Source organism: Amycolatopsis sp. NPDC021455 (genome assembly GCF_040640995.1).
Taxonomy (GTDB): domain Bacteria; phylum Actinomycetota; class Actinomycetes; order Mycobacteriales; family Pseudonocardiaceae; genus Amycolatopsis.
Map to the genome: position 1 here is coordinate 1 of NZ_JBFACT010000068.1, position 48,683 is coordinate 48,683.

Sequence of the window (48,683 nt, forward strand, 5' to 3'; positions counted from 1 at the left end):
GGTGCGTTGGACGCACCGAACGCCACATTGGGTGCGTTGAACGCAACCAACGCCACATTGGGGCGCTTGAGAGGGCGCTCTCAGGTGAGCTTCGTCGTCCGCGAAGCCACGACTCCCGCCACAACTGCCCAAACCGCGAGCACCGCGAGAGACCCCGGCGCGAACGAACCGTCCACCAGCGCCGTCCGCATCCCCTCGGCCAAAGCGCCCGACGGCAGCAGCTCGACCACGACAGCCAGCCCCGAAGGCAGCGAAGACGGCGCCAGCAGGATCCCGCCCGCCAGGAGCAGCACGAACCACACGATGTTCGCCAGCGCCAGCACGGCCTCGGCCCGCAAAGCCCCGCCGAGCAGCACGCCCAGAGCCCCGAACGCCAACGTCCCCAGCACCAGCAGCAGAACCGCCGACAAAAGACCCGGCAGAGAAGGCGACCAGCCCAGGAACGCCGCCACCACGCCGATGATCACCGACTGGAGGGCGACGACCAGCAGCGCCGCGGCAAGACGTCCGGCCACCAGCAGCCACCGCGGCAACGCCGTCGCCGAGAGGCGCTTCAGCACTCCGTAACGCCGGTCGAAGCCCAGGGCGATCGCCTGGCCCGTGAACGCCGACGACATCACCGCCAGCGCCAGGATCCGTGGCGTGATCCAGTCCACTTTGGACGTCGAACCCAGCGACGACGCCGGCAGGATGTTCAGCAGCGACAACCCGATCAGCAGCGCCAGCGGGATCAGCAGCGTCAGCAGGACCTGCTCGCCGTGGCGCAGCGTCAGGCTCGCCTCGACCCGCGCGTGCGTGCGCAGCATCCGGCCCAGCGATCCCCGCCCGGGCGCCGGGGTGAAGACCCCCGGCTCGAAAACGGTCATGCCCGCAGCTCCCGTCCGGTCAGCTCGAGGAAGACCTCTTCGAGCGTCCGCCTGCCGACCTGCAGCTCCTCCGGGAGCACGCCCTGCTGGGCGCACCACGCCGTCACCGTCGACACCACCTGCGGGTCCACCGAGCCGGCCACCACGTACGTCCCGGGTGCCGACTCGTGCACCGCGTAGCCCTCTGGGAGCGCCGCCGTCAGCAGGGCCGTGTCGAGCCGGGTGCGGGCCTTGAACCGCAGGCCCGCTGTGCCGCTCTCGTCCACCGTCAACGACTGGGGCGCGCCCGAGACGACCACCTTGCCGTGGTCCACGATCACCACCGTGTCCGCCAGCGCCTCGGCCTCCTCCATCAGGTGCGTCGTCAGCAGCACCGAGACGCCGTCGCGGCGCAACGCTCCCAGCAGGTCCCACACCAGGCGGCGGGCCTGGGGGTCCATGCCCGCCGTCGGCTCGTCGAGGAACACCAGCTCCGGCCGTCCGACCAGGGCGCACGCCAGCGAAAGCCGCTGCTGCTGGCCCCCGGAGAGACGCTTGAACGGCGTCCGGCGCACCGAGGCCAGGCCGAGGACGTCCAGGAGCCAGGCCGGGTCCAGCGGCGACGCCGCGCACGAGGCCACCAGCCGGAGCATCTCGTCGGCCCGCACGCCCGGGTACGCGCCGCCGCCCTGGGGCATGATCCCGACGCGGGGGCGCAGCTCGGCCGACTCGCGGACCGGGTCGAGGCCGAGCACGCGCACCGTGCCGGCGTCAGGCCGCAGGAAGCCTTCGCAGACCTCGACGGTCGTGGTCTTGCCGGCCCCGTTCGGGCCGAGCAGGGCCAGCAGGCTGCCGCGCTCCATGCGCAGGTCGAGACTGTCGACCGCGCGGGTGGAGCCGTAGCTTTTGACCAGCCCGCTGATCTCGACGGCCATGACACTCACATCGGGTCACGATACGGCGTCGGCGGCCGCGGGTACCGGCGGGGACGCCCGGGTGAGCAACACCGGCGCCAGCCGCCGCACGACCAGCATCCCCGCGCCGCACACGACGATCGCCGCGCCGTAGGCGAACGGCAGCACGTACGGGCGGCCGTCGAACGTGCTGCCCGTCGGCGGGAGCAGGAACGGCAGGGCGGCCGACAGCACCGCCGCCGCCACCCGGAACCGGGACGTCCCGGCCGCGGCGGCCAGCGGGATCACCGCCCACAGCACGTACCAGGGCTGCAGGTTGATCTGCAGGATCATCACCGCGCCCAGGGAGACGCCGAGGCCGATGATCGGCCGGTAGCGCCACTTGAAGCTGTCCCACAGGAACTTGAACGTGATCGCGACCGCGACGAGGTAGCCGAGCACGCCGAGGATCGGCACCAGCCCGTCGGTGTGGTTGCCGAGCCCGAGCGCGATGCCGAGGACGCCGGAGAGGTTGGCCAGCTCGGCGGTGGGGGAGATCCAGGAGCGGACCAGGCCGGGGGTGTTGAACGTCGCCCCGAACCAGCCGAAGCCCAGCCCGGTGCCGAAGCAGACGGCGACCAGGACCACGCCGAACCACAGCGCCATCGGCGCGCCGGTCAGGAAGAGGTCCTTGAGCCGGCCGTGCCAGCGCCGGGCCACCATCACCGCGAAGAACGGCAGCGCGAACACCGCGGGCATCTTCACCGCGACGCCCAGGGTGATGATCGCGACGCCGATCGCGATGTACAGCAGCTCGCCGCGGGCCAGAGGCGGGGGTGTGTCGCCCTTCACCCGGATCGGCATCCGGGAGAGGCCGACCTCCAGCCCGGCCAGCATCAGGCCGATCGCGAGCGCGTCGTTGTGGGCGCCGGCGACGAAGTGGAAGATCAGCAGCGGGTTGGCGGCGCCGAGCCACAGCGCCGTCGCGGGCTGGACGCCGAAGCGGCGGGCCAGCCGGGGCAGCGCCCAGACGATCAGGACCACGCCGACCAGGGCGAGCGCGCGCTGCAGCAGCACGCCCATGGCGATGCTGTTGCCCGACAGCGGCGCGAGCCAGCCGCCGAGGCGCAGCACCACGGGCCCGTACGGGGCCGGCGTCTCGCGCCACATGTTCGACACGCCCGCGGTGAACTTGTCCGCGACGCCGAGGGCCTGCGCCGGCCCGAGGGTGTAGGGGTCCATCCCGCGGTGCACGATCTCGCTCTGCGCGAGGTAGCTGTAGACGTCGCGGGAGAACAGGGGCGGGATCACCAGCAGCGGCAGCACCCACAGGGCGATCGTGCGGGCGAGCTGGCCCTGCGACGCGAGCCGGGTGCGGCTCGGCTGGGCGAACCGGCCGAGCATCAGCCAGCTCAGCACCAGGATGCCCATCCCCGAGATGGCGATGGCCAGCGACACCGTCGGGATCCGGGCGAACAGCCGCAGCACCGGGATCTCCTGGACTGGGTTGATCACCGGGGCGGCGCCGGCGCCGAGCGAGCCGACCGCCAGGAAGAGCGAGCCGACCGTGCCGAAGCGGCGGACGACGTTGAGCCCGCGCTGCTCGTCGGCCTCCAGGGGGAGCGGGTCGCGGGGCCGGAGGGGGGACAGCGTCACCGCGCGGGCACGCTCGGTGGTGAGCTGTGCCACTTGCTGTTCCTGTTCGCCCACGGCCACGTCTGCAGGGTATCGGTGCCGCCCCGGCGTGAGTCGGGTCACTGCCGGACACCCCGCCTTTGCCGACCACGGGGAAATAAGACACACTTGTGTTGTGAAAAAGACGGAGGCGGGTGACCCGGCGTGCGGCGACGAGCCGCGTGCCCCGCATCCGCACGTCCCGTCGCAGGTCAGCGCCGAGGGCAAGACCCGGCACGAGGTCGCCCGGCTCCTGCTGGAACAGGGTCCCATGACCGCCGTCGTGGTCGCCGAGCAGCTCGGGATCAGCCCCACCGCCGTCCGCCGGCACCTGGACGCGCTTCTCGCGGACGGCGAAGCCGAGACGCGGGACGCCCCGCGCCGCGGACCCCGGGGCCGGGGCCGTCCGGCGAAGCTCTTCCTGCTGACCGAGCCCGGCCGCGCCCGCTTCGGGCACGCCTACGACGACCTGGCCGTCTCCGCCATCCGCTTCCTCGCCGAGCACGCCGGCGAAGACGTCGTCCGCGCCTTCGCCGAGCAGCGCATCGAGAAGCTGGTCGGCCCGCACCGCGCGGCGATCACCTCCCCGGGTGATCCGGCGGCGCGCGCGGAGGCCCTCGCGACCGCGCTGAGCAGGGAAGGCTACGCTGCGTCGACCCGCCAGGTCGGCGCTCCGGCTCCTGGCCAGAACGTCGGGGCCCAGCTTTGCCAGCACCACTGTCCGGTCGCCCACGTCGCCGCGGAGTTCCCGCAGCTGTGCGAGGCCGAGACGGAGGCGTTCGCGCAGCTGCTGGGCACCCACGTCCAGCGGCTGGCGACCATCGCACGCGGGGACTCCGCGTGCACCACCCACGTACCCGTCACGGCGGGTCAGCCGGCCCATCCCGAGCCGGCCAGAACGGTGTCCCCCGAGGGGCACACAGCACGGATCCCGAATGGAGGGAAACCCGCATGACTGCCGCTGCCGAGCAGCGCACTCCCACCACCGCGCCACTGAGCCAGGAAGAGACCATCGAGTCCCTTGGCAAGTACGCGTTCGGCTGGGCGGACTCCGACGAGGCGGGCGCCAGCGCCCGTCGCGGGCTGAACGAGGACGTCGTCACCGACATCTCCTCGAAGAAGTCCGAGCCGGAGTGGATGCGCGAAGCGCGACTGAAGGCGCTCAAGCTCTTCGAGAAGAAGCCCATGCCCAACTGGGGGGCCGACCTCTCCGGGATCGACTTCGACAACATCAAGTACTTCGTGCGGTCCACGGAGAAGCAGGCCACCTCCTGGGAGGAACTGCCCGAGGACATCAAGAACACGTACGACAAGCTGGGCATCCCCGAGGCGGAGAAGCAGCGCCTCGTCGCCGGTGTCGCCGCGCAGTACGAGTCCGAGGTCGTCTACCACCAGATCCGCGAGGACCTGGAGGAGCAGGGCGTGATCTTCCTGGACACCGACTCGGGCCTGCGCGAGCACCCCGAGCTGTTCCAGGAGTACTTCGGCTCGGTCATCCCGGCCGGGGACAACAAGTTCTCCGCGCTGAACACGGCGGTGTGGTCCGGCGGCTCGTTCATCTACGTGCCGAAGGGCGTGCACGTCGAGATCCCGCTGCAGGCCTACTTCCGGATCAACACCGAGAACATGGGCCAGTTCGAGCGCACCCTGATCATCGTCGACGAAGGTGCGTACGTGCACTACGTCGAGGGTTGCACGGCGCCGATCTACCAGTCCGACTCGCTGCACTCGGCGGTCGTGGAGATCATCGTCAAGAAGGGCGCCCGCTGCCGCTACACGACCATCCAGAACTGGTCGAACAACGTCTACAACCTGGTCACCAAGCGCGCCAAGTGCGAAGAGGGCGCGACCATGGAATGGATCGACGGCAACATCGGTTCCAAGGTGACGATGAAGTACCCGTCGGTGTTCCTCATGGGCGAGCACGCCAAGGGCGAGGTCCTGTCGGTCGCGTTCGCGGGCGAGGGCCAGCACCAGGACGCGGGCGCCAAGATGGAGCACCTCGCGCCGTACACGTCCTCGACGATCGTGTCGAAGTCGGTGGCGCGCGGCGGCGGCCGGACGTCCTACCGCGGCCTGGTCCGCGTGGCGAAGCGGGCGCACCACTCGCGCTCCAGCGTCGTCTGCGACGCGCTGCTGGTGGACACGATCTCGCGCTCGGACACGTACCCGTACGTGGACATCCGCAACGACGAGGTGTCCATGGGGCACGAGGCCACGGTGTCCAAGGTCAGCGAGGACCAGCTGTTCTACCTGATGTCGCGCGGTCTCGACGAGGCCGAGGCGATGGCGATGATCGTGCGCGGCTTCGTCGAGCCGATCGCCCGTGAGCTGCCGATGGAGTACGCGCTCGAGCTGAACCGCCTGATCGAGCTCCAGATGGAAGGGTCCGTCGGCTAGTCATGTCGGTCACTGAGAACAACGTTTCCGAAGCCCTTCGCGAGGGCGCGGTCATCCCGGCCGCGTCCCGCGCGGAGCGGTTCACTTCTTACGACGTCGAGGCCTTCGAGGTCCCGGGCGGTCGTGAGGAGAACTGGCGCTTCACGCCGATGAAGCGCCTTCGCGGGCTGCACGACGGCAGCGCGGTCGCCACCGGCGAGATCACGCTCGACGCCGAGGCCGCGCCCGAACTGAAGATCGAGTCGGTCGGCCGCGACGACTCGCGCCTCGGCGAGGCCGGCGTCCCGAGCGACCGGATCGCCGCGCAGGCGTACTCGTCCTTCCAGAAGGCCACCGTCGTGACGGTGCCGAAGGAGACGAAGGCGTCGAAGCCGTCCGTGCTGCGGATCCACGGCCCGGGCGAGGGCCAGGTCGCCTACGGGCACCTGCAGGTCCGCGCCGAGGCGTTCGCCGAAGCCGTGATCGTGCTCGACCACGTCGGCTCCGGCACCTACGCCGACAACGTCGAGTTCGTCATCGGCGACGGCGCCAAGGTCACCGTGGTCAGCGTCCAGGACTGGGCCGACGACGCCGTGCACGTCTCCGAGCAGCACCTGAAGCTGGGCCGCGACGCTTCGCTGCGGCACACCGTGATCACCCTGGGCGGTGACCTGGTCCGCGTCTCGCCGACGGCGACCTTCGCCGACAAGGGCGGCGACGTCGAGATGCTCGGCGTCTACTTCGCGGACAAGGGGCAGCACCAGGAGCACCGCCTCTTCGTCGACCACGCGGTCCCGAACTGCAAGTCGCGCGTGATGTACAAGGGCGCGCTGCAGGGCGACGACGCGCACTCGGTCTGGATCGGCGACGTCCTGATCCGCGCCGCGGCCGAGGCCACCGACACCTACGAGCTCAACCGCAACCTGGTACTCACGCCCGGGGCGCGCGCGGACTCGGTGCCGAACCTCGAGATCGAGACCGGCGAGATCGAGGGCGCCGGCCACGCGAGCGCGACGGGAAGGTTCGACGACGAGCAGTTGTTCTACCTGCAGTCGCGCGGGATCGCCGAAGAAGCCGCCCGCCGGCTGGTCGTGCGCGGGTTCTTCCACGAGATCCTGGTGAAGATCGACGTCCCCGAGGTGCGCGAGCGCCTCGAAGCGGCGATCGAAGCCGAACTCGAAGCCGTTGGCGCCTGACGCCGTCCACCACAGACTCTAGGAAACGAAGAATGGCTACCCTGGAAATCAAGGACCTCCACGCCTCGGTCACGACCGACGAGGGCGCCAAGGAGATCCTCAAGGGCGTCAACCTGACGATCAAGTCGGGGGAGACGCACGCGATCATGGGCCCCAACGGCTCGGGCAAGTCCACGCTGTCCTACGCCATCGCCGGCCACCCCAAGTACGAGGTGACCTCGGGTGAGGTGCTGCTCGACGGCGAGAACGTCCTCGAGATGAGCGTCGACGAGCGCGCCCGCGCCGGCCTCTTCCTGGCCATGCAGTACCCGGTCGAGGTGCCCGGCGTGTCGATGTCCAACTTCCTCCGCACCGCGGCCACCGCGGTCCGTGGCGAGGCCCCCAAGCTGCGCCACTGGGTCAAGGAGGTCAAGGAGGAGATGGGCAAGCTCGAGATCTCGCAGGAGTTCGCCGAGCGCTCGGTCAACGAAGGCTTCTCCGGCGGCGAGAAGAAGCGCCACGAGATCCTGCAGCTGGCGCTGCTCAAGCCGAAGTTCGCCATCCTCGACGAGACCGACTCCGGTCTGGACGTCGACGCCCTGCGCGTCGTCTCCGAGGGCGTGAACGCGTACAAGGCTTCGAGCGAGGTCGGCGTCATGCTGATCACGCACTACACCCGGATCCTGCGGCACATCACGCCGGACTTCGTGCACGTCTTCGCCGGCGGCAAGATCGTCGAGTCGGGCGGCAAGGAGCTCGCCGACGAGCTGGAGGAGAACGGCTACGTCAAGTACGTGGGCAAGCCCGAGCCCGCCGCGCTCTGACGTTTCCCAGTACGACACCGAGAACGAGAGAGGAGTCGGCCCGATGACCACCACCTCGGCCAGCTCTCTGCCACTCGACGTGGCGGCCCTGAGGGCCGACTTCCCCATCCTGTCGCGCACGGTTCGCGACGGGAAACCCTTGGTGTACCTGGACTCCGGGGCGACGTCGCAACGCCCGACGGCCGTGCTCGACGCCGAACGGCACTACGTCGTGACATCGAACGCGGCCGTCCACCGCGGCGCGCACCAGCTGTCCGAAGAGGCGACGGACGCGTACGAGTCCGCCCGGGCGAAGATCGCCGAGTTCGTCGGCGCCGACGCCGAGGAGCTGGTGTTCACCAAGAACGCCACCGAAGGCATCAACCTCGTCGCGTACTCGTTCGGCAACGCGGCCACGGCCGGCCCGGAAGCCGCGCGGTTCGTCGTCGGGCCGGGTGACGAGATCGTCGTCACCGAGATGGAGCACCACGCGAACCTCGTGCCGTGGCAGCAGCTGTGCCAGCGCACCGGGGCGACGCTCAAGTGGTTCAAGGTGACGCCGGAAGGCCGCCTCGATCTGTCCGATGTGGACGAGCTGATCACGCCGCGCACCAAGGTGGTGGCGTTCGCGCACCAGTCCAACGTGCTCGGCACGGTCAACCCCGTCTCGCTGCTCGTCGAGAAGGCCAAGGCGGTCGGCGCGTTCACCGTGCTCGACGCCTGCCAGTCGGTGCCGCACTTCCCCGTGAACTTCCACGAGCTGGGCGTCGACTTCGCCGCTTTCTCGGGGCACAAGATGCTCGGCCCGTCCGGCATCGGCGTCCTCTACGGGCGCACCGAGCTGCTCGAAGCGATGCCGCCGTTCCTGACCGGCGGCTCGATGATCGAGATGGTCAAGATGGAGGGCTCGACCTTCGCGCCGCCGCCGCAGCGGTTCGAGGCCGGCGTCCCGATGACGTCGCAGGCCATCGGCCTCGGCGCGGCCGTCGACTACCTCTCGGCCATCGGAATGGACCGGATCGCGGCGCACGAGCACGAGCTCGCCGCGGCGGCCATCGAGGGCATCGGCGCCATCCCGGGCGTCCGGATCATCGGCCCGACCGACCTGAAGGACCGCGGCGCGACCGTGTCGTTCGTGATCGACGGCGTGCACCCGCACGACGCCGGCCAGGTTCTCGACAGCCTCGGCATCGCCGTCCGCGTCGGCCACCACTGCGCGTGGCCGCTGCACCGGGCCTGCCACGCGCAGGCGACCGTGCGCGCGTCGTTCTACCTGTACAACGATCTGTCCGAAGTGGACGCCCTGGTGGCGGGCGTGCGCGAGGCGCAGAAGTTCTTCGGGGTGGCCCGGTGAACCTCGAAAGCATGTACCAGGAGATCATCCTGGACCACTACAAGAACCCGCACGGGCGCGGCCTGCGCGACCCGTTCGACGCCGAGTCGTTCCAGGTCAACCCGACCTGCGGCGACGAGGTGACGCTGCGGGTCAAGGTCGACGACGGCAAGGTCGCCGACGTCTCCTACGAGGGCCAGGGCTGCTCGATCAGCCAGGCCTCGACGTCGGTCTTGACGGATCTCGTCGTCGGCCACACGCTTGAGGAGGCGTTCACCACCATGGACGCCTTCGTGGAACTGATGCAGGGCAAGGGAAAGGTCGAGCCGGACGAGGACGTGCTGGAGGACGGGGTCGCCTTCGCGGGCGTCGCCAAGTATCCCGCCCGCGTGAAGTGCGCCCTCCTCGGCTGGATGGCTTTCAAGGACGCCGTCGCCCGGACGACCAGTGGAGCTGAGAAGGCATGACCGAAGAAACCGCCACTGCCGCTCGTGAAGGTCGGACCGCCGCCGACCTCGACGCGGAGGCCACCGCCAAGCAGGACCTCGACCTCGCCAAGATCGAGGACGTCGAAGAGGCGATGCGTGACGTCGTCGACCCCGAGCTCGGCATCAACGTCGTCGACCTCGGCCTGGTCTACGACATCCGCGTCGAGCCGGACAACACGGCCACTTTGGACATGACGCTGACGTCCGCGGCCTGCCCGCTGACCGACGTCATCGAGGACCAGACGTCGGCCGCGCTGACCAGCGGCGGCCTGGTCAAGGACTTCCGGATCAACTGGGTCTGGATGCCGCCGTGGGGCCCGGAGAAGATCACCGAGGACGGCCGCGAGCAGCTGCGCGCCCTGGGCTTCACCGTCTGACAGCGTTGGTCCGTGAAGGCCTCCTTACCGGCTCTTATGGCCGGTAAGGAGGCCTTCACGGCTTTTCGGCGGCGTGCCAGGCCAGCGCGTAGAGGCCGAGTGCGACGGCGAAGCCGCTGCAGGCGCCGGTCGCCAGGAGGTAGGTCGCGTTGCCGACCACGCCCGCGGGGGACATCGGGACGTGGTCCGCCAGGAATGGCAGCACCTCGATCAGGACGCCCGCCAGCGCGCCGGCGAGGAGCGCCGCGACCACGGTCTTCCCGTGACGGACGCCCGGCGGCGCCGGGGCGGTGGGCGCCGTGCGGTACCAGCGCCACAGCCACCAGGCGAGCACCGCGGCTCCGGCGAGGGTGCTGATCAGCTGGATCAGCCGTCCGACGTCGACACCCGTGACGATCGGGATCCGCAGGAACGCCGGACCGTCGCTTTCGTGGGTGAAGGCGTCCCAGCCGACGTGCGAGGCCGCGCCGATGACCAGTGACAGCGCGATCCACCCCGGCCGCCTCCAGGAGAAGTGCCGGGGGAGCCGTGCGGCCAGCGGTGCGGGCGCCAGGGCCAGGAGCGGTCGCTTGAGCAGTACGTGGAAGACGGCGAGCAGGGCCAGCGCGATCAGCGGGTCCAGCCAGAGGACCGCCGTGAACTCGTGGGTCTGCGAGAGGTTCAGCCCTTCCGGCGCGGGCACGAACCAGAAGACGTCCGGCGCGACCGAACCGGCGACGAGCGCCGAGGGAACCAGCGGGCGTCTCGCCAGCGGGAGCACGGCGGCCGGATGACTCAGCGTGAACGGCACCGGCCTAGTATCCCGGAGTGGTCCTGCGCTCGATCCTGCTGTTCCTGGCCGCGGCCGTCCTCGAGATCGGCGGGGCCTGGCTCGTCTGGCAAGGGATGCGCGAAAACCGCGGCCTGCTCTGGATCGGCGGAGGCGTCATCGCGCTCGGGCTGTACGGCTTCGTCGCGACGCTCCAGCCGGACGCACACTTCGGCCGCATCCTCGCCGCGTATGGCGGGGTGTTCGTCGCGGGGTCGCTGACGTGGGGCATGGTCGCGGACGGGTACCGGCCGGATCGCTACGACGTCATCGGCGCGCTCCTCTGCCTGGCGGGGGTCGCGGTGATCATGTACATGCCCCGGACGGGGTAGTGACAAGGACATCAGCCGCTCCAGAACTGCCATCGCCGCGGCCCTTCGAGCGCGCTTGCGGGACCACACCGCAGGCAGGACGACCCCGAAAGCCACCGTCAGCCAGGTGACTCCGGAGAGTACGAGAAGGGCAACCGCCATTGTTCATCGCCTTTCCTCGGTTAATTGCCCTCAGGGTGCCGAACCGGCCCGCGGTGGCGGGGATGCACCGAACGCATCCGGACGGAACCGGTTCTCGCCGGAGACCGGGCATTAGAATGGCCCGCCGTGACCGAACGATCCCGAACGTCACCATCATTCGCCCACGAGCTGGAGGAGTTCCGGCGGACGGCTGGCCGGCCGAGCCTTTCCCGGCTGGCTGCGCTGATACCGGGAAAGCCCGGGAAAGCGACCTTGAGCGATCTGCTCAACGGGAAGACCGCCGCCCCGAACTGGGATCTCGTGCGGGGATTCCTGCAAGCGTGCTGGACCTTCGCGGCGGCCCAGGGGGATCGGCTACCTCCGGTTGATCTCGAAATCTGGCGGCGGAAGCACGGGGAGCTCCTGCGTGCCCGAGACGAAACAGCACGCGTGTGGTCGGTGCCGCGGATCGATCAGCCGGTGGTCGACCGGCCCAGCGTCCGGAATCCGCTGATGTCGGCCTTGCTCTCCGAGCCGGTCGTGGGAGTTGTCGGCGGCGGCGGATTCGGCAAGACGACCCTTCTCGCCACCGTTTGCGGGGAGCGGGCGCTTCGCCGTCGATTTCCCGGTGGCCTCTATTGGGTCACTCTCGGAGAAGACGCCTGTGGTGCCGCTCTGGCCGGCCTGCTGAACGACGTCACCGAGCAGCTCGGCGCTCCCCGGCCGGCCCTCACCAACCCGCAGCAAGCCGGGTTCCGACTCGGGCAAGTGCTGGCGGAGATGTGCGGCCGAGCGTTGCTGGTCGTCGACGACGTCTGGTCGGCCGGGCAGTTGACGCCGTTCCTGCTCGGTGGTGAAGGCTGCACCCGGGTGGCTGTCGGCCGCAACCGCGGCTGTCTGCCCGCGCGTGCCGCTGTCATCGAGGTGCCCGAGCTGTCCCGTCCGGAAGCCGAAGAACTGCTCGGCCTTGAGCTGCCCGCAATTCCGCTTGCCCTGGTGAGTGAACTGCTCGAGCTGACCGCACGGCACGCCCTGCTCGTCCGGCTGGCCAACCGGTACCTCCATCGCGCTTGCGCCGACGGCGCCGCGATCGGGGTCGCCGCGGGCCGGCTGGCCGCCCGCATCGCCCGAGGCGGCCCGGTCGCTCTCGACCACCGCGGCGACCGGCATGATTCGGTGGCGGCGACCCTGGGAGCCAGCGTCGAGCAGCTCGATCCGGCCAGCCGGCGGAATTTCGGTCTGCTCGCGGTGTTTCCTGAGGACACCGACATCCCGCTCGACGTACTCCGCCCGCTCTGGGGCACCGATGCCGAGCGGCTGTGCGAGGAGTTGCGGCAGTTGTCCTTGGTCGCGAGCTTCCGGCAGGACAGCCAGGCGGTCAGGCTGCACGACGTCGTCCGGAGGTTCCTCCGGATGAGTTCCGATGTCCCGCTGCCGCAGCTGAACCGCCAGTTGCTGGAAGCCGCCGGACTGGGGGAGAACTGGGAGAGCGTGCCGGTTGGGTCCGCGTACGTGCGCCGTCACCTCGGGTACCACCTCGACGAGGCTGGTCTGTCCGATCGGTTTCGTGAGCTGGTGCTCGACCTGCGGTGGATCGTGGAAAGGATACGGCTCGACGGTGTGGTGGCCGCGGAGGAGGACCTGGAGCGGGCCGGTACCCCAGAAGCTCTGGTACTGAAGCAGACGCTTTCACGCAACAGCCACCTCTTGGCGAAGTCGAGTACGGCGGCACTGATCGGTGCGACCTTGCTCGAGTGTGTCTCCCCGGTCCCGGAGCTGGCGTCGGCGGCCGCGCGGTTTCGCCGGACCTACGACAGTCCGCGGCTCGCGACCCGCTGGCACTACCCCGGACCGTCCGTCGTGCAACCGCGGCGCATCTTCTCCGTCGAGAGCACCTGGCGGATCACGGCACTCGCCGTCTCGCCGGACGGCGGTTCCGTCGCGATCGTGGATCGCGGTGGTCTGCTGGCCGTGCACAGCTCGATGACCGGTGAACTTGTGAAAGCGTTCGGTCGCGGCGGCGAGCGGATGACGCACGGAGCTGCCTTCACCGCAGACGGCACCGGCGTGTTCTACGTCGACGACATGATCAGGCTGATCGACCTCGCCGAAGGCACGGAACGGTTCGCCGTGCCGACGCCCGCGCACGTCGAGGCTCGGTTCGTCGTCGACCCGGCCGGAGACTGGGTGGCGGTGGCCGACGCGACGTGCGGAGGAGGCACCGTGCTCGACGCTCGGACCGGTCAGGAACGCTTCACGTTCAGGGCGCAAGTCTGGTGTGAGACGGTGGACTATCCTGGACCGCCGCTGTTCATCGCACCCGGCCCGGAACCCGGCTCCCTGCTCGCCGCCGGACCAGCGGATCCGTCAATCCGGCTGCTGTCCGCTTCGGACGGTTCGATTCTGCGGGAATTCCCAGTGTCCGAACGCATCGGTCAGCTCGCGGTGGATCCTCGTGGCCGCTGGCTCGCCAGAGTCGCCTGGGGCCTGGACCACCTCCGGATCCAGCTCTTCGACCCACGCGACGGCCGGACGACACTTGCGCTTCCGGTGCCGACGGAAGCGTGGACCACTCCCACAGAACTGGTCGACATCGTCGTGGCGCCGGACGGCGGCTGGCTCGCCGCCCTCGCCGCCCCGCACCTCGGCGGGGTCGCGACCGTGATCGGATGGGACACCCGGAGCGGCGAGGAGCTATTCCGGATGCCGGTAGTCGGCCGAGGGCCGCTTGCGTCCGGCCCGGACGGTTCCTGGCTCGCCACCACCAGCCGGGATTGCGTGTACCTCTGGGAGCGTCCGACCACCGCGACGGCTGAATTTTCTTGCGGCCTCAACGACGTCGCCGTCGATTCTCGCGGGCGGTGGCTGGCCGCGACGCCGTCGATCGGTGCTGCGGACAAGAGTGTTCGGTTCTTGCGGCCGGACGACGGCCGGCTGATCGAACAGAAGTCCCTCGGGAGCCTGTTCAGCCCGGAATTCGGGCCGGACGGCAGCTGGCTGCTCTCGACCGGTCGCGGTGCCGAGGTGTTCATCGTCGACTGGCGGTCGGGCTCGAAGATCGCTCAAGTGATGCTGCCGGACGTCGGATTGGGCCGGGCTGTCCTGCCGGACGGCACCGTGCTGCTGATGCCCGAGCTCTTCAAGAGAGGTCGGCACGTCCACAAATGGGACCCGGCTGCCGGCTCCCTCGACAGCCTGTTCACCCTGGAGGGCGGGCGTCGTTGGGCGACGTCGCCCGGCGGGGAGTGGTTGGCGGCTACCGGCCGGACGAACCGGTCTGTGGAGATCTGGAACCTGCGGACGCGAACCCTCGAACGCAGTCTGATCGTGCCGGACTGCCTCGAAGCGCTCGAGTACCGTCCGCACCACGGGCAGCTGGTCTCCCTGGACGAAGAGCTTTTGCTCAACAGCCCTCGGATGGGCGTGCTTCGCCTGTGGGATCCGGCGACGGGAGCGCAGCTCTCCGAACTGGCCGGACTTCCGCACTCGCACGAAGTGGCCGTGTCCCCGGACGGAACGATGGTCGTCGCGCGGGGGAACCAGAAGGTCACCGTCTGGCGGTTCGGCCCCGCCGGGGAATTCCTGCCGTACACCGAGCTGCGCGTCGACTCGTCGGTGGGCGGCGTGACGTGGCTCGCCGATTCGAGCGGCCTGTGCCTCTTCGGGCGGACCGGCATCCGGGTGTTGAGCATCATCGATCACGCACACCACGAGGAGCGGAGCTCAGCGGGGTGATCGTGTCCGCCTTCCGGAGCGGCGGAAGACGACGAAGAGCAGCCGCAAGCCGATCAGGCCCCTGATCACCAGGAGGTTGTAGCCGAACACCCGGTGCAGCGTCAGGAGCGCGGCGCCCGTCAGGAGGAAGACCGCCATCAGACTCCGCGGCCGCGCCGACGAAGGCCAGCAGGACCTCGTGCACCAGGCCGGTGACGACGTCGCGGTCGCGTTCTTCGGAGAGCCTCACGAACGTCACCCCGCCCTCTTCGAGCGCGCCGCAGGGAGCGGGCGAGCTTGGCGTGCCTGCCGGGCGCGAGGCCGGGTTCGCGACGTCGGTGAGGTAGCGGCCCAGGCCGTGCTTGATCGCGATCCGGCTGATCTGCGGGTACCGGCGGGCGCGGGACGCCTTGGCCCGCGCCGACCGCAGCCTGGCCCCGCTTGGCACGGCCTTCTCCGCGACGAACAGGAAGATCAGGTGTGCAGCAGCGACGCCTGCCCGATGCTGCCCGCGACGAGCCAGCCGAACCCGGCGCCGCACAACGCGCGCACGGTGCCGATCCAGACGCCGGGCACGCGCGGCAACAGCACGAGCGCGTAGAAGCGAAGGGGCGGCAGGCCCAGCGAGACGTCCATGCCGCAGAGCAGACTATGGCGGTGCGGCTGGGCGGCTCAAGCGGGGGCGGGACCGCGTTCCCTCCCGCGAGGAACTACTTTCGGCCGTGGCCACCGGGGTGGTGACCTCCTAACCTCATCACGCGAACCACGGTGAAGTGCTCTCTGAACCGGACGAAGGAGACACGATGAACGGACGCGTGTGGGGTCGTGTGGCGGCGCTGGCCATCACGGCCTCGCTGAGCCTGGGCGTGGCGATGGCCCCGGCCGCTTCGGCGGCGGCTGTCACGACGCTCTACTACAGCTCCTCGGGCGCGCCGGACTACCTCGCCCAGATCGACCAGGGCGCGGCCAACTGGAACGCCGCGGTCACCGACGTGAAGCTGGCCAAGCGGAGCACGGGCGCCACGATCGTGTTCCACGAAGTGCACAGCGGCGGGTCGTACACGAACACGGACGGGCACGGCCGCGGCCAGATCTACCTGGACACGAGCCAGGTGGCGGAGGGCTACGACCCGACGCGCATCGCGGCGCACGAGCTGGGCCACAACCTCGGCCTGCCGGACCACTACAGCGGCCCGTGCACGGAGCTGATGTCCGGCCACGGTCCCGGCACGGCGTGCAAGAACGCGAAGCCGTCCGCGGCGGAGGCGGCGAAGGTGCAGTCCTTGTGGGTGAACGGTTTCGCGGCGGAGACCACCGCGCGCACGGTCGCCTTCTAGCCCGGGCCCAGCGCCCCGAGGCCGCCTTGGGGCGCTGGTGCGCGGATTTCGGGCAGCATGGGTCGCATGACCGCCGCATACGACGACTTCGCCGGGGCCTACGCGGCCGAGAACGAAACCAGCCTGATGAACGCCTACTACGAGCGGCCCGCGGCCCTCGCGCTCGCCGGCGACGTGGCCGGACGGCGCATCCTCGACGCCGGCTGCGGCTCGGGCCCGCTGTTCGCGGCGCTGCGGGAAGAGGGCGCCGTCGTCACCGGGATCGACCAGAGCCCCGCCATGCTGGAGCTGGCCCGGCAGCGGCTCGGCGAGGACGCGGACCTGCGGGTCGCCGACCTGGCCGACCCGCTGCCGTTCGCCGACGGCGAGTTCGACGACGTCGTGGCGTCCCTGGTGCTGCACTACCTGCGCGACTGGGACCCGGTGCTCGCCGAGGTGCGGCGCGTGCTGAAGCCCGGCGGGCGGCTCATCGCCTCGGTCAACCACCCGATGATGGTCAACCTCACGCACCGCCAGGAAGGGCCCCGGCCCGACTACTTCGAGCAGTACACCTGGACCGACGAGTTCGAGCTGCACGGCGAAAAAGCGCGGATGACCTTCTGGAACAAGCCGCTGCACGCGATGACCGACGCCTTCACCGCGGCCGGTTTCCGGATCGCCGTGATCAGCGAACCGCATCCCGTGCCGGCCGCGCGCGAGCTGTTCCCCGGCGAATTCGAAACCCTCGACACCTTCCCGAGCTTCCTGTTCTTCGTTCTGGAAGCCGGGTAGGACTCAGTCGAGGCAGAACTCGTTGCCCTCGACGTCCTGCATGTTCTGGCACGACTCGTTTTCCTCGTCGGCGAGCAGGAGCTGCCCGCGGACCGCGCCGAGCTTCTCCAGCCGCGCACACTCGGCCTCGAGAGCGGCCAGCCGCTCTGCGCCGACGAGGCCCGTGCCGACCCGGACGTCGAGGTGCACGCGGTTCTTGACGACCTTGTCTTCGGGCACGCGCTGGAAGTACAGCCGCGGGCCCACCCCGGTGGGGTCACTGCAGACGACCCCGCTGCTGTGGAGCTCGTAACCGAGCACCTCGCACCAGAACCGGGCGACCCGCTCCGGGTCCGCGCAGTCGAAGGTGACCTGAACCTGCCTGACCGACGTCATGAGGCCCACCCTAGGGGGCGTGCGCAACAGAATTCAGCCGAGGTCGTCGAGGAGGGCCTGGATCGCCGCCGCCATCGCCGACGGGTCGCCGTCGCCCGGGCGTAGCACCAGGTCGGGCGACGACGGGCGCTCGTACGGTGCGTCGATGCCCGTGAAGCCCTTGATCTCCCCGGCGCGCGCCTTCGCGTACATCCCCTTCGGGTCACGGGCCTCGCACACCTCCAGGGGCGTGTCGACGAAGACCTCCACGAACGGCAGCCCGTCGTGAATGGCCCTGGCCCGCGCCCGGTCGGCCTCGTACGGGCTGATCAGCGACGCGATCGCCACCACGCCGGCGTCCGCGAAGAGGCGAGCCACCTCCGCCACGCGCCGGACGTTCTCCGCGCGGTCCTCGGGGCTGAACCCCAACCCGGCATTGAGCCCGTGCCGCAGGTTGTCGCCGTCGAGGAGGTACGCCGGACGCCCGGCCGCGACCAGCCGGCGTTCCAGCTCGACCGCCACCGACGACTTGCCCGACGCGGAAAGCCCGGTGAGCCACACCGTCGCGCCGCGGGTCGGGCGGTCTTCGCGACGCACCGCCGCCGTGTGCCAGACGACCGGGGACGCGACCGCGCCGGTGATCATGCCGGCCGCGACCGTGTCGCCCGTGTGCTCGTCGACCAGCAGGAACCCGCCCGTGGCCCGGTTGCGGCGGTACGGGTCGAACAGCAGCAGCGAACGCGTGCGCAGCCGGATGCGGCCGATGTCGTTCAAAGACAGCGCTTCCGCCGTCTCGTCGCGGTGCAGGGTCGTCACGTCGAGGCGGTATTCGAGGCGGTCGACCGTGCCCCGCGTCTCGGTGGTCGTGTGCCGGACCGCGTAGGTCGCGCCCGGCGTCAGGGCGGCGCGTTCGGAGAACCAGCACACCAGCGCGTCGACCTCCCGGGCCGACTCCGCGCGGTTGCCCGGGCGGCACAGCATGGCCCCTCGGCCCAGGTCGAGGTCGTCGGCCAGCTCCACGGCCACCGCCTGGCCCGTGAAGGCCTCGGAAAGCGGGCTCCCGCCCGGGCCCCAGACCGCTCGCACCTTCGAGGTGAACCCCGAGGGCAGCGCCACGACCTCGTCGCCCGGCTTGAACACCCCGCCGGCGATGGTGCCCGCGTAGCCGCGGAAGTCGGACCGGCGGATCACGTACTGCACCGGGAACCGCGCGTCGATCAGGTTGCGGTCGGAGGCGACGTGCACCTCTTCCAGCTGGTGCAGCAGCGAAGTGCCTTCGTACCAGGGCATGCTGGCACTGCGGTGGACGACGTTGTCGCCGTGCAGCGCCGAAACCGGCACGAACGTCAGGTCGGCGACGTCCAGTTTCATCGCGAACCGGCGGAACTCCTCGCGGATCTCGTCGAACCGCTCCTGCGACCAGCCGACGAGGTCCATCTTGTTCACGCACACCACGAGGTGCCCGATCCCGAGCAGCGACGCGAGGAACGCGTGCCGCCGCGACTGCTCCAGCACGCCCTTGCGCGCGTCCACCAGGACGAGCGCAAGGTCGGCCGTCGACGCGCCGGTCACCATGTTCCGCGTGTACTGCAGGTGCCCCGGTGTGTCCGCGATGATGAACTTGCGCTTGGGCGTGGCGAAGTAGCGGTGGGCGACGTCGATGGTGATGCCCTGCTCGCGCTCGGCCCGCAGCCCGTCGGTGAGCAGCGCGAGGTCCGGGTAGTCCTCGCCGCGGTCGCGGCTGGCACGTTCGACGGCGGCGAGCTGGTCGGTGAAGATCGCCTTCGAGTCGAACAGCAGCCGTCCGATCAAAGTGGACTTGCCGTCGTCCACGCTCCCGGCGGTGGCGATCCGCAGCAGCTGCATCAGAAGTAGCCCTCTCGCTTGCGGTCTTCCATGCCGGCCTCGGAGATCCGGTCGTCGGCCCGGGTGGCACCGCGTTCGGTGACGCGGGTGGCGGCCACTTCGGCAACCACTTCGGACGGTGTCGACGCCGACGACTCGACGCAGCCGGTGCACGTGGCGTCGCCGACGGTCCGGAAGCGCACGGTCGCCTCGTACGGCGTCTCGCCGTCCACAAGGGACAGGAAGCGGGTCGCCGCCAGCAGCATGCCGTCGCGCTGGACCACGGGGCGCCGATGCGCGTAGTACAGCGGCGGCAGCGCGATCCGCTCGTCGCGGATGTACTGCCAGATGTCCAGCTCGGTCCAGTTCGACAGCGGGAAGACGCGGATGTGCTCGCCGCGCCGGTGCCGCCCGTTGTAGAGGTTCCACAGCTCGGGCCGCTGAGCGCGCGGGTTCCACTGGCCGTGCTCGTCGCGGAAGCTGAACACACGCTCCTTCGCGCGGGCCTTCTCCTCGTCGCGGCGGGCACCGCCGAACACGGCGTCGAACCCGCCTTCGCGGATCGCCCGCAGCAGCGTCACCGTCTGCAGCCGGTTGCGGCTGGCCCCCGGCCCGGTGTCCTCGACGACACGGCCGGCGTCGATGTCGTCCTGCACGCTCGCGACCTCCAGTCGCAGGCCGAGCGCGGCGACGGTCTCGTTGCGGAACCGGATGACTTCGTCGAAGTTGTGGCCGGTGTCGACGTGCAGCACGGGGAAGGGCAGCGGTGCCGGCCAGAACGCCTTCGCGGCGACGTGCAGCATCACCACCGAGTCCTTGCCGCCGGAGAAGAGCAGGACCGGGCGCTCGAAGGTCGCCGCGACTTCGCGGAAGACGTGCACGGCCTCCGCTTCGAGCGCGGCCAGGTGCGAGAGCTCGTACGAGGTCACGGACACCGGAAAAAAGTAGAACATGTTCTTGTCTTTGGTCAAGCGGTGGGGGACCCTGTGTGCATGGACCTGGTCGTACTCGAAGAGATCAAGCGGCTGAAGTACCGGTACCTGCGCGGGGTGGACCTGAAGCTGTGGGACGAGGTGGCCGACACCTTCACCGCCGACGCCACGGTCGACTACGGGACGCACGCCGTGGGTGGGGACGGGAAGCAGTTCGAAGGCCGCGACGCCATCATGGAATTCCTCACCCAGAGCCTCGGCAACGGCATCATCACCGTGCACCACGCGGCGCAGCCCGAGATCGACGTCGACGGCGACACGGCGACCGGGCGGTGGTCGTTCACCGACCGGGTCATCGTGCCCGAGCACAAGATGATCATCGAAGGCGCCGCGTTCTACGAAGACACCTACCGCCGCGAGAGCGACGGCGTCTGGCGGATCTCGCACATCGGCTACGTCCGGACCTACGAATCGATGATGTCGTTCGACAGCGTGCCGGGCTTCAAGCTGATCGCCAACCGCTGGGCCGTCCCGGCATGATCGAGAACGAGTTCTCGTTGACCCGGCCGTTCGCCGACGCCATCGTCGAGGCCGAGAAGCTGCTCGCCGGGGCGCCGCACGTGAAGACCGAGCAGGACCTCCTGGAGGGGTACGACTACCTCGCCGGGAGCATCCGGGCGTCGCTGCAGATGGCCTGGGCCTACCAGCGCGACTTCCCGTACTTCACCGCGTCGACCGGGCCGTACACGAAGATGGGCCTGGACAACCCGGACACGCTGTACTTCAACGCGAACATCCGCGACGACCGCGAGTACCTGGTCACCGGCGTCCGCGGGACCACCGCCGACCTGAGCTTCCAGATCCTCAACGGCGACTACTCGCCGGTCGAGGTGCCCGACAGCCTCGCCGCGTTCGACGACCGGGACATCGAAATCGGCGAAGACGGCCGCTTCGAACTGCGGTTCGGCCCGGCTCGCGACAACCCGGGCCCGAACTACTTCGTCCTCGGCGAGGGCTCGTCGATGCTGGTGGTCCGCGAGGTCTACAGCGACTGGGCGACCGAGCGGCGCGGCGAGATCCGCATCCAGTGCGTCGACACGGCCGGGCAGGCGCCGCCGGTGCCGGACCGCTCGGCGATGGCCAAGCGCTACGGCGTCACCGGCAAGATCCTTCTGAGCCGGCTCAAGACGTTCCTCGCCTTCCCGAAGTGGTTCTACGACAACCTGCCGGTGAACACGATGACCGAGCCGCGGTCGACGCCGGGCGGCCTGACCACGCAGTTCTCCTCGGCCGGGCACTACGAGCTCGGCGACGAAGAGGCGATGGTCGTCACCGTGCCGCGCTGCGCGGACGCGCCGTACCAGGGCATGCAGCTCGGCAGTCTCTGGTACGTCTCGCTCGACTACATCAACCACCAGACGAGCCTCACCGCCGATCAAGCCCGCGTCGACCCGGACGGGAAGATCCGGTTCGTGATCAGCGAGCGCGACCCCGGCGTCGCGAACTGGCTGGAACGCACCGGCCACGACCGCGGGTACGTGCAGATCCGCTGGCAACGGCTCGCCCGCGACCTCGGCCCGGCCGACGGCCCGGTCGTCGAGGTGGTCAAGGTGGACGAGCTGCCCGACCGGCTGCCCTACTACGCGCAAGCGAAGGTGACACCGGAGGAGTGGGCGGCGAGGATCGCGGCCCGGCAGGACGCCGTCGCCGCCCGGATGCTGGGGTGAGCGTGTCGGATCTGTTGCGGGACAAGGTGGTCGTCGTCTCGGGTATCGGCCCGGGGCTCGGCCGGTCGATCGCCGTGCGCAGTGCGCTGGCCGGCGCGGACGTCGTGCTCGCCGCGCGCACCGAGTCGCGGCTCACCGAGGTCGCGAAGGAGGTCACCGACCTCGGCCGCCGCGCGGTCGCGATCCGCACCGACATCGACGACGCGGACTCGGCGGCGAACCTGGTGAGCGAGGCGGTCGAAGCCTTCGGCCGGGTGGACGCGGTGGTGCACAACGCCTTCGCCGTCCCGCCGCTGACCGATCTGGCCACTGTGGACCTCGACGCCGTCCGCGCCGGCTTCGAGACCGCGGCGATCTCCGTGCTCCGGCTGACGCGGCTGTTCCTGCCCGCGCTCAAGGAGAGCAAGGGCTCGCTGGTGATGATCAACTCCGCGGTGCTGCGGCACTCCCGGCGCACGTTCGGCGCGTACAAGATCGCGAAGTCGGCGCTGCTGTCGCTCTCCCAGAGCCTCGCGAGCGAGCTGGGGCCGGACGGCGTGCGCGTCAACACCGTCGCGCCCGGGTACATCTGGGCGCCGAACCTCAAGTGGTACTTCGCCTACCTGGCCAAGGAACGTGGCATCACGCCGGAAGAGGTCTACGCGGAGACGGCGTCCACAATAGACCTGCGCAAGCTGCCGGAACCCGACGAGATCGCCGACGCCGTGGTGTTCCTCGCCTCGCCGATGGCGCGCGCGATCACCGGGCAGTGCCTCGACGTCAACGGCGGCGAGTACCACCACTAGGAGGATCCATGCTCCCCGGCCGGGAAGACGTCGGCACCGTCGAGAACCTGCACGCCTCGGCGTCGAAGCTCACCGGGCTCGACGACTTCGGTGACGACGAGTACGTCGAAGGCCTGCGCGTACTGCTGGAGTCGTACGAGGCCGAAGCGGAACTCACGCCGTTCGGCAACAAGGTGCACCGCGCCTTCCTGCGTGGTGCGCTCGTGGCGCGGCTGCTCAGCGAGGCGTCGTGGAAGCAGAACCCGGCGTACGCGGACGTCCGCATCGAGCGGCCGATCTTCGTCACCGGCCTGCCGCGCACCGGCACGACCGCGTTGCACCGGCTGCTCGCCGAGGACCCGGCGCACCAGGGGCTCGAGGTGTGGCTCGCCGAGGTCCCGCAGCCGCGGCCGCCGCGTTCGTCCTGGGCCGACAACCCGATCTTCCAGGGCATCCAGGCCGGCTACGAACGTCACCACGTCGAGCACCCGGAGTTCATGGGCGTGCACCACGTGTCCGCGGACCAGGTCGAGGAGTGCTGGCAGCTGCTGCGCCAGTCGATGCGGTCGGTGTCGTTCGAGTGCCTGGCGCACCTGCCGCGTTACTCGCGCTGGCTGGCGAAGCAGGACTGGACCGACGCCTACGCCCGGCACAAGCGCAACCTGCAGCTGATCGGGCTGCCGGACGCGGGCAAGCGCTGGGTGCTCAAGAACCCGAGCCACCTCTTCGCCCTCGACGCCCTGATGGCGAACTACCCGGACGCGCTGGTGATCCAGACGCACCGGGCGCCGCGCACGATCATGGCGTCGGTGTGCAGCCTGACCGAGAAGGCCGCGGACGGCTGGTCGGAGAAGTTCCGCGGCGAGCTGATCGGCCGCTCGCAGCTCGACCTGTGGTCCCGCGGGGCCGACGAGTTCAGCTGGGCCCGCGCGCGCCACAACCCGGCGCAGTTTTGCGACGTGCGGTACGAGGACTTCGTGGCGGACCCGATCGGCACGGTGTCCACTGTGTACGACCACTTCGGACTGGAGTTCACCGGCGAGGCGCGCGCGGCGATGACGGCCGTCCATGAGGCGAGCCGGACGGGCGAGCGTAAACCGGTGCACCGCTACAGCTTGGCCGACTTCGGCCTGACGCCGGAGGAGGTCGACGAGCGCTTCGCGGCCTACTTGGCGGCACACGGCTCCTGAGTAATCAGCTTCACCACCTCGTCCATCGACGGTCCCGCGGCCATCTCGGTGGCCAGTTCCCGCGCCCGGTCGCGGTAGCGCGGGTCGTCCAGGACGGCACGGACGGCGCGGCGCAGCCACCGCGGCGAGGCCGTGGCGCGGGCGCGGCCGATCCCGGCGCCGGACCAGGTGACCCGGGCGGCGACCTCGCGCTTGTCCTCGCTGGCCCCGACGACGACCAGCGGCACCCCGTACCGGAGGGCGTGGTTTACCCCGCCGTACCCGCCGTTGGTGACCATCGCGGCGCAGCGGGGGAGCAGTTCGTCGTAGGGCAGGAAGTCCGCCACCCGGACGTTGGCGGGCAGCGGGCCGGGCCGCAGCGGAGTGCCGCACGTCGTCACGACGACCAGCACGTCTTCGCCGGCCAGCCCGGCGATGGCGGGTTCGGCGAGCCGGCCCAGGTCGTCGTTCGCCACCGTCCCCTGGGTCACGTGCACCACCGGCCGCGAGCCGTCCAGGTCGGCCCACCACGGCGGCAGCGGGTGCTCGTTCGCCGCGCTGACCGTCGTCGGCCCGATGAAGTGCAGCGGCGCTTGCGGGCGCGGGTATTCGAAGCCCGGGCAGGTCATCTGCAGGACGCCGTCGCTGTGCAGCGGCCAGTCCGCGAACAGCATGCCGGGATCTTCGCCGAGCAGGTCTTCCGCCAGTTTCCGCGCCGGCCCGAGCACCAGCGGCGCGAGCGTCTTGAGAACCGTGCCGGGGCGGCCGGGCGGCGCGGTCGGGACGGGCGGCATGAACGGCACGAACCCCAGTGTGAGCACCCGCGGCCGGCGCTTGCGGCGGACCAGCGCCAGCCCGGCCATGAACAGCGGATCGCACAGCACGACGTCGACGTCGAGGTCCATGACGCTCAGCTGCGCGGGCATCGCGCGGACGAAGTTGGCCAGTTCGAACCGCGCGAGCTTCAACCCGCGTTTGCCCGCCCGGCCCGGGATCGAGCCGTCCAGGTCGGTCTCGTCGAAGTCGGCCGCCGGAGGCAGGAGCCGGACGGTGGCGCCCAGCTTCTCGAACGTCTCCCGGTAGCGCGCGCCGGTGACGACGGCGACCTCGTGCCCGGCCGCGAGCAGGGCTTCGACGATCGGCTTGGTCGGCCCGACGTGACCGCGAGCGGGGTGCACGCAGACGAGTACCGAGGCCATGGTTCCCCCTTGATTGACCGATACGCTGTACCATCCAATTGATGACGATACCGGAACGGCGCCGCTACGACTCACCGGTGCGCGAAGCCCGCGCCCGGCAGACCCGCGCGCACGTGATCGCGACGGCGGGGCGGCTGTTCGCCGAGCGCGGCTACGCGGGCACGAGCATGCGGCAGATCGCCGCGGCGGCCGGGGTGAGCCTGGAGACGGTGACGCAGACGGGCCGCAAGCCGCAGCTGCTGCTCGCCGCGTTCCGGGACGGCTTCGCGGGCGACCCGGACGCGGTGAACCTGGACGCGCTGGCGGGCCCGGCCGGCCCCGCGGACCTGCCGTCGGTGGTGGCGCGGGTGGCGTCGGGAGTGCGTGGGTCGTTGCCGATCTGGCGCGCGTTCACGACCGCGGCGGCGGCCGACCCGGCGGTGGCGGCGGTCCGCGCGGAGCTGGCGGTCGCCCGCCGCACGGAGATCGTGGAACGGCTCGAGGCGGCGGGGCTGGCGGCGTCCGACCGGCTGGCGGACGCGATCGGCCTGATCACCTCGCACGAGGCCTACGACCACCTGACGACGGTGTGCGGCTGGGCGCACGAGGAGTACGTGGCCTGGGCCGCCGCGGCGATCGGCGCCCAGCTCACCCTCGACTGGCCGTGACGGCTGACCCGCCGCGGCCTGCTGGCTCTGGGTTCCGATGTCGCGCACAGCGACTTCGTTCATGGCGGTGATGGGACGAGACGGGTGCCAAGTGGCATTCGTGTGGATCGGAGGTTCTTCGTGGGGTGGCTGGGGCTTGATTGGGGGAACGTGCCCGGTTGGTTTTCCGCGGGCTCGTTCATGGCCGCAGGGTACGTGATCATCAGAGACCGACAACAGAAGCGGCGTCAGCAGGTCGACAGCGTCGGCGTTTGGGGAGAGTTCGACCTCTGCCAAGATGAGGATGCGGTGAATTTCGGCTTTATCATCCCCAGGATCTACATAAAAAATGCCAGTAGTCTGCCCGTATACGTCGAATCGGTAGAATATGAGGCCGTTTATGTATGGTCGCAAGTTGCCCATTCTGGATACTATATGTTCCCTTTCGAAGGAGGGGTTGGCGGCTTTGCCGGGCGCATCCAGGACGTCGTCGTCCCTCCAGGTCGAGAGGTCGTTACCTATGGGGTTGATCGACGGGCGAGAAACAGGCCGGAGTCGGCCGGAAGTGATGCGAACGTGACGTCGCGTGCGCCCGGAAGCAAACTGATCATCACTGAGGTGGTCGTCATCGACAGTATGCAAAGGCGTTGGAAACTGGTGCCGCGCACTCAGGGAGCTGGTCTCGCTTCGACGGCAGCGCATCATTTCTTGTCCGGACTCGGAGGGGCTGATCGGTCGCTGGTTGGAAAATTGAGGAGAGTCGTAGGGAGATTCCGAAATACGGGACATGGCGGAAGTTGACCCTTGACGAGGACTTGAAGGTCCCCGGTTTGTCTGCGGCGTCAGCCCGCGGCGGCCTGCAGGCCCCGGGTTCCGATGCCGCGCAGCACTTCCACCCGGTCCGAGCCCGGGCGGCCGAGCACCCAGCTCGACCCGGGCACCGCCTTCGCGCGCTTCTTCAACGGCGCCAGCAGCCGCGAAACCTCCTGGTACGAGCCGATCGCGCCGCTCGCGCAGACCAGGGTCGCCAGGGACACCGTCACCGGCATGCCGTCGGCCGACCAGCGGCGGTCCAGCAGGGCACCCGCCACCGTGGCGATCTCGTCGACGTCGCAGACCACCAGGAAGTCGTCGCCGCCGACGTGGCTCACCCGCATCCGGCGCAGCCCGCCCGACAGCTCGGTGAGAGCCGCGCCCAGCTCGCGGATCAGGTTGTCGCCCGCCGCGAAGCCCACAGTGTCGTTGACCGCCTTGAACGCGTCGATGTCCAGCCACGCCGCCACGAACGGCTCGCCGATGGTGATGCGGCGGGCGACGTCGCGGGCCACTGTGTCGCTGCCCGGCAGCCGGGTGAGCGGGTTCAGCGCCGCCGCGGCCTCGACCTTCGCCTCGGCCACGCCGCGCACCACCTCGGTCACCAGCACCACGCCGAGGCAGCGGCCGACCTCGTCGACCACCACGACGTCGTCGCCGGTGCGGCCCCAGTCGGCGTCGGTGACCAGCTCGAGGAACTCCATCGCGCCGGCGCGGGCCTCGATCGTGTGCGGGGTGTCGGCGAGCCGCGCGGCCGGGCGCTTGGCGTGCAGCGCGTGCCCGTACGGGCCGGTGACGGCGACCAGGAACCGGGTCCGGTCGACCGACCAGCGGGGCCGGTTCAGCTCGTCCACCCCGACGACGCCCGAAGGCGCATCGGCCGCCGCGAGCACTTCGCGGACTTCGTCGCACGTCGCGGTTTCCGGCAGCGTCGTGGCCGGGCGGAGGAAGTCGCCGACGCACTTCGCGGGCCCCGGCGCGACGGCGGCGCGGGGCCGCGCGAGCAACGCCGGTGCGGGACCGGCGGCGGTGGGCGGGGTGAGGAGGTTCCCCTGGGCGATCCGGACACCGAGCTCGCGGACGGCGTCGAGCTGCGTGTCGGTCTCCACGCCGGTCGCGACGAGCCGGGTGCCGGTGCGGTTCGTGTAGTGCAGCAGCGCCTCGACGACGGCGACCGCGGCCTGGTCGTCCGGCAGCCCGCGCAGCACCGTGCGGTCGAGTTTCACCAGGTCGATCGGCGCCTCGACGAGCAGGCCCAGCGGCAGGTCGCCGCGGCCGAGGCCGTCGAGCGCCAGCCGGAAGCCCAGCTCGGTGAGCGCCCGCATCCCGGCGACCGCCCGCTCGCCGGGCAGTGCCGCGAAGGGCGGGCCGATCTCGAGGACGACGTCGCGGGTGCGGCGGCCGGCGTCGCCGAGCTCCTCGAGGAGGTCGTCGAACATCGACGGCGGCGCGGCGAGGGTGCGCGCGGAGAGGTTGAGGTGCAGGGGGAGCGCCGTCGGGTCTTCGGCGTCCTGGCGGACGGCGGCGACCGCGAGCCCGAGGTCGACCGCGGCGAGCCGGCCTTCGCGGCGGGCGTGCGCGAGCAGCTCCGGGACCGTGCCCTGCTCGGGCTTGGCCAGCGCTTCGTGGGCCACGACACCTCCCGTGTGGAGGCTGTACAGCGGCTGGAAGGCGAAGCGGACCGAGCGTGGCGACTTCACGAGCCGATCGTCGCGGGTCGGGTGGGCTCAGGGGAACGGATGTCGACTGATGTTCACCGCCGTTACCCACATCGGACCAATACGCGCCGCTACTTCATCCTTGACTTATATAAGTGGGCACTTGTAACTTGGCCGGGTGCACGCGTTCGACGTCCTCGGCGACCCGGTCCGCCGCCGGATCCTCGAGCTGCTGGCCGACGGCGAACGGGCCGCCGGCGCGGTGACCGAGGTGATCCGGGCCGAGTTCGGCATCTCGCAGCCCGCGGTGTCCCAGCACCTGAAGGTGTTGCGGGAGAGCGGCTTCGCCGTCGTCCGCCAGGACGGGACGCGGCGGCTGTACGCGGTCGGGCACGCGCCGCTGCGGGACGTCGACGTCTGGCTCGACCGGTTCCGCCGGCACTGGACCCCGCCGCTGGACGCGCTGGCCACCGAAATCGCCCGCGGCAAGCGTGCGCGCCGCCGCACCGAAGAAGGAGAAGGTTCGTGATCGAAGTCAGCCACCAGATCAGCGCCGTCCGCCGCACCCTCGGCGACCGGGTGATCGAGGGGAAGGAGGCCCGCGTCCTCACGATCAGCCAGGTCTACGACACCGACGTCGACGACCTGTGGGACGCCTGCACCAACCCCGAGCGCATCCCGCGGTGGTTCCTGCCGGTGTCCGGCGAGCTGCGCGTCGGCGGGAAGTACCAGCTGGAGGGCAACGCGGGCGGCACGGTCGAGCGGTGCGACCCGCCGAAGAGCTTCGCCGCGACGTGGGAGATGCACGGCGGCGTCAGCTGGATCGAGGTCCGCGTGACACCGGAGGGCGAGGGCGCGCGGTTCGAGCTGGAGCACGTCGCCCACGTCGACGACCACTGGGACCAGTTCGGCCCGGGCGCGGTCGGCATCGGCTGGGACGGGGCCCTGGTCGGCCTGGCCCTGCACCTGTCCGCGCCGGGCACGACGGTCGACCCGGAGGCGGCGATGGCCTGGATGATGTCGCCGGAGGGCATCCGCTTCATGACGGCGTCGAACGAAGCCTGGTACGAAGCCGACGTCGCCGCGGGCGCCGACCCGGCCAAGGCCCGCGCGGCAGCCGACCGCACCCTGGCGGCCTACACGACCCCACCGGAGTCCTGACCCGCCGTGTCGACCCCTCAATCACGTGTGATGCCCCTCCAATCACGCGAGATGCCTGCCTGATCACGAACGTGACCCCTCGGCGCACCGGCGTCCGGTGTGCTTCGAGGGGCATCACGTGTGATTGAGCGGGCATCACGTGTGATTGGGAAGGCATCACGCGTGATTGGAGGGTCGACACGGGGGCGGGCTCGGCCGCCGTTCGGGGGAACCGGCGGATAAGGTCGGGCGCATGGATCAGGGCAGCGAGCACACCGACCCGCGGGCGGCCCGGCGCGACCCCGTCGCGAACGTCGGCGGGTTCACCGACCTGGCGACCAGCCCGTTCCGGATCGACCGCGACCGGATCGCCGCGTCGCCCTTCTTCGCGCGGCTCGGCGGGGTGACGCAGGTGGTCAGCGCCGGCGGGGCCGGCCTGCTGCACAACCGGCTCACGCACAGCCTGAAGGTCGCGCAGGTCGCCCGCGCGATCGCCGAGCGGGTCGCCGGTGGCCCCGACGCCGACATCGCCGCGAAGCTGGGCGGCTGCGACCCGGACGTCGCCGAGGCCGCCGCGCTCGCCCACGACCTCGGGCACCCGCCGTTCGGGCACCTCGGGGAGCAGACGCTCGACCGCATCGCCCGGCACCGGTTCGGCCTCGCCGACGGCTTCGAGGGCAACGCGCAGACCTTCCGCATCCTCACCACGACCGACGTGCGCGGGCCGTCGGCGATCGGGCTCGACCTCACCGCCGCCGTGCGGGCCGCGGTCCTCAAGTACCCGTGGCTGCGGCTGCACCACCCCTCGCCGCACCCGTCGGCGATGGCCGTCCCGCCGCGCGGCGCCGCCGAACCGGGGGAGGTGCCCGGCACCGGCGCGGCCAAGTTCTCCGCCTACGCCACCGAGCTGGACGACTTCGAGCAGGCCCGCGCGGCGTTCGCCGGCCGCGTCGAAGGCTGGCAGCAGACGGTGGAAGCGTCCGTGATGGACACTGCCGACGACATCGCCTACGCCATCCACGACCTGCAGGACTTCCACCGCATCGGCGTCCTGCAGCACGCGCCGGTCGCGGCCGAGCTGGGGGAGTGGCTGGACCACGCGCTTGAATTGGCCGCGCTGGACGACGAAACGCTGTTCGCGGGCCTGCGCCGCCCGGGCCGTTCGCTCGAACGCCTCCGCCGTCGCATGCACGCCAAGGACGCGTGGATCGTCGACGACGACGCGTTCGCCGCCGCCGTCGCGCGGGTGCACGCCGAGCTGGTCGACGGCCTGCTCGCCGGGGAGTTCGACGGCTCCATCGAGGCGGAGCAGGCGACGGCCGCGTTCTCCGCGAACTGGACCGCCCGGCTGGTCGACGGCGTGTACGTCGTCGCTTCGCCGTCCACCCGCAGCGGGCACGTCTCGCTGCGCCCCGCCCAGTGGCACGAGGTGCAGGTGCTCAAGTTCGTGCACCGGCGGTTCGTGCTGCTGCGCCCGGACCTCGCGCTGCACCAGCGTGGCCAGGCCGGGCTGGTGACGAGCCTGGTCGACGCGCTCGACGCGTGGCTGCTCGACCGCGACGAGCTGTCCCGCCTGCCGCGCCGGCTGCACGACCTCGTCGAGCTGGCCCGCGCCGAGTACAGCGAGCTGGCGCGGTCGGCGCCGGAGCTGCTGGTCGGGGCGACGGGCGAGCCGGTGACGGGGACGGACGCGGTGCGCGGCCTCGCCCGCGGGCGGGCGGTGGTGGACTTCGTGGCTTCGCTGACCGACAAGCAGGCGGTGACCCTTTTGGACGCGCTGTCCGGCCGGGCCGCGCAGCCGTGGTCGGACTCCTTTGTGCTCTGACCGGTAACGAGTTTCGCCATGTGGGACGCCGGTTGCACGTTGTCCGGCGCGTGTCCGGTGATCGGCACGCTGTTGCGCTGAACGGCCTACGTCATCCGGCCCATTCGGGAAATTATCTTTCCTTTGTCACTCGAACGGCTGATGTTTACGGAGAACTAGCGGTACTTAGCTGGTGCCAGCCGGTGATCACCGGCGTCGGTCAGCGTGAGTCGGGGCACGCGCCTGGAGAATCGGAGGGCGCCCGTGCGTCGTACCCGTTCCACGAGATCGAGATCCACTGTGTTCACCGCCGGGGCCGCGGCACTGCTCGCCGCCCTCGGCCTCGTGTCGCCGCCCGTCGCGGGCGCCGCCACCGCGTCCACACCGGACACCTTCAGCGAAACCGCGCAACAGCAGATCGCCGCCCTGCAGGCGGTCAAGGCGGGCCGCACCGCCACCGAGTCCAAAGTAGACAGCAAGCTGCTGGTCGCCGAAAAGGGGCTGGGGAAGCAGCTGAACGCACTCCAGTCCGGGGTGAGCGCCACCGGCACCGTCGTGGTCGACATCCGGGCGAGCAAGGTCTCGCCCGACCTGATCGCCGGGCTCACCAAGGCCGGGGCGGGCATCCGCGCGGTGTCCGACCGGTACGCCAGCGTCCGGGCCGAGATTCCGGTGGACAAGGTCAGCGAGATCGCCGCGCGGGGTGACGTCAAGCGCGTCGAGCAGGCCGACCAGGCGATGACCGCCCGCGAGCTGGCCACGCCGTCGACGACGCCGGTCAAGACCGAAACCAAGCAGCAGAAGGCCGACCGCATCGCCGGCGAGCTGCAGAAGGCCCTCGGCGCCAAGGCGCAGCGCAGTGCCGCCGCGGCCGCGCCCCTGGTCAGCGAAGGCGACCGCGCGCACAACGCCGACATCGCGCGCCAGCAGTTCGGCGTCACCGGCGTCGGGGTCAAGGCGTGCGCGCTGTCCGACGGCGTCGACTCCCTCGCGGCCTCGCAGGCCAAGGGCGAGCTCCCGCCGAACGTCGACGTCATCCCCGGCCAGGAGGGCGACGGCGACGAGGGCACCGCGATGCTCGAGATCATCCACGACCTCGCGCCCCGCGCCGCGCTCGGCTTCGCGTCGGCGTTCAACTCGGACGCCAGCTTCGCGGACAACATCCGCAAGCTGCGCTTCGAGTCGCACTGCGACGTCATCGTCGACGACGTCATCTACTTCAAGGAATCGCCGTTCCAGGACTGGATCATCGCCCAGGCCGTGAACGACGTGACCGCCGACGGCGCGCTGTACTTCTCGTCGGCGGGCAACGAAGGCAACGTCGCCAGCGGCACCGCCGCGCACTGGGAAGGCGACTTCGTCGACTCCGGCAAGTCGGTCGGCAAGTTCGCCGGCACCGCGCACAACTTCGCCGGCGCGGCGGGCAACCAGATCTACGAGCCGATCTCGGACGCGTCGTCGGCCGGCGTCCCGGTGACGCTGCACTGGTCCGACCCGCTCGGCGCGTCCGCGAACGACTACGACCTCTACCTGCTCAACTCCGCGGGCGCGGTCGTCAGCTTCAGCCAGGACGTCCAGACCGGCACCCAGGACCCGTACGAGCGCGTCAACACGCCGACGTTCGGCGGCACCGGGCTGCGGCTGGCCATCGTGAAGTTCTCCGGCCAGAACCGCTACCTGTCGCTGTCCGCGCTGCGCGGCCGCTTCTCCGACTCGGCGGACGGCCTCAAGGCGTACAACACGCCGGGCGTGACGGTCGGCCACTCGGCCGCGCGTGACGCCTTCAGCGTCGCGGCCGCCCCGGCGGCCAAGGCGTTCGGCCGCGCCCTCGAACCGGGTGACCCGGCCAACCCGGCCGGCCCGTACCCGGGCTCGTTCAGCGGGGCCACCAAGGCCGAGCGGTTCAGCTCCGACGGCCCGCGCCGGGTGTTCTACGAGGCCAACGGCACGCCGATCACCCCGGGCAACGTCTCCTCGACCGGCGGCGAGGTCCGGAACAAGCCGGAGATCACCGCGGCCGACGGCGTGCAGACCAGTGTGAGCGGGTTCAACCCGTTCTTCGGCACCTCGGCCGCCGCCCCGCACGCGGCCGCGATCGCCGCGCTCGTGCTGTCCGGCAACCCCGGACTGCCGCCCGCGGAGGTGCGCGAAGCGCTGATCAACACCGCGATCGACATCGAGAAGCCGGGCCCGGACAACTTCACCGGCGCCGGCGTCATCCTCGCGGACAAGGTGCTCGCCTACACCGGCGCCAGCCCGCAGCCGCTCGCCGTCGCCAAGCAGCCGACGGTCACCCCGGCCGACGGCGGTTCGGCGCTCGACCCGGGCGACACCGCCAAGGTGACGCTGCCGGTGACCAACGACGGCGACGGCACCGCGGTGTCCACCAGCGTCGTGCTCACCAGCCCGACCCCGGGCGTCACCGTGGCGCCGCGGGCCAAGTCCTACGGCACCATCAGCCCGGGACAGACCGGCGTCAACGACTTCACCATCACCGTGCCGACGAGCCAGCAGCTCGGCGTGCCGGTGGTGCTGAACGCCCGCGTCACCTTCGCGGGGGCGCACTCGCCGACGACGTCGACGTTCTCGCTGCCGGTCGGCACCCCGTCGCCGGTCACGCAGGACTTCGCCTACACCGGCGCGCCGGTGGCGATCCCGGACAACAGCCCGGTCGGGGCGTCGGTGACCATCCCGGTCAGCGGCGTCGGCCGCGCGTCCAAGGTGACGTTCTCCGTGGACGGCACCGCCTGCAGCACCGACCCGACGTCGACGACGGTGGGTCTGAACCACTCGTACGTCGGTGACCTGGTCGGCACGCTGACCGCGCCGTCCGGGGCGAAGGCCACGGTGTTCCAGCGCAACGGCGGCTCGGGCAAGAACCTGTGCCAGGTCGTCTTCGCCGACAGCGCGGCGACGGCGTTCAGCACGGTGACGGCGGCCAACGCGCCGTTCACCGGCTCGTGGCGGCCGACGCAGGCCCTGACCGGCAACCTGGCCGGCGCGGCCGTCGACGGCACGTGGACGTTCGCGGTGGTCGACGCGGCCGGCGGCGACGTCGGCTCGATCCGCTCGGTCGCCCTGCACATCAACGGGTTCGCGCAGCCCCCGGCGGCCGGCGCGCCGTCGAACGTGCGGGGTTACACGAACAACGGCCCGGTGCACCCGCTGTAGCCGCCGAGTCCCGCAAGTCCGTGAAGGCCTCCTTACCGGCTCTTATGGCCGGTAAGGAGGCCTTCACGGCTTTTGCCGGGGAACCCCGTACCGTGGGGTCCCGTGGCGAAGGCACGGGAGGTCGCGGGCGGCGGCCGCGCGGTCGAGGTGCCGCCCGGCCGGCTCGAGGGCTTCTTCGCCCGGTTCGCCGAGCGGCACGGCGGGATCGCGGCGACCTCGGGAACCCCGGACGAGGTCCGGGTGACCGCCGTCGACGGCACCACCGCGACCGCCGCGGTCCCGTACGGCGTCCTCGAAGAGCCGTCCGTGGGAGCTCTCGTCGCGCACGTCCGGCGGCCGCGCCGGGTCGCGTTGCTGCTGGTGCGGCTCGGCGGGCACAGCGTCGGCATCGCGTTCGACGGGCGGGTCGAGGTGTCCCGGACCGACCGGCACCTCGTGCACGGCCGGTCGGCGGCCGGTGGCTGGTCGCAGCAGCGCTTCGCCCGGCGCCGCGCGGGTCAGGCCCGCCAGGCGCTCGAAGCCGCCGCACGGGACGCGTTCGAGGTGCTCGTGCCGCGGCTGTCCGAAGTGGACTCCGTGGTGCTCGGCGGTGACCGGCGCGCCCTCGACGAGCTGCGCGAAGACCGCCGGCTGGCCCCGCTGTTCGCCCGGGCGGAACCCCGCGTCCTGGAGATCGGCGAACCGAGCCGGGCCGTCCTCGAGGAAGCGGCCGAGCGCGCGCTGTCGGTGGAGATCACCCTGCGCGACGGGTGAGACCGCACACGTCCGGAAAAACCCGTCGACACCGCCCCGTACACTGGGTTCCGTGGATATCCAGCTGGAGTGACGCCGTGGCCGTGCGGCCACCCGACGCTGTCCTCCGTTCACCCCCGTCCACGGGAGTCTCCCTTGATCACGGCCACCGGCCTTGAGCTGCGCGCGGGTTCGCGCATCCTGCTCGACGGCGCCACCCTCCGCATCCAGCCCGGCGACCGCATCGGCCTCGTCGGCCGCAACGGCGCGGGCAAGACCACCTCGCTGAAGGTCCTCGCCGGCGAAGGCGAGCCGCACGCCGGCGACGTCCGCCGCACCGGCGAGCTCGGCTACCTGCCGCAGGACCCGCGCGAAGGTGATCTTTCGGTCACCGCGAAGGACCGCGTGCTCTCCGCGCGTGGTCTGGACAAGCTGATGCGCGACATGGAGAAGGCGCAGGCCTCGATGGCCGAGCTCGTCGACGACGCCGCGCGCGACAAGGCCATCAACCGCTACGCGCGGCTCGAAGAGCGCTTCGCCTCCCTCGGCGGGTACGCCGCGGAGAGTGAAGCCGCGCGGATCTGCTCCAACCTCGGCCTGGCCGACCGGATCCTCGCGCAGACGCTGCAGACGCTCTCCGGTGGCCAGCGCCGCCGCGTCGAGCTGGCGCGGATCCTGTTCGCCGCGGCCGAAGCCGGCGCCGGCGGCAAGTCCGAGACGATCCTGCTGCTCGACGAGCCGACCAACCACCTCGACGCCGACTCCATCACCTGGCTGCGCGGGTTCCTCAAGCAGCACGACGGCGGCCTGGTCGTGATCAGCCACGACGTCGAGCTGCTCGCCGACGTCGTCAACAAGGTCTGGTTCCTCGACGCCACCCGCGGCGAGCTGGACCTGTACAACATGGGCTGGCAGCGGTACCTCGACGCGCGCGCGACCGACGAGAAGCGCCGCCGCCGCGAGCGCGCCAACGCCGAGAAGAAGGCGTCGGCCCTGCAGCAGCAGGCCGCGAAGCTCGGCGCGAAGGCCACGAAGGCCGTGGCGGCCAAGAACATGGCGCGCCGCGCCGAGCAGATGCTGTCCGCGCTCGAGGACACCCGGCAGGCCGACAAGGTCGCCCGGATCAAGTTCCCCGAGCCCGCGCCCTGCGGCCGCACCCCGCTCACCGCCGAGGGCCTCTCGAAGTCCTACGGCTCACTGGAAATCTTCACGGGCGTGGACCTGGCGGTCGACCGCGGTTCGAAGGTCGTCGTACTCGGCCTGAACGGCGCGGGAAAGACGACATTGCTCCGGCTCCTCGGCGGAATGGAAACCCCCGATACCGGATCCGTCGTTCCGGGTCACGGATTGCGTTTGGGCTATTACGCACAGGAACACGAAACTCTTGATCATGAAGCGTCGGTGTGGGAAAACATCCGACACCTCGCTCCGGACACCGGCGCACAGGAGTTGCGGAACCTGCTCGGCTCGTTCCTCTTCACCGGCGAACAACTCGACCAGCCGGCCGGCACGCTTTCCGGCGGCGAGAAGACCCGGCTCGCGCTGGCGGGCCTGGTCTCCAGCGCTGCCAACGTGTTGCTGCTCGACGAGCCGACCAACAACCTCGACCCGGCCAGCCGTGCGCAGGTCCTGGACGCCCTGCGCAGCTTCGCCGGCGCCGTCGTCCTGGTCACCCACGACCCCGGCGCGGTCGAGGCGCTGGAGCCGGAGCGGGTGATCCTGCTGCCCGACGGGACCGAGGACCATTGGTCCGCCGACTATCTGGAACTTGTCCAGCTTGCGTGACAGGTGCGTCCATTCGGGTGCAAGATCGCTCACCGCGAGGCACTGGAATGGCCCAATGTGATCGCAATTTCGGCTGTTTCACGTCTGTCGTCTGGCATTCCGGCGCTCAGTGTTCGATCATTGCCCCGGCAGGGGCCGTTATGTGGCCCAGAACACTCTCGGCGGGAAGGCGATCGACGTGGCTGATCTCAAGAAAGGCGCGCGGATCACCGGCAACACGCGCGACAAGCTGGCCGCTGACCTGAAGAAGAAATACGAGAAGGGCTCGAGCATCCGGGCACTCGCGGAGTCCACGGGGCGGTCCTACGGGTTCGTCCACCGGGTGCTCTCGGAGTCCGGCGTCCAGCTGCGGGGGCGCGGCGGGGCCACCAGGGTCAAGAAGAAGTAGAAGTCGCGGACTGCTGCGCGGGGGGCGCAGCGGGAGCTTCGGCCACGCGGAACGCCAGGCTGGCCCCGAGCAGGACCAGCGGGTACACCAGGTAGCCGTACCGGGTGGCCGGAGTCAGCAGGATCAACGCGCCGAGTCCGACGGCGATGCGCAGCAGTGCGCCGGAGCCGTTCGCGGGGGGCCGGCGCACCAGCCAGACCACCATGGCCACGGCCGCGGCGCCGACGAGCACGAAGGCCGCCACCTGGCCGACCGGGCCGGTCTCGGCGATCAGGTGGCCCGGCAGCGGGCTGGCCGCGGGCGAGCGCACGACGCCCATCCCGAGCGGGAACCGGAAGACGTGCTCGACGAACGCCGCCGGATCCACCAGGTACACCGGCAGGTGCACGGCCGCCGTCGTCGCCACCAGCGCCGTCGCGAACCGGGCCAGTGCCGTCCAGCCGGCAGCCGGACCCCGGCGTACCAGCACGAGCACCGCCAGGACGGCGGCCGCGGGCGCGACGATGAGCTTCGCGCTGATCACCAGCGCCAGCACCAGGCCCGACCAGGCGACCCGCCCGGTGGCCGCGAGCGCGCAGGCCAGCACGAGCAGCCCGACGATGGCGAGGTCCGGGCCGGCTACGGCCCACGTGAGCGCGGTGAGCGGGCAGGCCAGCGCGAGCTGCGCGGCGCCGACCGGCACCTTCGGCCATTTCAGCAGCTTGAGCGAGCCCAGCACGCACGCGCAGGCGGCCAGGGCGAACATCCAGCGGGCGTCGGTGAGCGCGTCGGTCAGCGGGGTGCCGCCGAACAGCGCCCGCGGCAGGCCGAAGACCGCCATCACCGGGCCGTACGGCGTGTAATCGTTTACCACGGGCGCCCGGCCCAGCGCGGTGACGTCGACGTACGGGGTTCCGTGGTGCAGCAGCAGATCCGCGGACCGTTCGATGACCCAGACCTCGGGCTGCGCGGCCCACGAGAACGGCGTGATCAGCCAGTCCACCCCGGTCAGGCGGCGAATCACGAGAAGCACGAGCGGAAAGATCATGGCCAACAGGGCGACCGCGGCGATCCCGCACCACCGTGAGCCGAGCACGCCGCGCGGCGTCCGGCCTTTGCGGGTGGAGAGCAGCAGATACCCGTTGTGCGCCGCGCCGAAGCCGTACGCCACCGTCGCGAAGTTGCCCCAGACGCGGTAGCCGTAGAACTCGGACACGAGCGCCGTCGGCAGCGCGAAAGCCAGGCAGGCCAGATAGAAGCCCAAGTCCCAGCGCAGGGGGGCGGCCTCTCCGGTGCGCGGCGGCGCGGTGAAGAGCCGGGCCGTGCGCCGCCATGCGGGCGCCTGGCCCACCTCCGTTTCCACGCCGCCAGGCTACCGAGGGGGCCGCCGCCCGGGTCAGCCGACGTCTCGCAGGCGGGGGAGCAGCTTCCCGGCCGCTTCGGACGCCGCTACGACGTCGTCGTGCCCGAACGGCATCAGCACCAGCTCGGTGAAGCCGGCTTCGACGTAGCTCTGCGTGAGACGCAGGGCGCTGTCCGCATCGGACGGCAGCCGGAACTGGACGGCCCGGCGGACGGTCGCCGGATCGCGGCCCGCCGCCGCGCAATGCGCGTCGAGAACGCGGGAAAGCCGTTGCAGCTCGGGGATTTCCGTGCCCGGCAGGGCCGCGTTGAGCCAGACGTCGGCGTGCTCGGCGACGACGCGCAGGCCGCGCTTTTCGCCGCTGCTGCCCAGCCACAGCGGGGGCTTCGGCCGCTGCACCGGCTTCGGGTCGCTGATCGCGCCGGTCAGGGTGTAGTGGCGGCCGTGGTGGTCGGTGACCGGTTCGGTCCACAGCAGACGGAGGATTTCGCAGGCCTCGGCCAGTCTTTCCACGCGTTCCGCCGCGGACGGCGTCGGCGTGCCCATCATCGCGTCGGTCAGCGTGTCGCCGCCCGCCCCGAGCCCGACGTCGAGCCGGCCGCCGGAGAGGTGGTCGACGGTCGCGGCGATCTTGGCGAAGGTGCCCGGGTGCCGGTTGGTGTTGCCGGAGACCAGGCAGCCGATCCGCACCCGCCGCGTCGCTTCGGCCATCGCGGCCAGGAGGCTCCAGCCGTCGAAGACGTCGCCGGTGCGGTCGGGGCCCATCGGGGCGAGGTGGTCGAACACCCAGCAGCCGTCGAAGCCGGCGTCGTCGGCGATCGCCCAGATCTCGCGGAGCGCCGCGATGCCGATGTGCTGCTGGGGTGGCTTGAGACCCACGGTAGTCATGTTGGACTCCTGATTATCAGTTCTACTGACGATCAGCGTAGGTGTAGAGTTCTCCCGTGTCCAGTGCTCCTCCCGCCGTCACCCAGCGGCTCGGTTACCTGCTCAAGCACGCCCAGCTGCGGCTCGCCGAGCTGGCCGAGCCGCTGTACGCGCCCCTCGGCGTCACCGGGCGGCAGCTCGCGCTGCTCACGCTCTTCGGCGACGGGCCGGCCCAGTCACAGCAGGACGGCGCGGCTCGGCTCGGCATCGACCGGACGACGATGGTCGCCCTCGTCGACGAGCTGGAGGCCAAGGGCCTGGTAAGGCGCGAGGTCGCGCCGGGGGACCGGCGCAAGCGCCTCGTGGTGCTGACTCCCGAGGGGGAGCGCGTCCGCGAGGCGGGGGCGGACGTCACGCGGAAGGCCGAGGCGCTCCTGCTGGAACCGCTCTCTGCCGAGGGCGCCGAGCAGCTGCGTGCCGCACTGCGGCAGGTTGTTCGCGGCGAGTGAACGGCGTCGGGAAGCAAACGGACAACGGGGGCGTTGTGCAGGTCATATCCGGCGAAAACCTCAGCTATGGTAGAGGTTTCTGACACTGGGGGTTTCCCGTGGACAACATGTGGGGGCTGTGGAGCTCGGCGATGCGCGCCGGTGACGCACCCAAGGCGCTCACGCGCGGCACGCTGAAACGCGTCGCGCGCTTCGCCCGGCCGCATTGGCGGCGGCTGCTGGCTTTCCTCGTGCTGACCGTCGTCTCGGCCGTCCTCGCCGTGACGACACCGGTGCTGGCGGGCAAGGTGGTCGACGCGATCGTCGGCGGCCACGACGTCACGCTGGTCGTGTGGCTCGCCGTCGTGATCGCCGCGCTGGCGATCGCCGACGCCGGGTTCGGCCTGATCGAGCGGTGGCAGTCCGCGCGCATCGGCGAGGGCATCATCTACGACCTGCGCCGCGCGGTCTTCGAGCACGTCCAGCGCATGCCGATCGCGTTCTTCACGCGCACCCGCACCGGCGCGCTGGTCTCGCGGCTCAACAACGACGTCATCGGCGCGCAGCGGACGTTCACCGCGACGCTGTCCGGGCTCGTCACCAACGTCATCCAGCTGGCGCTTTCGCTGGCCGTCATGCTCACGCTGTCGTGGCAGGTCACGCTGATCGCGCTGGTGCTGCTGCCGATCTTCGTCATCCCCGCGCGCCGGCTCGGCCGCCGGATGGCCGGGCTGCAGCGGGAAGCCGCGAACCTCAACGCCGGGATGACCACCCAGATGACCGAGCGGTTCTCCGCGCCGGGCGCGACGCTGGTGAAGCTGTTCGGCCGTCCGGTCCAGGAGGCGGACGACTTCGGCGTGCGGGCCGGGCGCGTGCGGGACATCGGCGTCCGGACGGCGATGCTGACCCGCTGGTTCATGACCAGCCTGACCCTGGTTTCGGCGCTGGCGCAGGCGCTCGTCTACGGCCTCGGCGGCTACCTCGCGCTGACCGGGGCGTTGGCCCCGGGCACCGTCGTCGCGCTGGCGTTGCTGCTGACCCGGCTCTACGCGCCGCTGACCGCGCTGGCCAACGTCCGCGTCGACGTCATGACGGCCCTGGTGTCGTTCGAGCGGGTCTTCGAGGTCCTGGACCTGGAGCCGATGATCAAGGAGAAGCCCTCCGCACGGGCTTTGGCTTCGCCGGGTGGTGTCTCGGTCGAGTTCTCCGACGTCCGCTTCGGGTATCCGGCGGCGGACCGGTACTCGCTGGCGTCGCTGGAAGACGTCACGACTTTGGATCACCGCGGCGGGGAAGAGGTGCTGCACGGGATCTCGTTCCGCGCCGAACCGGGGCAGATGGTCGCGCTGGTCGGGTCGTCGGGGGCGGGGAAGTCGACGATCGCGTCGCTGCTGCCGCGGCTCTACGACGTCGACGCGGGTTCGGTGCGGCTGTCCGATGTGGACGTCCGGGACCTGACTTTCGCTTCCCTGCGGGAAACCGTCGGCGTCGTGACCCAGGACGGGCACCTCTTCCACGACACGATCCGCGCCAACCTGGCGTACGCGCGTCCGGACGTCACCGACGGCGAGATCTGGGAAGCGCTGGACCGCGCGCGGCTCGGCGAGCTGGTCCGGTCACTGCCCGACGGCCTCGACACGACGGTCGGCGAGCGCGGCTACCGCCTCTCCGGCGGCGAACGCCAGCGGCTGACCATCGCGCGTCTCCTGCTGGCGCAGCCCAAGGTCGTCATCCTCGACGAGGCGACCGCGCACCTGGACTCCGAGTCCGAGGCCGCCGTCGGCGAAGCCCTGACGCACGCGCTGGCCGGCCGCACGGCCCTGGTCATCGCCCACCGCCTCTCGACGGTCCGCGCGGCCGACCAGATCCTGGTCCTGGAACACGGCGAGATCGTCGAGCGCGGAACCCACGACGAACTCCTCGCCGCGAACGGCCGCTACGCAACCCTCCACGCCACCCAGTTCGCAGAGGAAGAACCCGCCGTGGCGTGATCGAAGGGTCAGCACGCGTGATTGGAGGGCCGACTCTCGTGATTGAAGGGTCGACACGGTCTCAGGGCCGTGTCGACCCTTCAATCACGCGTGTCGACCTCTGAATCACGCGTGCTGACCTTCCAAGCACGTGTAGAGGGCGGTGACCAGGGCCATCTTGCGGGGGTCGTCGCGGATCAGGGGGCCGAGCTGGTTGAGGGTGTAGCCGAAGGCGATGCCGTTTTCCGGGTCCGCGCCGCCGGTGGAGCCGCCGAGGCCGTCGTGGCCGAAGGCCGCCGGGTTGGGGCCGAAGCCGCGGGCGTCGCTGCCGAGGTAGAAGCCCAGGCCCCACTCGTTCGGCAGGCCGAGCACCGCGTCGATCTCCTTGCCCTGGCTCTCCCGCGCGCGGGCCAGCGTCGGGGCGGACAGGAGTGAGCCGTCGGCGAGGGCGGTGTAGATCGTCGCGATCGCGCGGGCCGTGCCGTGGCCGTTCAACGCCGGCATGACCGCGCGCCGCCACGCCGGGTCGTTGGCGTCGTGGCCCTGGACGCGCGGGTTCATCAGCGCGGCCTGGGCGACCGGGCCGGCGGCCGCGAACGCCGTGGCCAGCGCGTTCGCCATCTCCTCGGTCATCACCGGGTCGACCAAAGTCGCGCAGCGGTCCAGGTCGGCGTCGGAGGCGAGCCCGATCGAGAAGTCCGCGCCCAGTGGCCCGGCGACCTGCTCGGCGAAGAACTCGCGGATGCCCTGCCCGGCGACCCGCCGGACGACTTCGCCGACGAGCCAGCCGTAGGCCAGCGCGTGGTAGCCGCCCGCGGAACCGGGCTCGTACAACGGTTCCTGAGCCGCATACAGGGACGTCATCAGGTCCCAGTCGTACAGCTCCTCGACGCGCAGCGGCCGGTCCAGGCCGATCCCGGGCACGCCGGAGCGGTGCGAAAGCAGCCAGCGCACCGGGATCCCGGACTTCCCGGCCGCGGCGAACTCCGGCCAGTACTTGGCGACCGGCGCGTCGACGTCGAGCTCGCCCGCGTCGGCGAGCTTGTGCGCGCAGATGGCGGTCATGCCCTTGGTCGTCGACCAGACGTTGGCCAGTGTGTCGGCCTGCCACGGCCGGTCGCGGTCGGGACCGGACCAACCACCCCACAGGTCCGCCACGACTTCGCCGTGCCGGGTGGCGGTGAACGCCGCGCCGAGCTCGCCGCGGCTGCGGAAGTTTTCCTCGAAGGCTTCCCTGACCGGCTCGAACCCCGGGGCGCACTCGCCGTGCACGGTGGCCGTGGCACTGTCCATGGGACCTCTCCTCCCAGAGCGACCGGTCCACACCGACCAGTCGGTATGTCGACGCTAGAACCGTTCGGGCACGTCCGTCAAGACGCGCCCGGCCGGTGCTTTCTGACGAACTACCGCAGCTGCGGGACGATCTCGCCGTACTTCGCCAGCAGGGCCGCATTGGCCTCGTCGCCGCCCACCACGTTGGAGCTGCGCCACAGCGGGAGTTCGAGGCCTTCGGCGGTGCCGCGATCGTAGACCTCCGCGAGCACCAGGTTCCAGAGGAACGCGTTGACCACAGTGGACAGTGGGGCGGTGCGCGGGGCGTCCGGCGGGTAGCTCGCGTCGCCGGGGACGACCAGCGAGTCCAGCACCACGGTGCCCTGCTCGACCAGTGTGCTCGACGACCGCCGCGGCGCGGCCGCCACGGACGCCCGCGACGTCACCGCGATCACCGCCGCGCCGCGTTTGCGCGCCTCGATGCACAGCTCGACCGGGTACGGGTTCACCCCGGACGTCGAGAACACCACGAGCACGTCGTCCGGCCCCGGCGCGCGCTCCGCGAGGACCTCCGCGGCGAGGCCGCCGCGGCGCTCGGTCTTCGTGCTGTGCACCGCGCCGTGCAGCGGCAGCAGTTCCGGGTGGTAGAGCGGGTAGACGCAGGCCAGGCCGCCCGCCCGGTAGAACGTCTCGGCGACCGCCGCCAGCGAGTGGCCGGCGCCCGCGGTGTAGATCAGCGCGTCCGCCCGGATCACCCCCAGCACCAGCTCCGCCGCCGCGCGCACTGCCTCGGCGTTGGCCCGTTCGACGTCCGCCAGCTGCTCGGCGACGCTGCCCGCGATGTCCGTGGCGCCCACCACACCCACCCTTCCGTCGGGGATCGGGCGCCGAATCTACCGTGCGGACCACCGGGCGCGGTGGAATAGCCGGGCGGCCGGGCGGGGTTGACCCGGATGCTGGGGACAGGAGGACACGGGTGAGCGAGGCGGAACCGGCGGTGTCGGTGTGGCCGGCGCGCGGGCGGACCCAGGCGGTCGTGCTCGTGCTGCACGGCGGTGCGGAACGCGGAATCGGCAGCGTGCCGCCGTGGAAACTGGCCTACCTCCGGATGGTGCCGATCGCGCGCGCCCTGCACCGGGCCGGCCGGAAAGACGGCGTCGAAGTGCGCCTGCTGCGCAACCGCCGCTACGGCTGGAACGCGCCCGCCGAGGACCCCGTCGAGGACGCCCGCTGGGCCCTCGAACGCATCCGTGCCGACCACCCCGGCCTGCCGGTGGTGCTGGTCGGCCATTCCATGGGGGCCCGGGTCGCCCTGCGCGTCGCCGACGACCCGGCCGTGCGCGGAGTGTGCGCGCTGGCGCCGTGGACGCCGCGCGGCGAACCGGTCGAGGCCGTGGCCGGGCGGTCGGTGCTCATCGTGCACGGCACCCGCGACCGGATGACCAGCCCGGCGGAGTCGCACGCCTTCGCGCAGCGGGCCGAAGGTGTCGCCGCCCGCGTCGCCCGGTTCGAGATTTCCGGCGAAGGTCACGCGATGCTGCGCCGGTCGTCCGTCTGGACCCGGCTGACGATTGCTTTCACACTGGAACTGCTCGCCGGCGACGATGGCGGGGCCCTCCGCGGGGCGTGGGCCGCGGCCGGGCCCGAGCGGCTGCGGATACCTGTGTGAAATCGCCCCGAACAGGGCATTCGCCGAAACGCGCCGCGGGGGTGCGGCGCCTAGGATCGATCACCGGAGTACCTGGCCGGCCGGAGGGAGAACCGTGACCACTTCGAGCGTTGACCAGGCGCCGGCCGACGGCGTCCCGGACGAATCCCGCTGGCCGGGCCTGGCCGCCCCGCCGCACTCCGCACTGCGCGCGCGGATCGCCGCCGCGCTGTTCCGCCGCGCGGTCCGCCCCCTCGACGTGCGGGTGACCTTCCCGGACGGCACCGTGCTCGGCGCCGGCGGGCCCGAATCGCCCGAAATGCGCATTCTGCGGCCCGACGCGTTCTTCCACCGCCTCGGCGTCGACGCCAAGATCGGCTTCGGCGAGTCCTACATGGCCGGCGACTGGACGGCGTCCGACCTGGCCGAGGTGCTCACGCCGTTCGCCGAGCGGATGGCCACGCTCGTGCCGCCGGTGCTGCAGAAGTTCCGGCGGATCGCCGAGCGCACGCAGCCGCCGTCGGAGGAGAACACCCTCGAAGGGGCGCGGGCCAACATCCACCGGCACTACGACCTGTCGAACGACCTGTTCGGCGCCTTCCTCGACGAGTCGATGATGTACTCCTCGGCGCTGTTCGGCCCCGGCGACGACCTCACCGCCGCCCAGCACCGCAAGATCGACAGCGTCCTCGACTACGCCGGGGTCCGCGAAGGCAGCGAAGTCCTCGAAATCGGCACCGGCTGGGGTGAGCTCGCCATCCGCGCCGCGGCCCGCGGGGCCCGCGTGACGTCACTGACCATTTCGGAGGAACAGCGCGCGCTGGCCACCGAGCGCATCGCCGAGGCCGGGTTCTCCGACCGCGTCGAAGTGAAGCTGTGCGACTACCGTGAGTCGAGCGGCCAGTACGACGCCGTGGTCAGCGTCGAGATGATCGAGGCCGTCGGCGCGTCCTACTGGCCGGCGTTCTACGCCACGATCGGGCAGCGGCTGCGCCCGGGCGGGCGGTTCGGCCTGCAGGCCATCACCATGGACCACGACCGCATGCTGGCGGCGTCGCGCGCCTACACGTGGATCCACAAGTACATCTTCCCGGGCGGCATCATCCCGTCGGTGCGCTCGATCGAGGAAGGCGTCCTGGCGAACACCCGGCTCAAGCTGGCCGGCATGCGCGAGTTCGGCCAGGACTACGCGCGCACGCTACGGTGGTGGCGCGAACGGTTCCTGCACCGCTGGGCCGACATCGCCGGGTTCGGGTTCGACGACGTCTTCCGCCGGATGTGGGAGTTCTACCTGGCCTATTCCGAGGCCGGGTTCCGGTCCGGGTACCTCAAGGTCCACCAGTTCGGCTACGAGGCAACCGGCCGGTAACCGCAACCCGACCCCGATGCCGGGCGTCCCTCTATCGAGGACGTGCGGTTGACTGACGGCGACACTTTTGTCCGGATCGGGATTGGGTGATGGAGATGACGTACCGTGGCGACGACGGCGGGCGTCGCATGCCGCCCCGGCCTCCCGCGCGCCCCCGCGACCACCAGCGCGCGCAGATGATGCCGCTGCCGGGCCGCGGGCGCAGCCCGTACGACGAGCGCACCCGCCCGATGGGCGAGCCCGAGCCGCAGTACGCGCCGCCTCCGCCGCCGCGGCAGGACCCGCCGCGGCGTCCGGCCGAGGACGACTACCCGCCGTCCCGGCCGCCGCGTCGCCGCCGGTGGAGCATCGGCCGGGTGCTGGGCGTCCTGGCGCTGGTCTTCGTCGTGTTCCTCGCGGGCATCTGGGTCTACCTGGAGTTCTCGATCAAGCGCGTCGACGCGCTCGCCGACTACTCCGGCCGTCCGGTCGCCGAGTCGGGCACCAACTGGCTGATCGTCGGCTCGGACAGCCGCGAAGGCCTGACGGCGGAGGACGAGGAACGGCTCGCCACCGGCGACGTCGCCGCGGCGGGCGGCGGGCAGCGCACCGACACGATCATGGTCGCGCACCTGCCGGACAACAGCACCAAGCCGACGCTGCTGTCGCTGCCGCGCGACTCGCAGGTGGCGATTCCCGGCCACGGCAAGAACAAGATCAACGCGGCGTTCTCGATCGGTGGCCCGAAGCTGCTCGCGCAGACCGTCGAAGGCGCCACCGGGCTGCACATCGACCACTACGCGGAGATCGGCTTCGGCGGCTTCGCCAAGATCGTCGACGCGATCGGCGGCGTCGACATGTGCATCGACCAGGACATGAACGACACGGTCACCGGCATCAGCATCAAGGCGGGCTGCCAGTCGCTCGACGGCCGGTCGGCGCTGGGCTTCGTCCGGATGCGGCACAGCGCGGCGACCCCGCGGTCGGACCTCGACCGCGTCGCCAACCAGCGCAAGTTCATCGGCGCGCTGGTCAGCCAGATCGCCAGCCCCGGCACTCTGCTCAACCCGTTCGACTTCTTCCCGCTGCTGTCCTCGGCGCCGGACGCGCTCACCATGGATTCGAGCGACCACGTCCACAACCTCGCCGGCCTCGCGATCGCCATGCGCGGGATTTCCTCGGGCGGCGTGGTGACGACGACGGTGCCGGTGACCAGCGGGTCGGCGGAGAACTGGGACAAGGCCAAATCGAAGCAGCTGTTCGACGCGCTGAAGAACGACACCCCGGTCCCGGACAACGTCATCGTGAATTAATTCGCGCGCGCCGAGGTCTCGGCCGGAGCACCATGGGACGCATGGAGATCCCGGCCGAGACCTTCGCCCGCGACGAGTTCGAGCTGGCCCGCTGGCGGCCCGCCGACGCGCCGGAGGTCGTCGCGGCGGTCAACGGGTCTCTCGAGCACCTCGGAGCCTGGCTGATCTGGGCCACCGGCGGCTACTCGGCCGAGGACGCCGCGGAGTTCTTCCGCCTCACCGGAAAGCGCTGGGAGAGCGGCGAATCGTGGGAGTACACGATCCGCGTCGCCGGCGCGATCGCGGGCGGCATCGGCGTGATGACCCGCGACGGCGGCGTCGAGATCGGCTACTGGCTCACCCGCGGCTCCACCGGCCGCGGCTTGATGACCCGCGCGGTCTCGCTGCTGACGGAAGAGGCGTTCCGCCTCGGCGCCGGATACGTCGAGATCAAGCACGACGTGCGGAACGTCCGAAGTGGAGCGGTGCCGGCCCGGCTCGGGTTCACGAAGGTGGGCGAGGAGCCGATGGAGCCACCGTGGGCGCCGTCGTGCGCCGGCACCTACCACGTCTGGCGGCTCACGCCACCTTGTTCCGCTCCCGCAGCACCTTGAGCGCCTGGTCGGCGTGGACCGAGACGTTCAGCTCGCTCTTGATCTTCTCGATGATCGTCCGGTCCTCGCCGATCACGAACGTGACGCGCTTGGTGTGCACGGGCACGAGTTTCCGCCACACCCCGAACTGCTTCGCGACCTCACCCTCCACATCGGACAGCAGCGGGTAGTCGAAGCCGTTCGCTTCGGAGAAGGCACGCTGCTTGGTGATCGCGTCCGGGCTGATGCCGACGCGGTGGGCCCCGACCTCGGCGAACTCCGCGGCGAGGTCACGGAAGTGGCAGCTCTCGGCGGTGCAGCCCCCGGTCATCGCGGCGGGGTAGAAGAACAGCACGACCGGACCGGTGGCCAGGAAGTCGGACAGCTTGCGGTCGACCCCCTGGTCGTCGGGCAGGGTGAAGTCGGGGGCGAGGTCTCCGGCGTCCATGGACGTCCCTTCTCGTCGGCGGCAGAACCCATCTTGCCGGGTCTTCGGAGCCGCTCCCGCACCGGCTTGGTCATCTCGTGTCCAGGGCCGGGTGGCCGGAGGTGGTTCGGGCCGCTACCGGGGCGGCGGGTGAGCTGCGCCGGCCGGGGCTGCACGAGGGCCGGCCGCAGCGGTCGCCCCAAGCGCCCCAATGCCACATTGGGTGCGTCCAACGCACCGAACGCCACATTGGGTGGGGTGGAGGCACCCACAGCCGCGT

46 protein-coding genes are annotated in these 48,683 nt (G+C 70.9%); 30 read left to right on the forward strand and 16 right to left on the reverse strand.

Annotated features, from left to right (window positions below):
• Positions 1 to 80: 80 nt before the first annotated feature.
• Genes AB0G28_RS40730 through mptB form a run of 3 tightly spaced genes read right to left on the reverse strand, consistent with a single transcriptional unit; the run spans position 81 to position 3,427 of the window.
• On the reverse strand, positions 81 to 866 hold the full coding sequence (locus AB0G28_RS40730; protein ID WP_361102558.1) for an ABC transporter permease: 786 nt from the start codon (positions 864 to 866) through the stop codon (positions 81 to 83).
• Entirely contained in the window at positions 863 to 1,789 is a 927-nt protein-coding gene (locus tag AB0G28_RS40735) for an ABC transporter ATP-binding protein (protein ID WP_361102561.1), read from the reverse strand. Before AB0G28_RS40735 ends, AB0G28_RS40730 begins: the two co-directional genes overlap by 4 nt.
• 6 nt (positions 1,790 to 1,795) lie before the next feature.
• Positions 1,796 to 3,427 carry a polyprenol phosphomannose-dependent alpha 1,6 mannosyltransferase MptB gene (gene mptB, locus AB0G28_RS40740; protein WP_361102649.1) on the reverse strand — a complete coding sequence of 544 codons (1,632 nt, stop codon included), beginning with the start codon at positions 3,425 to 3,427 and terminating at the stop codon, positions 1,796 to 1,798.
• A 121-nt stretch (positions 3,428 to 3,548) separates the two neighbouring features.
• Between mptB and AB0G28_RS40745 the strand changes: the two genes are divergently transcribed.
• The 7 genes from AB0G28_RS40745 to AB0G28_RS40775 are packed head-to-tail and all read left to right on the forward strand — an operon-like array spanning position 3,549 to position 9,967.
• Complete coding sequence (locus AB0G28_RS40745) at positions 3,549 to 4,367, forward strand: metalloregulator ArsR/SmtB family transcription factor (RefSeq protein WP_361102564.1); 819 nt, start codon at positions 3,549 to 3,551, stop codon at positions 4,365 to 4,367.
• Positions 4,364 to 5,812, forward strand: coding sequence for a Fe-S cluster assembly protein SufB (gene sufB / locus AB0G28_RS40750; protein WP_361102567.1), 1,449 nt, complete (start codon positions 4,364 to 4,366; stop codon positions 5,810 to 5,812). Before AB0G28_RS40745 ends, sufB begins: the two co-directional genes overlap by 4 nt.
• A 2-nt stretch (positions 5,813 to 5,814) precedes the next feature.
• Entirely contained in the window at positions 5,815 to 6,987 is a 1,173-nt protein-coding gene (gene sufD, locus AB0G28_RS40755; RefSeq protein ID WP_361102569.1) for a Fe-S cluster assembly protein SufD, read from the forward strand.
• Positions 6,988 to 7,019: 32 nt separating this feature from the next.
• Positions 7,020 to 7,790, forward strand: a complete 771-nt coding sequence (gene sufC / locus AB0G28_RS40760) for a Fe-S cluster assembly ATPase SufC (RefSeq protein ID WP_361102571.1) — start codon at positions 7,020 to 7,022, stop codon at positions 7,788 to 7,790.
• A gap of 43 nt (positions 7,791 to 7,833) precedes the next feature.
• Positions 7,834 to 9,123: a cysteine desulfurase gene (locus AB0G28_RS40765; RefSeq protein ID WP_361102573.1), complete on the forward strand. Its 1,290-nt coding sequence runs from the start codon at positions 7,834 to 7,836 to the stop codon at positions 9,121 to 9,123.
• Positions 9,120 to 9,569 carry a Fe-S cluster assembly sulfur transfer protein SufU gene (sufU, locus tag AB0G28_RS40770; protein ID WP_361102575.1) on the forward strand — a complete coding sequence of 150 codons (450 nt, stop codon included), beginning with the start codon at positions 9,120 to 9,122 and terminating at the stop codon, positions 9,567 to 9,569. The genes AB0G28_RS40765 and sufU overlap by 4 nt, the downstream gene beginning before the upstream one ends.
• Positions 9,566 to 9,967 (forward strand): metal-sulfur cluster assembly factor, encoded by a 402-nt coding sequence (locus AB0G28_RS40775; RefSeq protein WP_361102577.1) that lies wholly within the window; start codon positions 9,566 to 9,568, stop codon positions 9,965 to 9,967. Before sufU ends, AB0G28_RS40775 begins: the two co-directional genes overlap by 4 nt.
• Positions 9,968 to 10,022: 55 nt before the next feature.
• Here AB0G28_RS40775 and AB0G28_RS40780 read toward each other — a convergent pair whose 3' ends face one another.
• Complete coding sequence (locus tag AB0G28_RS40780; RefSeq protein ID WP_361102579.1) at positions 10,023 to 10,757, reverse strand: DUF4184 family protein; 735 nt, start codon at positions 10,755 to 10,757, stop codon at positions 10,023 to 10,025.
• A 17-nt stretch (positions 10,758 to 10,774) separates the two neighbouring features.
• On the opposite strand from AB0G28_RS40780, the gene AB0G28_RS40785 reads away from it, so the two are divergent.
• Both AB0G28_RS40785 and AB0G28_RS40790 read left to right on the forward strand, forming a co-directional pair.
• On the forward strand, positions 10,775 to 11,107 hold the full coding sequence (locus AB0G28_RS40785; RefSeq protein ID WP_361102581.1) for a YnfA family protein: 333 nt from the start codon (positions 10,775 to 10,777) through the stop codon (positions 11,105 to 11,107).
• Positions 11,108 to 11,272: 165 nt separating this feature from the next.
• A complete protein-coding gene (locus tag AB0G28_RS40790; RefSeq protein ID WP_361102583.1) occupies positions 11,273 to 14,962 on the forward strand; it encodes an NB-ARC domain-containing protein in 3,690 nt (1,229 codons plus the stop codon).
• Here the strand turns inward: AB0G28_RS40790 and AB0G28_RS40795 are convergent.
• Both AB0G28_RS40795 and AB0G28_RS40800 read right to left on the reverse strand, forming a co-directional pair.
• Positions 14,951 to 15,100, reverse strand: a complete 150-nt coding sequence (locus AB0G28_RS40795; protein ID WP_361102585.1) for a hypothetical protein — start codon at positions 15,098 to 15,100, stop codon at positions 14,951 to 14,953. The genes AB0G28_RS40790 and AB0G28_RS40795 overlap by 12 nt on opposite strands.
• A gap of 315 nt (positions 15,101 to 15,415) precedes the next feature.
• Positions 15,416 to 15,577 carry a hypothetical protein gene (locus AB0G28_RS40800; protein WP_361102587.1) on the reverse strand — a complete coding sequence of 54 codons (162 nt, stop codon included), beginning with the start codon at positions 15,575 to 15,577 and terminating at the stop codon, positions 15,416 to 15,418.
• A 167-nt stretch (positions 15,578 to 15,744) separates the two neighbouring features.
• Here AB0G28_RS40800 and AB0G28_RS40805 point away from each other — a divergent pair, with 167 nt between their 5' ends.
• Together AB0G28_RS40805 and AB0G28_RS40810 are read left to right on the forward strand one after the other, a co-directional pair.
• Complete coding sequence (locus tag AB0G28_RS40805; RefSeq protein ID WP_361102589.1) at positions 15,745 to 16,278, forward strand: snapalysin family zinc-dependent metalloprotease; 534 nt, start codon at positions 15,745 to 15,747, stop codon at positions 16,276 to 16,278.
• 66 nt (positions 16,279 to 16,344) lie between these two features.
• Positions 16,345 to 17,049, forward strand: coding sequence for a class I SAM-dependent methyltransferase (locus tag AB0G28_RS40810; protein WP_361102591.1), 705 nt, complete (start codon positions 16,345 to 16,347; stop codon positions 17,047 to 17,049).
• A 3-nt stretch (positions 17,050 to 17,052) separates the two neighbouring features.
• Here the strand turns inward: AB0G28_RS40810 and AB0G28_RS40815 are convergent, their stop codons facing one another.
• From AB0G28_RS40815 to cysD, 3 genes are read right to left on the reverse strand one after another with little or no spacing between them, the layout of a single operon-like run.
• Positions 17,053 to 17,424 carry a VOC family protein gene (locus AB0G28_RS40815; protein WP_361102593.1) on the reverse strand — a complete coding sequence of 124 codons (372 nt, stop codon included), beginning with the start codon at positions 17,422 to 17,424 and terminating at the stop codon, positions 17,053 to 17,055.
• Between the two features lie 33 nt (positions 17,425 to 17,457).
• On the reverse strand, positions 17,458 to 19,269 hold the full coding sequence (cysC, locus tag AB0G28_RS40820) for an adenylyl-sulfate kinase (RefSeq protein ID WP_361102595.1): 1,812 nt from the start codon (positions 19,267 to 19,269) through the stop codon (positions 17,458 to 17,460).
• Positions 19,269 to 20,201, reverse strand: a complete 933-nt coding sequence (gene cysD, locus AB0G28_RS40825; protein WP_361102597.1) for a sulfate adenylyltransferase subunit CysD — start codon at positions 20,199 to 20,201, stop codon at positions 19,269 to 19,271. The genes cysC and cysD overlap by 1 nt, the downstream gene beginning before the upstream one ends.
• Before the next feature lie 39 nt (positions 20,202 to 20,240).
• Between cysD and AB0G28_RS40830 the strand changes: the two genes are divergently transcribed.
• From AB0G28_RS40830 to AB0G28_RS40845, 4 genes are read left to right on the forward strand one after another with little or no spacing between them, the layout of a single operon-like run.
• The gene (locus AB0G28_RS40830; protein ID WP_361102599.1) at positions 20,241 to 20,720 is read left to right on the forward strand and encodes a nuclear transport factor 2 family protein; all 480 of its coding nucleotides are present in this window, start codon (positions 20,241 to 20,243) and stop codon (positions 20,718 to 20,720) included.
• Positions 20,717 to 21,907 (forward strand): hypothetical protein, encoded by a 1,191-nt coding sequence (locus AB0G28_RS40835; protein ID WP_361102601.1) that lies wholly within the window; start codon positions 20,717 to 20,719, stop codon positions 21,905 to 21,907. Before AB0G28_RS40830 ends, AB0G28_RS40835 begins: the two co-directional genes overlap by 4 nt.
• Positions 21,904 to 22,692, forward strand: coding sequence for an SDR family oxidoreductase (locus AB0G28_RS40840; RefSeq protein WP_361102603.1), 789 nt, complete (start codon positions 21,904 to 21,906; stop codon positions 22,690 to 22,692). The genes AB0G28_RS40835 and AB0G28_RS40840 overlap by 4 nt, the downstream gene beginning before the upstream one ends.
• An 8-nt stretch (positions 22,693 to 22,700) precedes the next feature.
• Positions 22,701 to 23,861, forward strand: coding sequence for a sulfotransferase (locus tag AB0G28_RS40845; protein WP_361102605.1), 1,161 nt, complete (start codon positions 22,701 to 22,703; stop codon positions 23,859 to 23,861).
• Here AB0G28_RS40845 and AB0G28_RS40850 read toward each other — a convergent pair.
• Positions 23,837 to 25,039 carry a glycosyltransferase gene (locus AB0G28_RS40850; protein ID WP_361102607.1) on the reverse strand — a complete coding sequence of 401 codons (1,203 nt, stop codon included), beginning with the start codon at positions 25,037 to 25,039 and terminating at the stop codon, positions 23,837 to 23,839. The genes AB0G28_RS40845 and AB0G28_RS40850 overlap by 25 nt on opposite strands.
• A 41-nt stretch (positions 25,040 to 25,080) precedes the next feature.
• Between AB0G28_RS40850 and AB0G28_RS40855 the strand changes: the two genes are divergently transcribed.
• Entirely contained in the window at positions 25,081 to 25,686 is a 606-nt protein-coding gene (locus AB0G28_RS40855; RefSeq protein WP_361102609.1) for a TetR family transcriptional regulator, read from the forward strand.
• A 120-nt stretch (positions 25,687 to 25,806) separates the two neighbouring features.
• Entirely contained in the window at positions 25,807 to 26,466 is a 660-nt protein-coding gene (locus tag AB0G28_RS40860; protein ID WP_361102611.1) for a hypothetical protein, read from the forward strand.
• Positions 26,467 to 26,507: 41 nt separating this feature from the next.
• On the opposite strand, the gene AB0G28_RS40865 is transcribed toward AB0G28_RS40860, so the two are convergent.
• Positions 26,508 to 28,178 carry a GGDEF domain-containing protein gene (locus AB0G28_RS40865; protein WP_361102613.1) on the reverse strand — a complete coding sequence of 557 codons (1,671 nt, stop codon included), beginning with the start codon at positions 28,176 to 28,178 and terminating at the stop codon, positions 26,508 to 26,510.
• Between the two features lie 136 nt (positions 28,179 to 28,314).
• On the opposite strand from AB0G28_RS40865, the gene AB0G28_RS40870 reads away from it, so the two are divergent.
• The 7 genes from AB0G28_RS40870 to AB0G28_RS40900 all read left to right on the forward strand — a co-directional run bounded on the left by AB0G28_RS40870 (position 28,315) and on the right by AB0G28_RS40900 (position 37,156).
• The gene (locus tag AB0G28_RS40870) at positions 28,315 to 28,665 is read left to right on the forward strand and encodes a metalloregulator ArsR/SmtB family transcription factor (protein ID WP_361102615.1); all 351 of its coding nucleotides are present in this window, start codon (positions 28,315 to 28,317) and stop codon (positions 28,663 to 28,665) included.
• Positions 28,662 to 29,297, forward strand: a complete 636-nt coding sequence (locus AB0G28_RS40875) for an SRPBCC family protein (RefSeq protein WP_361102617.1) — start codon at positions 28,662 to 28,664, stop codon at positions 29,295 to 29,297. Before AB0G28_RS40870 ends, AB0G28_RS40875 begins: the two co-directional genes overlap by 4 nt.
• 232 nt (positions 29,298 to 29,529) lie before the next feature.
• Positions 29,530 to 31,101: a dGTP triphosphohydrolase gene (gene dgt, locus AB0G28_RS40880; protein WP_361102619.1), complete on the forward strand. Its 1,572-nt coding sequence runs from the start codon at positions 29,530 to 29,532 to the stop codon at positions 31,099 to 31,101.
• Positions 31,102 to 31,380: 279 nt separating this feature from the next.
• Positions 31,381 to 34,251 (forward strand): S8 family serine peptidase, encoded by a 2,871-nt coding sequence (locus tag AB0G28_RS40885; RefSeq protein ID WP_361102621.1) that lies wholly within the window; start codon positions 31,381 to 31,383, stop codon positions 34,249 to 34,251.
• Positions 34,252 to 34,353: 102 nt separating this feature from the next.
• Entirely contained in the window at positions 34,354 to 35,004 is a 651-nt protein-coding gene (locus AB0G28_RS40890) for an acVLRF1 family peptidyl-tRNA hydrolase (protein WP_361102623.1), read from the forward strand.
• Positions 35,005 to 35,139: 135 nt separating this feature from the next.
• On the forward strand, positions 35,140 to 36,768 hold the full coding sequence (locus AB0G28_RS40895; RefSeq protein ID WP_361102625.1) for an ABC-F family ATP-binding cassette domain-containing protein: 1,629 nt from the start codon (positions 35,140 to 35,142) through the stop codon (positions 36,766 to 36,768).
• A gap of 178 nt (positions 36,769 to 36,946) precedes the next feature.
• Positions 36,947 to 37,156, forward strand: a complete 210-nt coding sequence (locus tag AB0G28_RS40900; protein ID WP_003071237.1) for a helix-turn-helix domain-containing protein — start codon at positions 36,947 to 36,949, stop codon at positions 37,154 to 37,156.
• Here AB0G28_RS40900 and AB0G28_RS40905 read toward each other — a convergent pair.
• Together AB0G28_RS40905 and AB0G28_RS40910 are read right to left on the reverse strand one after the other, a co-directional pair.
• Complete coding sequence (locus AB0G28_RS40905) at positions 37,143 to 38,498, reverse strand: glycosyltransferase 87 family protein (protein WP_361102627.1); 1,356 nt, start codon at positions 38,496 to 38,498, stop codon at positions 37,143 to 37,145. The genes AB0G28_RS40900 and AB0G28_RS40905 overlap by 14 nt on opposite strands.
• 33 nt (positions 38,499 to 38,531) lie before the next feature.
• Positions 38,532 to 39,386 carry an LLM class flavin-dependent oxidoreductase gene (locus AB0G28_RS40910; RefSeq protein WP_361102629.1) on the reverse strand — a complete coding sequence of 285 codons (855 nt, stop codon included), beginning with the start codon at positions 39,384 to 39,386 and terminating at the stop codon, positions 38,532 to 38,534.
• Positions 39,387 to 39,442: 56 nt separating this feature from the next.
• Between AB0G28_RS40910 and AB0G28_RS40915 the strand changes: the two genes are divergently transcribed.
• Both AB0G28_RS40915 and AB0G28_RS40920 read left to right on the forward strand, forming a co-directional pair.
• A complete protein-coding gene (locus AB0G28_RS40915) occupies positions 39,443 to 39,874 on the forward strand; it encodes a MarR family transcriptional regulator (protein WP_361102631.1) in 432 nt (143 codons plus the stop codon).
• Between the two features lie 98 nt (positions 39,875 to 39,972).
• Entirely contained in the window at positions 39,973 to 41,844 is a 1,872-nt protein-coding gene (locus AB0G28_RS40920; RefSeq protein WP_361102633.1) for an ABC transporter ATP-binding protein, read from the forward strand.
• 105 nt (positions 41,845 to 41,949) lie between these two features.
• Here AB0G28_RS40920 and AB0G28_RS40925 read toward each other — a convergent pair whose 3' ends face one another.
• Entirely contained in the window at positions 41,950 to 43,116 is a 1,167-nt protein-coding gene (locus AB0G28_RS40925; protein ID WP_361102635.1) for a serine hydrolase domain-containing protein, read from the reverse strand.
• 110 nt (positions 43,117 to 43,226) lie between these two features.
• Entirely contained in the window at positions 43,227 to 43,955 is a 729-nt protein-coding gene (locus AB0G28_RS40930; RefSeq protein WP_361102637.1) for an SIS domain-containing protein, read from the reverse strand.
• A gap of 116 nt (positions 43,956 to 44,071) precedes the next feature.
• Here AB0G28_RS40930 and AB0G28_RS40935 point away from each other — a divergent pair, with 116 nt between their 5' ends.
• From AB0G28_RS40935 to AB0G28_RS40950, 4 genes are all read left to right on the forward strand, one after another.
• The gene (locus AB0G28_RS40935) at positions 44,072 to 44,764 is read left to right on the forward strand and encodes an alpha/beta fold hydrolase (RefSeq protein WP_361102639.1); all 693 of its coding nucleotides are present in this window, start codon (positions 44,072 to 44,074) and stop codon (positions 44,762 to 44,764) included.
• Positions 44,765 to 44,858: 94 nt separating this feature from the next.
• Positions 44,859 to 46,112 carry a cyclopropane-fatty-acyl-phospholipid synthase family protein gene (locus AB0G28_RS40940; protein ID WP_361102641.1) on the forward strand — a complete coding sequence of 418 codons (1,254 nt, stop codon included), beginning with the start codon at positions 44,859 to 44,861 and terminating at the stop codon, positions 46,110 to 46,112.
• An 89-nt stretch (positions 46,113 to 46,201) separates the two neighbouring features.
• The gene (locus tag AB0G28_RS40945; RefSeq protein ID WP_361102643.1) at positions 46,202 to 47,404 is read left to right on the forward strand and encodes an LCP family protein; all 1,203 of its coding nucleotides are present in this window, start codon (positions 46,202 to 46,204) and stop codon (positions 47,402 to 47,404) included.
• A 41-nt stretch (positions 47,405 to 47,445) separates the two neighbouring features.
• Positions 47,446 to 47,997, forward strand: a complete 552-nt coding sequence (locus AB0G28_RS40950) for a GNAT family protein (RefSeq protein ID WP_361102645.1) — start codon at positions 47,446 to 47,448, stop codon at positions 47,995 to 47,997.
• On the opposite strand, the gene AB0G28_RS40955 is transcribed toward AB0G28_RS40950, so the two are convergent.
• A complete protein-coding gene (locus AB0G28_RS40955) occupies positions 47,963 to 48,424 on the reverse strand; it encodes a peroxiredoxin (protein ID WP_361102647.1) in 462 nt (153 codons plus the stop codon). The two genes, AB0G28_RS40950 and AB0G28_RS40955, sit on opposite strands and share 35 nt — an antisense overlap.
• Positions 48,425 to 48,683 lie beyond the last annotated feature (259 nt).

Excerpts from the sequence above, each read along its gene's own strand:
- AB0G28_RS40795 (WP_361102585.1), bottom strand. The coding sequence starts at position 15,100 with ATGGCGGTCTTCCTCCTGACGGGCGCCGCGCTCCTGACGCTGCACCGG.
- AB0G28_RS40945 (WP_361102643.1), top strand. The coding sequence starts at position 46,202 with ATGGAGATGACGTACCGTGGCGACGACGGCGGGCGTCGCATGCCGCCC.
- AB0G28_RS40845 (WP_361102605.1), top strand. The coding sequence starts at position 22,701 with ATGCTCCCCGGCCGGGAAGACGTCGGCACCGTCGAGAACCTGCACGCC.
- AB0G28_RS40850 (WP_361102607.1), bottom strand. The coding sequence starts at position 25,039 with ATGGCCTCGGTACTCGTCTGCGTGCACCCCGCTCGCGGTCACGTCGGG.
- cysC (WP_361102595.1), bottom strand. The coding sequence starts at position 19,269 with ATGCAGCTGCTGCGGATCGCCACCGCCGGGAGCGTGGACGACGGCAAG.
- AB0G28_RS40955 (WP_361102647.1), bottom strand. The coding sequence starts at position 48,424 with ATGGACGCCGGAGACCTCGCCCCCGACTTCACCCTGCCCGACGACCAG.
- AB0G28_RS40765 (WP_361102573.1), top strand. The coding sequence starts at position 7,834 with ATGACCACCACCTCGGCCAGCTCTCTGCCACTCGACGTGGCGGCCCTG.
- cysD (WP_361102597.1), bottom strand. The coding sequence starts at position 20,201 with ATGTTCTACTTTTTTCCGGTGTCCGTGACCTCGTACGAGCTCTCGCAC.
- AB0G28_RS40925 (WP_361102635.1), bottom strand. The coding sequence starts at position 43,116 with ATGGACAGTGCCACGGCCACCGTGCACGGCGAGTGCGCCCCGGGGTTC.
- AB0G28_RS40805 (WP_361102589.1), top strand. The coding sequence starts at position 15,745 with ATGAACGGACGCGTGTGGGGTCGTGTGGCGGCGCTGGCCATCACGGCC.
- sufB (WP_361102567.1), top strand. The coding sequence starts at position 4,364 with ATGACTGCCGCTGCCGAGCAGCGCACTCCCACCACCGCGCCACTGAGC.
- AB0G28_RS40910 (WP_361102629.1), bottom strand. The coding sequence starts at position 39,386 with ATGACTACCGTGGGTCTCAAGCCACCCCAGCAGCACATCGGCATCGCG.
- sufD (WP_361102569.1), top strand. The coding sequence starts at position 5,815 with ATGTCGGTCACTGAGAACAACGTTTCCGAAGCCCTTCGCGAGGGCGCG.
- AB0G28_RS40950 (WP_361102645.1), top strand. The coding sequence starts at position 47,446 with ATGGAGATCCCGGCCGAGACCTTCGCCCGCGACGAGTTCGAGCTGGCC.
- sufC (WP_361102571.1), top strand. The coding sequence starts at position 7,020 with ATGGCTACCCTGGAAATCAAGGACCTCCACGCCTCGGTCACGACCGAC.
- dgt (WP_361102619.1), top strand. The coding sequence starts at position 29,530 with ATGGATCAGGGCAGCGAGCACACCGACCCGCGGGCGGCCCGGCGCGAC.
- AB0G28_RS40800 (WP_361102587.1), bottom strand. The coding sequence starts at position 15,577 with ATGGACGTCTCGCTGGGCCTGCCGCCCCTTCGCTTCTACGCGCTCGTG.
- AB0G28_RS40855 (WP_361102609.1), top strand. The coding sequence starts at position 25,081 with ATGACGATACCGGAACGGCGCCGCTACGACTCACCGGTGCGCGAAGCC.
- AB0G28_RS40730 (WP_361102558.1), bottom strand. The coding sequence starts at position 866 with ATGACCGTTTTCGAGCCGGGGGTCTTCACCCCGGCGCCCGGGCGGGGA.
- AB0G28_RS40775 (WP_361102577.1), top strand. The coding sequence starts at position 9,566 with ATGACCGAAGAAACCGCCACTGCCGCTCGTGAAGGTCGGACCGCCGCC.
- AB0G28_RS40835 (WP_361102601.1), top strand. The coding sequence starts at position 20,717 with ATGATCGAGAACGAGTTCTCGTTGACCCGGCCGTTCGCCGACGCCATC.
- AB0G28_RS40810 (WP_361102591.1), top strand. The coding sequence starts at position 16,345 with ATGACCGCCGCATACGACGACTTCGCCGGGGCCTACGCGGCCGAGAAC.
- AB0G28_RS40830 (WP_361102599.1), top strand. The coding sequence starts at position 20,241 with ATGGACCTGGTCGTACTCGAAGAGATCAAGCGGCTGAAGTACCGGTAC.
- AB0G28_RS40815 (WP_361102593.1), bottom strand. The coding sequence starts at position 17,424 with ATGACGTCGGTCAGGCAGGTTCAGGTCACCTTCGACTGCGCGGACCCG.